This is a genomic window from Dokdonella sp., from assembly GCF_019634815.1.
Lineage (GTDB): Bacteria > Pseudomonadota > Gammaproteobacteria > Xanthomonadales > Rhodanobacteraceae > Dokdonella_A.
In genome coordinates this window covers 1-57,671 of sequence record NZ_JAHCAP010000019.1, presented here as the reverse complement: position 1 = coordinate 57,671, position 57,671 = coordinate 1, and the positions used below count along the sequence as shown (strand labels likewise).

The 57,671-nt window shown below is 65.5% G+C and carries 48 protein-coding genes, 1 tRNA gene and 1 other RNA gene; 26 read left to right on the top strand and 24 right to left on the bottom strand.

Annotated features, from left to right (window positions below):
- The first annotated feature begins 199 nt into the window (after positions 1-199).
- From dapF to KF759_RS10325, 3 genes are read left to right on the top strand one after another with little or no spacing between them, the layout of a single operon-like run.
- Positions 200-1,048 carry a diaminopimelate epimerase gene (gene dapF / locus KF759_RS10335; RefSeq protein WP_291225151.1) on the top strand — a complete coding sequence of 283 codons (849 nt, stop codon included), beginning with the start codon at positions 200-202 and terminating at the stop codon, positions 1,046-1,048.
- 58 nt (positions 1,049-1,106) lie between these two features.
- Complete coding sequence (locus KF759_RS10330; protein WP_291225149.1) at positions 1,107-1,823, top strand: DUF484 family protein; 717 nt, start codon at positions 1,107-1,109, stop codon at positions 1,821-1,823.
- 13 nt (positions 1,824-1,836) lie between these two features.
- Entirely contained in the window at positions 1,837-2,718 is an 882-nt protein-coding gene (locus tag KF759_RS10325; protein WP_291225171.1) for a tyrosine recombinase XerC, read from the top strand.
- Between the two features lie 395 nt (positions 2,719-3,113).
- On the opposite strand, the gene KF759_RS10320 is transcribed toward KF759_RS10325, so the two are convergent.
- A complete protein-coding gene (locus KF759_RS10320; protein WP_291225148.1) occupies positions 3,114-4,436 on the bottom strand; it encodes a CSLREA domain-containing protein in 1,323 nt (440 codons plus the stop codon).
- A 323-nt stretch (positions 4,437-4,759) separates the two neighbouring features.
- Here KF759_RS10320 and hslV point away from each other — a divergent pair, with 323 nt between their 5' ends.
- The 5 genes from hslV (at position 4,760) to KF759_RS10295 (ending at position 9,145) form a co-directional block, all read left to right on the top strand.
- Positions 4,760-5,293: an ATP-dependent protease subunit HslV gene (gene hslV / locus KF759_RS10315; protein WP_291225147.1), complete on the top strand. Its 534-nt coding sequence runs from the start codon at positions 4,760-4,762 to the stop codon at positions 5,291-5,293.
- A gap of 221 nt (positions 5,294-5,514) precedes the next feature.
- Entirely contained in the window at positions 5,515-6,852 is a 1,338-nt protein-coding gene (gene hslU, locus KF759_RS10310) for an ATP-dependent protease ATPase subunit HslU (RefSeq protein WP_291225146.1), read from the top strand.
- An 84-nt stretch (positions 6,853-6,936) separates the two neighbouring features.
- Positions 6,937-7,995 carry a serine hydrolase gene (locus KF759_RS10305; protein ID WP_291225145.1) on the top strand — a complete coding sequence of 353 codons (1,059 nt, stop codon included), beginning with the start codon at positions 6,937-6,939 and terminating at the stop codon, positions 7,993-7,995.
- Between the two features lie 71 nt (positions 7,996-8,066).
- On the top strand, positions 8,067-8,681 hold the full coding sequence (locus KF759_RS10300; RefSeq protein ID WP_291225144.1) for a hypothetical protein: 615 nt from the start codon (positions 8,067-8,069) through the stop codon (positions 8,679-8,681).
- An 80-nt stretch (positions 8,682-8,761) separates the two neighbouring features.
- Complete coding sequence (locus KF759_RS10295; RefSeq protein ID WP_291225143.1) at positions 8,762-9,145, top strand: DUF971 domain-containing protein; 384 nt, start codon at positions 8,762-8,764, stop codon at positions 9,143-9,145.
- 27 nt (positions 9,146-9,172) lie between these two features.
- Here KF759_RS10295 and KF759_RS10290 read toward each other — a convergent pair whose 3' ends face one another.
- Together KF759_RS10290 and KF759_RS10285 are read right to left on the bottom strand one after the other, a co-directional pair.
- On the bottom strand, positions 9,173-9,709 hold the full coding sequence (locus tag KF759_RS10290; RefSeq protein WP_291225142.1) for a LemA family protein: 537 nt from the start codon (positions 9,707-9,709) through the stop codon (positions 9,173-9,175).
- Between the two features lie 92 nt (positions 9,710-9,801).
- Positions 9,802-12,054, bottom strand: a complete 2,253-nt coding sequence (locus KF759_RS10285) for a patatin-like phospholipase family protein (protein WP_291225141.1) — start codon at positions 12,052-12,054, stop codon at positions 9,802-9,804.
- Positions 12,055-12,548: 494 nt separating this feature from the next.
- On the opposite strand from KF759_RS10285, the gene KF759_RS10280 reads away from it, so the two are divergent.
- Positions 12,549-13,997 carry a hypothetical protein gene (locus KF759_RS10280; RefSeq protein WP_291225140.1) on the top strand — a complete coding sequence of 483 codons (1,449 nt, stop codon included), beginning with the start codon at positions 12,549-12,551 and terminating at the stop codon, positions 13,995-13,997.
- A gap of 294 nt (positions 13,998-14,291) precedes the next feature.
- The gene (locus KF759_RS10275) at positions 14,292-15,278 is read left to right on the top strand and encodes a hypothetical protein (protein ID WP_291225139.1); all 987 of its coding nucleotides are present in this window, start codon (positions 14,292-14,294) and stop codon (positions 15,276-15,278) included.
- A 107-nt stretch (positions 15,279-15,385) separates the two neighbouring features.
- Here the strand turns inward: KF759_RS10275 and KF759_RS10270 are convergent, their stop codons facing one another.
- Complete coding sequence (locus KF759_RS10270) at positions 15,386-17,305, bottom strand: DUF2207 domain-containing protein (RefSeq protein WP_291225137.1); 1,920 nt, start codon at positions 17,303-17,305, stop codon at positions 15,386-15,388.
- A gap of 112 nt (positions 17,306-17,417) precedes the next feature.
- Between KF759_RS10270 and ubiE the strand changes: the two genes are divergently transcribed.
- The 5 genes from ubiE (at position 17,418) to KF759_RS10245 (ending at position 24,929) form a co-directional block, all read left to right on the top strand.
- Positions 17,418-18,164: a bifunctional demethylmenaquinone methyltransferase/2-methoxy-6-polyprenyl-1,4-benzoquinol methylase UbiE gene (gene ubiE, locus KF759_RS10265; protein WP_291225135.1), complete on the top strand. Its 747-nt coding sequence runs from the start codon at positions 17,418-17,420 to the stop codon at positions 18,162-18,164.
- A 186-nt stretch (positions 18,165-18,350) separates the two neighbouring features.
- Entirely contained in the window at positions 18,351-20,186 is a 1,836-nt protein-coding gene (locus tag KF759_RS10260; RefSeq protein WP_291225134.1) for a M1 family metallopeptidase, read from the top strand.
- 551 nt (positions 20,187-20,737) lie between these two features.
- On the top strand, positions 20,738-22,267 hold the full coding sequence (gene gpmI / locus KF759_RS10255) for a 2,3-bisphosphoglycerate-independent phosphoglycerate mutase (RefSeq protein ID WP_291225132.1): 1,530 nt from the start codon (positions 20,738-20,740) through the stop codon (positions 22,265-22,267).
- A gap of 12 nt (positions 22,268-22,279) precedes the next feature.
- Positions 22,280-23,440 (top strand): peptidoglycan DD-metalloendopeptidase family protein, encoded by a 1,161-nt coding sequence (locus KF759_RS10250; RefSeq protein WP_291225130.1) that lies wholly within the window; start codon positions 22,280-22,282, stop codon positions 23,438-23,440.
- Between the two features lie 175 nt (positions 23,441-23,615).
- Positions 23,616-24,929: a S41 family peptidase gene (locus tag KF759_RS10245; protein ID WP_291225129.1), complete on the top strand. Its 1,314-nt coding sequence runs from the start codon at positions 23,616-23,618 to the stop codon at positions 24,927-24,929.
- A gap of 1 nt (position 24,930) precedes the next feature.
- On the opposite strand, the gene lipA is transcribed toward KF759_RS10245, so the two are convergent.
- The 3 genes from lipA to KF759_RS10230 all read right to left on the bottom strand — a co-directional run bounded on the left by lipA (position 24,931) and on the right by KF759_RS10230 (position 28,210).
- Positions 24,931-25,923 (bottom strand): lipoyl synthase, encoded by a 993-nt coding sequence (lipA, locus tag KF759_RS10240; RefSeq protein ID WP_291225127.1) that lies wholly within the window; start codon positions 25,921-25,923, stop codon positions 24,931-24,933.
- 72 nt (positions 25,924-25,995) lie between these two features.
- A complete protein-coding gene (gene fdxA / locus KF759_RS10235) occupies positions 25,996-26,319 on the bottom strand; it encodes a ferredoxin FdxA (RefSeq protein WP_291225126.1) in 324 nt (107 codons plus the stop codon).
- A gap of 109 nt (positions 26,320-26,428) precedes the next feature.
- On the bottom strand, positions 26,429-28,210 hold the full coding sequence (locus KF759_RS10230; RefSeq protein ID WP_291225125.1) for a SpoIID/LytB domain-containing protein: 1,782 nt from the start codon (positions 28,208-28,210) through the stop codon (positions 26,429-26,431).
- A 208-nt stretch (positions 28,211-28,418) separates the two neighbouring features.
- On the opposite strand from KF759_RS10230, the gene KF759_RS10225 reads away from it, so the two are divergent.
- On the top strand, positions 28,419-29,576 hold the full coding sequence (locus KF759_RS10225; protein ID WP_291225123.1) for a GGDEF domain-containing protein: 1,158 nt from the start codon (positions 28,419-28,421) through the stop codon (positions 29,574-29,576).
- Positions 29,577-29,607: 31 nt separating this feature from the next.
- On the opposite strand, the gene KF759_RS10220 is transcribed toward KF759_RS10225, so the two are convergent.
- The 6 genes from KF759_RS10220 to crp form a co-directional block, all read right to left on the bottom strand.
- Positions 29,608-30,165, bottom strand: coding sequence for a redoxin domain-containing protein (locus KF759_RS10220; RefSeq protein WP_291225121.1), 558 nt, complete (start codon positions 30,163-30,165; stop codon positions 29,608-29,610).
- A 123-nt stretch (positions 30,166-30,288) separates the two neighbouring features.
- Positions 30,289-30,972, bottom strand: a complete 684-nt coding sequence (locus KF759_RS10215) for a rhomboid family intramembrane serine protease (RefSeq protein WP_291225119.1) — start codon at positions 30,970-30,972, stop codon at positions 30,289-30,291.
- A 9-nt stretch (positions 30,973-30,981) separates the two neighbouring features.
- Complete coding sequence (locus KF759_RS10210; RefSeq protein ID WP_291225117.1) at positions 30,982-31,854, bottom strand: general secretion pathway protein GspB; 873 nt, start codon at positions 31,852-31,854, stop codon at positions 30,982-30,984.
- A gap of 51 nt (positions 31,855-31,905) precedes the next feature.
- Entirely contained in the window at positions 31,906-33,507 is a 1,602-nt protein-coding gene (locus KF759_RS10205; RefSeq protein WP_291225115.1) for an ExeA family protein, read from the bottom strand.
- Positions 33,508-33,595: 88 nt separating this feature from the next.
- Entirely contained in the window at positions 33,596-34,282 is a 687-nt protein-coding gene (locus KF759_RS10200; protein WP_291225113.1) for an EcsC family protein, read from the bottom strand.
- A 53-nt stretch (positions 34,283-34,335) separates the two neighbouring features.
- Positions 34,336-34,974, bottom strand: coding sequence for a cAMP-activated global transcriptional regulator CRP (gene crp / locus KF759_RS10195; protein WP_291225170.1), 639 nt, complete (start codon positions 34,972-34,974; stop codon positions 34,336-34,338).
- A gap of 307 nt (positions 34,975-35,281) precedes the next feature.
- Here crp and speD point away from each other — a divergent pair, with 307 nt between their 5' ends.
- Entirely contained in the window at positions 35,282-36,067 is a 786-nt protein-coding gene (gene speD / locus KF759_RS10190) for an adenosylmethionine decarboxylase (protein ID WP_291225112.1), read from the top strand.
- A gap of 38 nt (positions 36,068-36,105) precedes the next feature.
- Here speD and coq7 read toward each other — a convergent pair whose 3' ends face one another.
- Positions 36,106-36,750 (bottom strand): 2-polyprenyl-3-methyl-6-methoxy-1,4-benzoquinone monooxygenase, encoded by a 645-nt coding sequence (coq7, locus tag KF759_RS10185; RefSeq protein ID WP_291225111.1) that lies wholly within the window; start codon positions 36,748-36,750, stop codon positions 36,106-36,108.
- Positions 36,751-36,960: 210 nt separating this feature from the next.
- On the opposite strand from coq7, the gene rplM reads away from it, so the two are divergent.
- The 3 genes from rplM to KF759_RS10170 all read left to right on the top strand — a co-directional run bounded on the left by rplM (position 36,961) and on the right by KF759_RS10170 (position 37,960).
- Positions 36,961-37,395, top strand: a complete 435-nt coding sequence (rplM, locus tag KF759_RS10180; protein WP_291225109.1) for a 50S ribosomal protein L13 — start codon at positions 36,961-36,963, stop codon at positions 37,393-37,395.
- Between the two features lie 63 nt (positions 37,396-37,458).
- On the top strand, positions 37,459-37,851 hold the full coding sequence (gene rpsI / locus KF759_RS10175; protein ID WP_291225107.1) for a 30S ribosomal protein S9: 393 nt from the start codon (positions 37,459-37,461) through the stop codon (positions 37,849-37,851).
- Between the two features lie 35 nt (positions 37,852-37,886).
- Positions 37,887-37,960 (top strand) — tRNA-Gln (locus KF759_RS10170).
- Positions 37,961-38,533: 573 nt separating this feature from the next.
- Here the strand turns inward: KF759_RS10170 and KF759_RS10165 are convergent.
- The 8 genes from KF759_RS10165 to KF759_RS10130 all read right to left on the bottom strand — a co-directional run bounded on the left by KF759_RS10165 (position 38,534) and on the right by KF759_RS10130 (position 47,315).
- Positions 38,534-40,060, bottom strand: coding sequence for a right-handed parallel beta-helix repeat-containing protein (locus KF759_RS10165; RefSeq protein WP_291225105.1), 1,527 nt, complete (start codon positions 40,058-40,060; stop codon positions 38,534-38,536).
- A 45-nt stretch (positions 40,061-40,105) separates the two neighbouring features.
- Complete coding sequence (rpiA, locus tag KF759_RS10160) at positions 40,106-40,750, bottom strand: ribose-5-phosphate isomerase RpiA (protein ID WP_291225103.1); 645 nt, start codon at positions 40,748-40,750, stop codon at positions 40,106-40,108.
- A 9-nt stretch (positions 40,751-40,759) separates the two neighbouring features.
- Complete coding sequence (locus KF759_RS10155) at positions 40,760-41,230, bottom strand: EVE domain-containing protein (RefSeq protein WP_291225101.1); 471 nt, start codon at positions 41,228-41,230, stop codon at positions 40,760-40,762.
- 46 nt (positions 41,231-41,276) lie between these two features.
- Complete coding sequence (locus KF759_RS10150) at positions 41,277-41,882, bottom strand: 5-formyltetrahydrofolate cyclo-ligase (RefSeq protein ID WP_291225099.1); 606 nt, start codon at positions 41,880-41,882, stop codon at positions 41,277-41,279.
- 72 nt (positions 41,883-41,954) lie between these two features.
- A non-coding RNA gene (gene ssrS, locus KF759_RS10145) (6S RNA) lies at positions 41,955-42,139 on the bottom strand.
- A gap of 7 nt (positions 42,140-42,146) precedes the next feature.
- Entirely contained in the window at positions 42,147-42,449 is a 303-nt protein-coding gene (locus tag KF759_RS10140) for a cell division protein ZapA (protein ID WP_291225097.1), read from the bottom strand.
- Entirely contained in the window at positions 42,446-42,664 is a 219-nt protein-coding gene (locus tag KF759_RS10135; protein ID WP_291225095.1) for a TIGR02449 family protein, read from the bottom strand. Before KF759_RS10135 ends, KF759_RS10140 begins: the two co-directional genes overlap by 4 nt.
- A 109-nt stretch (positions 42,665-42,773) precedes the next feature.
- Positions 42,774-47,315, bottom strand: coding sequence for an EAL domain-containing protein (locus KF759_RS10130; protein ID WP_291225088.1), 4,542 nt, complete (start codon positions 47,313-47,315; stop codon positions 42,774-42,776).
- Between the two features lie 219 nt (positions 47,316-47,534).
- On the opposite strand from KF759_RS10130, the gene pepP reads away from it, so the two are divergent.
- The 4 genes from pepP to KF759_RS10110 all read left to right on the top strand — a co-directional run bounded on the left by pepP (position 47,535) and on the right by KF759_RS10110 (position 51,835).
- Positions 47,535-48,848, top strand: a complete 1,314-nt coding sequence (pepP, locus tag KF759_RS10125) for a Xaa-Pro aminopeptidase (protein ID WP_291225086.1) — start codon at positions 47,535-47,537, stop codon at positions 48,846-48,848.
- The gene (locus KF759_RS10120) at positions 48,848-50,236 is read left to right on the top strand and encodes an AcvB/VirJ family lysyl-phosphatidylglycerol hydrolase (RefSeq protein ID WP_291225084.1); all 1,389 of its coding nucleotides are present in this window, start codon (positions 48,848-48,850) and stop codon (positions 50,234-50,236) included. Before pepP ends, KF759_RS10120 begins: the two co-directional genes overlap by 1 nt.
- 141 nt (positions 50,237-50,377) lie before the next feature.
- Positions 50,378-50,833 (top strand): hypothetical protein, encoded by a 456-nt coding sequence (locus KF759_RS10115; protein ID WP_291225082.1) that lies wholly within the window; start codon positions 50,378-50,380, stop codon positions 50,831-50,833.
- A 6-nt stretch (positions 50,834-50,839) separates the two neighbouring features.
- Entirely contained in the window at positions 50,840-51,835 is a 996-nt protein-coding gene (locus tag KF759_RS10110) for a DUF2167 domain-containing protein (RefSeq protein WP_291225080.1), read from the top strand.
- Between the two features lie 11 nt (positions 51,836-51,846).
- Here KF759_RS10110 and mprF read toward each other — a convergent pair whose 3' ends face one another.
- Together mprF and pepQ are read right to left on the bottom strand one after the other, a co-directional pair.
- Positions 51,847-54,474, bottom strand: a complete 2,628-nt coding sequence (gene mprF, locus KF759_RS10105; RefSeq protein WP_291225078.1) for a bifunctional lysylphosphatidylglycerol flippase/synthetase MprF — start codon at positions 54,472-54,474, stop codon at positions 51,847-51,849.
- 83 nt (positions 54,475-54,557) lie between these two features.
- Entirely contained in the window at positions 54,558-55,889 is a 1,332-nt protein-coding gene (gene pepQ / locus KF759_RS10100) for a Xaa-Pro dipeptidase (RefSeq protein WP_291225076.1), read from the bottom strand.
- A gap of 222 nt (positions 55,890-56,111) precedes the next feature.
- Here pepQ and KF759_RS10095 point away from each other — a divergent pair, with 222 nt between their 5' ends.
- Both KF759_RS10095 and KF759_RS10090 read left to right on the top strand, forming a co-directional pair.
- Entirely contained in the window at positions 56,112-56,330 is a 219-nt protein-coding gene (locus tag KF759_RS10095; RefSeq protein WP_291225074.1) for a hypothetical protein, read from the top strand.
- Positions 56,331-56,355: 25 nt separating this feature from the next.
- Positions 56,356-57,671 (top strand): hypothetical protein (locus KF759_RS10090; RefSeq protein WP_291225073.1); only part of this gene is annotated, 1,316 nt, incomplete at its 3' end.

The window sequence follows — 57,671 nt, the reverse complement described above, 5'->3', positions numbered from 1 at the left end:
CGACTTCCGTCATGTGGATGCCGCCCATGTCCCTGTCACGCCGATCCTGCCTCCTCGCCTGCGGCCTTGCCCTGGGACTGCTTGCGGGTTGCGGCAACAAGGGGCCGCTGATGCGGCCGGATGCGGACAAGGCGCCAAACACGCCGGCTTCGTCGGCCACGCCCGCGCCCGCGCCAACGCCTGCACGTTGAATCCCGCGATGGGCCTGGCTTTCACCAAGATGCATGGCCTCGGCAACGATTTCATCGTCGTCGATTGCCGCGAACAGCCCCTGAATCTCGATCCGGCGCATCTGCGACGTCTCGCCGACCGCCATTTCGGCGTCGGTTTCGATCAACTGCTGACGATCGAGAAGGCGCTCGATGCGCGCTGCGCGTTCGGCTACTCGATCTGGAATGCGGACGGCTCGCGTGCTGGACAATGCGGCAACGGCTTGCGCTGCGTGGCGCGCTGGTTGGCACGCGCCGGACTCATCGGCGTCGGTCAGACTCGATTGCACAGTCCGGGCGGCGTGGTTGCGGTCGAGCTGCTTGCCGACGGCCGCGTGGCGGCCGACATGGGCGTGCCGCATTTTCTCCCGGCCGAAATTCCGCTGCGGCAGGCACAGCAGGCCGATCGCTATCACCTCGAGCTGATCGGCGAGTCGTTCGAGATTGGCGCGGTATCGATGGGCAATCCGCACGCCCTGCTCGAGGTCGACGACATCGCCCGCGCCCAAGTTGGTCGCATCGGGCCCTTGATCGAACATGCGCCGGTATTTCCGCAGCGCTGCAATGTCGGCTTCGCCCAAGTGCTTGCGCGCGATGCGATCGCCTTGCGCGTATGGGAGCGTGGCGTTGGTGAAACGCTGGCCTGTGGCAGTGGTGCTTGCGCTGCGATGGCGATCCTGCATCGACGTGGTCGTGTCGATGCGCAGGTGCGCGTGCACCTGCCCGGTGGCGCGCTCGATATTGAATGGCAAGGCGGCGACGCGGCCATGCGCATGATCGGCGCGGCGGCGTTCGTGTTCGATGGCCAGCTTGATGCGAGCCTGTTGCAAGGGGCGTGAGGCCGATCGCGTCGGCTTGGCCTATGATGGCGCTGCATGTGCAAGCAACGGAGACCCCATGAGTGAACTGAGCGTCAAGGCCGGTCTGGATGCGATGGATGTGGCCAGTTACCTGCGCCGGCACCCGCAATTCCTCGTCGAGTTTCCCGATATCGCGATGGCCCTCACCATGCCGCGCGAACAGGGCAAGGCGGCCTCGCTGGCGAGCTATCAACTCGACGTGCTGCGCGACAAGAACCGGGAAATCAATCGTCGCCTGCACGAACTCATCGACATTGCGCACGAGAATGAAGCGCTGATGGTGCGCGTGCATACGCTCACGCTTGCACTGATGCGTGCGCGCAGTTTGCCGGAAACGGCCAACACCATCGTCGCCGCACTCGGTGAGGATTTCCGCGATCCGGCCACGCGCGGCGATGCCGGCGGTGGCGCATCCGTGCTGGTGCGGCTGGTGCTGTTCCGCGCCGATCCCGACCTGCCCGCTGCCGAATGGTTGATTGCCGAGCCCGCCGGCACCGAGGCCTTCCCGGCTTTCACCGAATTCTTCAAGCGTGCCGAGCCACTGTGCGGACGCTTGCAGCAGGACAAGCTTGATGCGCTGTTCGGTGCGCAGGCGCAGCAGGTGCAGTCGGCGGTGTTGTTGCCGATCGGCGCGGGCATGCTCGCGATCGGCAGCGGTGATGCCAACCGCTTCCATCCGGGCATGGGCACGGTCTTTCTCAAACTCATCGGCGAAGCGATTTCGACCGCGGTGTCGCGCTTTCCGGTGAGCTGACGTGGACGCGGGGCTGCAGTCGGCGATCGATCGCTACCTCGCCAAGCTGCGCGTCGAAAAGGGCTATGCGCCCGGCACCCTGGACAACTATGCGCGCTCGCTCGTGCGTCTGCTCGAACGCGCAAGCGCGTTGCAGATCGGCGATTGGTCGCAATTGCAGCCGGCTCAGGCACAGGCCCTGCTCGCCGATCTGCATCGCCAGCAGCTCGCTGCCGGCACCCTGCGCCACACGGTGTCGGCTTGGCGCGGCTTCTTCAAGTTTCTTGCTGGCGAAGGTGAAGTGCAGGCCAATCCTGCGGTCGGACTGCGCACGCCCAAGCTGCGCCGGAAGCTGCCCGAAGTGCTCGATGCCGATGAGATGGGCCAACTCGTCGAGGTGCCGGGCGATGACCCTGAAGCCGTGCGCGATCGCGCGCTGCTTGAACTCCTGTATTCCAGCGGCCTGCGCGTGTCGGAACTGTGCGGCGTGCGCTGGGCCGATTTCGATCTTGCCGGTGGCACCCTGCGCGTGACCGGCAAGGGCAGCAAGACACGCATGGTGCCGGTCGGCAGCAAGGCGCTGGAGGCACTGGCGGCGCTGCGTGCGCAAGATCGTTGCGGCGATGCCGATCCGCTCGCGCGTGGGGCGCGCGGCAAGCCGCTCACGCCCAATGGCGTGCGCGCAAGGCTCAAGCGCCGCGCCCAGGAACAGGGCATCTGGAAGCGCGTCTACCCGCACCTGCTGCGCCATTCCTGCGCCAGTCACCTGCTCGAATCCTCGGGCGACCTGCGCGCGGTGCAGGAACTGCTCGGTCATGCCGACATCGCCACCACCCAGGTCTACACGCACCTGGATTTCCAGCATCTGGCCAAGGTCTACGACGCCGCCCATCCGCGCGCGCGGCGCAAGCCGTGATCCGCCTTCTTGCTATTGTCGGTACGAACGGGTGCGAACTCGCTCTCTTGCAACCGGCCGCGATTTCTGGATAAACCCCGATTGTCTCGCCTGCTTAGGGAAGGCAAGAGCAAGCTGGGAACTTCAGCGACGCTCGTGTGGCAATGCATGCTTGAGCGCAGCCGGGCAGCCTCCCCGCAGGTCGGTGCCTGCAAGACGGCGATTCATGCAGCGATGCCAGGTACGCCACAGCTGAATGCGGATCACCGCACCGCGATGGCTTGAAGCATCGCGGCGCGGGATTTCAATTGGCGGGCAGCAGCCTTGGTCCGCTGGTTCCTCGTCGTGCACCGCATGCCGCAGTCAGCGTTTGATTTGCGGCTTGGCCGGGCTCGGCGGCCATCGATTCGACGCGTTCACTGCGGTCCATCAAAGCCGTCAACGAAAATGGTATCGAGCAGATTGATCGTGCCGTAAACGTCCATGGTGTCGGCGGGGCTGCCTTCGACATAGCCAAATCCCGCGCCGTCCTGCGCACTGTTTTCGTTGAACGAAACCGCATTTGCCAATGCGGTCACGCCGTCGGCAAGGAACAAGGCGCCCCCCTTGCCGAGTCCGCGATCGCCCGAAGGCGTCGATGGGTAGACACCGCCAGCACCCCCCGTTGCCACGCAATTGTCAAACTGGACGCTGTCGAGGATCACGGTGCCGGCGCGCGCGAAAATTGCACCGCCGAGGCCGCCGCCACCGCCGCCGTTGCCACCGACATTGCCGTCTCCGGTGCTGGCAGAGCCGGCACCGCCGAACATGCCGCCGGCGGCGCCGGGGCCATCCGTCACGTTGCCACTGGCGCCACGCCCGCCGCCACCGCCGCCAAAACCACCGACGCCGCCGGGTGGGCTGAATCCATCGAGTTGGCCGTAGCCGCCGCCGCCGCCGCCACCACCGAAGCCGCCGGCTCCGCCAGGCATCGGCTCACCGATGTAACCATTGCCGCCACCGCCGCCACCGGCGCCATCGCCACCGGCGCCGGCCGGACTCGAGGTCGTTGCGGCAGCGCCGCCCAGCCCGCCGAGGGGCAGGCCATCAGCGCCTGCGCTGCCGTGCGGATCGACGGGATTGACAGCCGAGAGCATCATTCCGCCGCCGCCTGCGCCGCCGGCTCCGCCGGCAGGCAATTCGCGGACGCCACCCGCTCCGCCTATTGCCTGGCTTGTGCTCACGCTGACATCGGTCATGCGCAGGCTGCCGGCATTGAGAAAAACACTGCCGCCGAGGCCAGCGCCACCGCCGCCGGCGCCGCTGCGCTGCTGACGGCTGGCGCCTGCGCCGCCGACGGCCTGGCCATTGACGAGATCGATCGAGAGCAATTCGAGCGCGCCCCCGTCGACCACGAACAGTCGGTGCCGCGTGCTGCCGTCGTTGCCATCGATGCTCACCCGCGTACTCGCGTCCCCGATCAGGCTGATGGGCGTGCTGATCGTCGGCAGGCTGGAGCCAAGGGTGATCGCCCCTGCAATCCCCGACAGGTCGAGCGTGTCCGCGCCGCTGCCGGTTTGACCCAGATCGGTGCTGCTGTCGGCTTCGGCGGCGATGATGGCTTCGCGCAGAGTGACGAGGCCGTCGCCGACGATGGTGTCGTCCGCCGTGCTGTTGACGGTCAGGACCGCCGCGTGTGATCCGAAGCTGGCCAGCGCCAGGCTGATGGCTGCAAACATGGGTGCCTTGATCTTGTTCACTGGCAATATCTCCCCTGGGTCGAGACGGTCTGAAAATCAACAAGTTTCAATCGGCGCGTGCTTCAAGTCGGAACAAGCGGCCGACGGATTCGCGGGTTGGGTGGCGGATCGCATCGTAATCTCATTTCGGCCGGATGGCGAAAGGGGATGGGGCAAGCAGGGTGCGAACCCCGCGGACTGCGCTGCCGATGACCGCGGGAATCGCCGGAAATCCGCGTTCCGACCAAGCCGGGGCGCGCAGTCCATCGCCAGCCAGAGTCGCTTGCAAAGACCGGGCGTGACCCCATCTCGACACTTTCCCGCAGCGCACGCCAAGGCAAGCCATGGAATCCTTTCACGCCACCACCATCGTTTCCGTGCGCCGCGGCGTGGAGGTCGTGATCGGCGGTGATGGCCAGGTCACGCTCGGCAATACCGTGGTCAAGGCCAATGCGCGCAAGATCCGGCGGCTGGGCAAGGGGGATGTGTTGGCCGGTTTCGCCGGCGCCACCGCCGATGCGTTCACCCTGTTCGAATTGTTCGAGGCCAAGCTCGAGAGGCACGGCGGCAACCTCACCCGCGCCGCGGTCGAATTGGCCAAGGAATGGCGTACCGACCGCCGTCTCGGGCGGCTGGAGGCAATGCTGGCGGTGGCCGACAAGAACACCTCCCTGCTGATATCCGGCAATGGCGACGTGCTCGAGCCCGAGCAGGGCATCCTCGCCATCGGCTCGGGCGGACCGTTCGCACAGGCCGCAGCCAAGGCGCTGCTGGAAAACACCGAACTGGCACCGCGTGCGATCGTCGAGAAGGCGCTCGGGATCGCCGGTGACATCTGCATCTACACCAACCACAACATCACGATCGAAGCGCTGTGAAAACCTGCTGCGCTCGACGGAGTGCGCGCCGACGGTGCCCGAACTGCGAGGGCGGGATGCCGAAGCGAACGGCGCAGCCGGTCCGTGGGGCGAGTTGCGGAAGCAGCGCGTACGCCCCATCCGCACGCACCTAAACTCCGGTTCGCGCGCTCCGGCGACACGCACTCTGTCCTCGCCCGCGACGGTTTTCCTGCCTTCTCGACACCATTGAAAGAATCGCCATGTCCGAACTCACTCCGCGCGAAATCGTCAACGAACTCGACCGTTTCATCATCGGCCAGAAGGCGGCCAAGCGCGCGGTGGCGATCGCGCTGCGCAACCGCTGGCGACGCATGCAACTGGATCCTGCGTTGCGCGAGGAAGTCACGCCCAAGAACATCCTCATGATCGGGCCGACGGGCGTGGGCAAGACCGAGATCGCGCGGCGCCTTGCCGCGCTTGCCAACGCACCGTTCATCAAGGTCGAGGCGACCAAGTTCACCGAGGTCGGCTATGTCGGCAAGGATGTCGAGCAGATCATTCGCGATCTCGCCGACGCCGCGGTGAAGATGGCGCGCGAGCGGGCCAAGGCACGCGTGCGCAGTCAGGCCGAGGATCGTGCCGAGGAGCGCATCCTCGATGCGCTGCTGCCGCGCCGCCAAGGTGTGGGTTTTGCCAACGAGCCGGTCCAACCCGATGCGCGCGAAGCCGATACGCGGCAAAAGCTGCGCAAGCAGTTGCGCGAAGGCACGCTCGATGAGCGCGAGATCGAACTTGAAGTTGCGCTCAATGTCGGTGTCGAGATCATGGCGCCGCCGGGCATGGAGGAAATGACCAGCCAGTTGCGCGGCATGTTCCAGTCGCTGCAGGGCGGCAAGACGCAGTCGCGCAAGCTGAGCATCGCGCAGGCGCGACCCCTGTTGATCGAAGAAGAAGCCGGCAAGCTCGTCAACGACGAGGAGATCAAGGCCGGCGCGATCGAGAACGCCGAACAGAATGGCATCGTCTTCATCGACGAGATCGACAAGGTTGCCCAACGTGGCGAATGGAGCGGTGCGGGTGTGAGCCGCGAAGGCGTGCAGCGCGATTTGCTGCCGCTGGTTGAAGGCTCGTCGGTGTCGACCAAGTACGGCATCGTCAAGACCGACCACATCCTGTTCATTGCCTCGGGTGCGTTCTCACTGGCCAAACCCTCGGACCTCGTGCCCGAGCTGCAGGGACGCTTCCCGATCCGGGTCGAGCTGGCTGCGCTCACCGCCGAGGATTTCCGCCGCATTCTCAGCGAGCCCCAGCACGCCCTGACCAAGCAATACGCTGCGCTGCTGGCCACTGAAAGCGTGACCGTGGAGTTCACCGATGACGGCATCGCGCGACTTGCGCAGATCGCCTTCGAGGTCAACGAAACCACCGAGAACATCGGCGCGCGTCGGCTGCATACCGTGCTCGAACGCCTGCTCGACGAGATTTCCTACGAGGCTTCCGATCGCAGCGGCCAGCATTGCCGCATCGATGCCGCTTACGTCGATGCGCATCTGGGCGCCTTGGCCAGGAACGAGGATTTGTCGCGCTATATCCTGTAGCGCAGGCCGCATCCGCCACTGCGAGGTCCTTGCAGGCGCGCGCGCGTGCTGGCACCGTGTGACATCGATCCAGGCGGAGGATGGATGGACAATTCACGGCGGGATTTCCTGAAATCGACAGCGCGCGCCGCTGCCGTGATGGCGCTGCCGGCAAGCGACGGCGTCGATGCGCACAGGCAGATTTCCGTCAGCCCCGCATCGATCGCAGCGCGCTTTCAAGGGCTGCCCGGCGATCTTGGCTGGAAGATCCGGGTCACGCGGCCTGACCGCAGCACCGCGTTCGTTGCCGGGCAGGACGCGGGGCGACGCTTGTTCGCAGCCAGCGCGATCAAGACCTTCGTGCTGGCCGAAGCCTTGCGGCAATTCGATTCGGATGACATCAAGCATCGACTTGAACAGCAAGAACTGCTGCTGGATTCCTCGATCTGGTCACTCGGCAGCCCGATCTTCAATCCCCCGGACCTGAGCGGCACCGTTTCGGTCCGCACCGTGCTCGAGGCGATGATCACGCGCAGCGACAACACCGCGACCGACATGGCTTTCAAGCTTGCCGGTGCCGCCAATGTCCGCCGCTTCATCGCCGATGCGGGTCTGACCGAGACGCTCGTGCCGGACAGTACGCGCGCGTTCACGGCGTATCTGTGGGGCGCGCCCGATCCCGATTCGATCACCTGGGACGAATTGCTGGACTTGATCCAGGGGCCGATGCTGCATCCCTTCTTCAACGAGGTGCAGACCTTGGCCTCTTCGGCCGACGATCTGGTCTCGTATTATTCGCGCGCACTGCAGGGCGACTTCTTCGCGCACGCGCAGACGCTGGATGAGTTCCGCCGCATCCTGTCCCTGTGTGATTACATCCACCTCGTCCCGCTGCCCGAGGGCGTGGGCGCCCATGCCAAGAGCGGCAATGCCGACACCGAAGGATTTCATGTGCGCACGATTGCCGGCGGATTGAATGTGACCGGAACCTGGATCACGTTTGCATTCATGCTCAACTGGTACAGCGCGCAGGCCGACGATGCGCACACGGTCGAGCGCCTGTTCGGCGCGATCAACGCCTCGCTTGCGGCCTTGGTCGAAGACATTTCTGCCCCGCGGCGTCGGCTGTCCCTGCCGCTGGTTCCCGGTTGCAGGCCGGCGTAAGCGTGGGCTCGGCACGCAGGCACGGCGCTCGCAAGCTTGCACCTTGGGCCTGACTGGCCGACCATACACACATGAGCAAGGTTGTTCCCTTCAAGGCGCGCGGCGTGCGCGCCGAGCTGCGCGAGGCCTTCGAGCAGCGCATCGTGCTTCGCATCCGGCGTGAACGTCTGCATCCAGGCGCGATCCACGGTTACGTGGTGGCCTTGTCGCGCGATTTCTGCCTGATCGCGGAGATCGGCGACATGCTGCGTTTCGATGGCTATGTCGCCATCGCGATTGCCGACATCAGCACGCTCGAAGTCGATCCCTCGCGCGAGTTCGTCGAAAAGGCGCTGGCCCTGCGTGGCGAGAAGCTCACCGTGCCCGCCGATTTCCGGCTCGATGACTGGGCGTCGATTGCGCGTTCGGCGATGACCTGTGCGCCGCTGATCGCCGTCAACATGGTCGAAGACGACGAGGGCGAGATCAGCTATGTCGGCCAGCTCAGCGCAGTCGAGGCCGAGGCGCTGGTCCTGCGCGAACTCGATCCGAACGCACAGTGGTACCCCGACACCGGTGCCTACGAATACGAAGCGCTCGGCTCGATCGGTTTCGGCAACGGCTATCTCGACGCACTGTGGCAAGTTGCTGGTGCGCCGGTCGGTCCGCAAGCCCCGCGGGCGCCGGCCAGCGAGCGCCTGCACTGAGTGAGCCGGCCGCGGGCGCGCGGCCCGAGCGCGAGCTTCGGTACGCCGATTCGCGCAGTCTTGCGATGGACCCACCCGTCATGAGCAGCCCGGTCGTCACCGAGATCATCCTGCACCGCGCATCACGAATACTCGAAGTCGCCTTCGACGGCGGCGAGCGTTTCCACTTGCCGGCTGAATACCTGCGCACGCATTCGCCGAGCGCCGAAGTGCAGGGTCATGGACCAGGCCAGCGCACGCTGGTGTGGGGGCGCAGATACATCAAGATTCTCGCAGTCGAGCCAGTCGGCAACTACGCGGTGCTGCTGCGCTTCGACGACGGCCATGCCAGCGGCATCTTTTCCTGGCAGGTGCTGCACGAGCTGGGCCGCAACCAGGATGCCAACTGGCAGTCCTATCTCGCGGCGATGGAAAAAGCCGGCCTCTCGCGCGAACCGGGTGGCAAGCGCAAGCCGCAGGCGTGAGGCCGTGACGCGCGTGACGCGCGTGGCTCAGGCGGGCGCATCCTGTTCCTCGCCATGGCGGTAGAACTCGGCAGGCGTGAAGCGCGCGAGCCGGGCCACGATCATCGAGGGAAAGGTCTCGATGTGGTTGTTGAGCTCGCGCACCGCGCCGTTGTAGAAGCGCCGTGCGTATTGCAGGTGATCCTCGACCTCGACCAGCTCGCGTTGCAGCTGGAGGAAGTTGGCGCTGGCCTTGAGCTCGGGGTAGTTCTCCTGCAGAGCGAGCAGACGATTGACCTGCTGCGCAAGCGCAGCCTCGATGCGTGCCTTGTCGTCAAGTGCAACCGCCTGCAGCGCCTGTTGCCGCAGCGCAGTCACCGCCTCCAGCGTCGCGCGTTCGTGGCTGGCGTAGCCCTGCACCGCGGCCACCAGCTGCGGCACGAGGTCGTGCCTGCGCGTGAGCTGCACGTCGATGTCGCTCCATGCGGCGCGCACCTGATTGCGCGCCGCAATCAACTGGTTGAACAGCACCACCAGAGCTGCAGCCAGCGCGAGCGCGAGCGCGCCCAATCCCCATTCGAGCATCCCAACGCTCCAAGGTCGACAACGCACGCATTATCGGCGAGGCCGTGGGCACTGCAATCGGGGCGAAGCCGTGCGCACGGCCTGGATCGCTCTCAGCGGTTCGGGCGTTCGCGCAGCAGGGAGTCAAACAGCAGGTAGAACGAACCTTGACCATTGTTGGTGTGGCCGTAGCCGAACAGGATCGGTCCCATGCCGGTGTCGAAGCCGATGAAGGCACTGCCGGCGCCGATGAGGTCGTCACGGCCGATGTCCTTTCGGCGCAGCCAGCCGCCACCCGCTTCGAGGCTGGCGCCCACGTAGATCGGCAAGTTCAACATGCCACTGTCGCCGCCGATCTTGCGGTAATAGACCAGGCGCGCCAGCGCGGTCTGGGGTGCGAACAGGGCATCTTCCTGATAGCCCGAGAGCTGCCCGAGGCCGCCGAGGAAATCGTGTGCGGCCAGTACCTGCATGCCGCCGTCGGACGCCGATGACAGCGATATCCCGGCGAGCAGGCTGTTGCGGCCGCGCGAAACCACGCCATCCCAGCCAAGGCGAACGACGTTGGCGTCGATCTTGGCGCCCAGCGCCGGCAGGAAGCGCTGGACGCTCGCGTCGAAGCGTTGACCCTGGTGCGGAAAGGTCGAGCTGTCGAGCGTGTCGTACCGCACGCCGAGGGTGAGATCACTCATGCCAGCGCGCGAACCGCCCCATTCCGCGGGATCGCCCACCAGCAGGCGGATGCGTTCGCGCCGGCGCGTGGCATCAAGCGAGAACTGCCAGCGGTTGTCGGGCTCGAAGCGCCAGCCAATCGAGCCACTCAACTGGTCGTAGCGGAACTGGGCGAGGTTGGAATTGTCGAGCGCGAGCAGGGGCACGTCGAAGGCGCGGTATTCCGCCCGCGCCACCCAGGCGTGGTCATCGCCCGCGCCGAACGTCTGACGGAACTGGCCTGTCAGGCTGTCGATGCGCCCCAGGCCAAGTTGCACGCGCGCCTCGCCCGATTCGCTGCCAAGGCCGGTTTTGACGTATTCGGCGCCAAGCTGGAAATCGCTCTCCCCGGAAAAATCGCTGGAAATCCGCAGTGAGCCATGCAGGAAGTCCGGACCCCAGCGTTTGGGTTCCGGCTCGATCGCCAGGCCAGTCTGCCCATCGCGTTCGCGCAGATGCCATTGCAGTCGCTGATAGCGGCCATCGCCGTAGGCTTCGCCCAGTTCGTGTTCGAGTGCGGCCAGATCCAGGGGCTGGCCGCCGAGACGGTCGAGCTGGCGCTCGAGGTCCCTGCCGCTGCGCGATTGCGTGCCCAGCACGTCGATGAAGGCGAGCAGCGGCGCATCGTCAGACGGCAAATGATGGTGCTGCACGAAGCGGGCGTAGCTGGCGGCATCGACGCTGTAGCGGCGCAGTTGCGACGCCACCGCATCGGCGGCGGCGAAGCCGATGGCCGAGGCTTCGGCGGTGCGCTTGAAATCAGCGGCACCCAGCCCGCCCAGGTCCGGCGAGATCAGCAAGTCATCCGGGCCGAGGCCGGCGAGCTGGGTCTCGACCGTCCGTTTCATCAGCACGCGCATCGCCTGCTGGGTGATGGCCAGCGGTGAATTGAGCTGCTCCTCGGTGGCCAATGGCGTGCCGACCTTGGATACGATCAGGCGCTGCGCCCCCAGCTTGCGCGCCTCGTCGATCGGCACGTTGTCGAGAATGCCGCCATCGACCAGCAGGCGGCCATCTACGCGGGCGGGCGCGAACGCGCCGGGCACCGACATGCTGGCGCGGATCGCAATTGCCAGCTCGCCCTGTTCGAACACGACTTTCTCGCCATTGACGATGTCGGTGGCCACCGCGCGAAACGGGATCGACAACTGGTCGAAATTGCGCGCCTGCCAGGTCGGCAACATCAGGCGACGCAGCAGCAGTTCAAGACGCTGGCCCTGGATGAGCCCCTGAGGTATCGCAATCTTGCCAGCATGGATGCCGAGTTCGATTCCGCCCAGACGGCGCAGATCGTCACGCTTGCTGCGCACGCTCAGGTCCTGCCGCGGCGTGCGGTCGCGTAGCACGTCGTCCCAGTCGATGTGCTCGAGGATCGTTTCAATCTGGTTGGCGCTGTAGCCGGCCGCGTACATGCCGCCGACGATCGCGCCCATCGAGGTGCCGACGATGCAGTCGATCGGTACGCGCTCGCGCTCGAGCACGCGCAGCACGCCGACGTGGGCCGCGCCGCGCGCGCCGCCACCACCCAGCACCAGGCAGGTACGTGGCCGCGAGGCGCTCGCCGCCGCCGGCTGGGCCAAGGGCTGCGCCGATGGCCGGGCTGGCGCGAGGGCGAGACAGGCCATCAGGCCAGACAAGACCATCCATTGACGCATCGTGTTTGCTCGGCTTCGGATGGGTGGATTGGATCACAACCAGCAGGAAGCTGAAAAATCCACAAGAGCATCCTGTCAACGCGGCGCGCGGACACGCTGCACGCGAGCTGATCACGCAAGTGATTGATTCGCCGCCCTGCTGGCGGGTGGGCGCGGCCCGAACCTTGCGCCCAGCCTGCTTCGCTGCGGCAGGAGCGGTGGCGCGACAGGTCATGCGCTCGGCTGCGTGACATGCGCCGCACCCACCGGATCGCCGCTGCATCCGCTCTGCGGCTCCCTCCGTCGCCGCCGCAAGTCGCTTTCAGCGCTCCGGCATCGTTTGCACATCGATCACGCATCGCTTGGGGCGTGATCCTGCGGGACTTCGACACCCAGCCGACACGACACCCGCCAAGCCGCCACGCAAAGTCCATCCCGCCGGGGAAGGGGATTTGAAAGCTCGCATCACCGGCAGCGTTGACCCCAACACTCAACCTGAATCCGAGGGGAAGCAAATGAAACACATATTCAAGGCGGTCGTACTGTCTGCAGCAGTCGCACTGAGCCTGTCCACCGTCCTGCAGGCAAGGCAATCGTTGCAGCCCGCGCAGCAAGCAGCGCAACCGGGCAGCGTGGAATTCTTCCTGGTCGATCCGGAGCTTGGTCTTGCAGGTGCCTACAATCTGAACGGGGAAACAATCTATTTCGAAGCTCGACGTTCGGACGATGCCGATGGCGGTGCATTTGGCTCTCTCGAAATGCGCCTGGTCGATGCAGCGGGCCGAACGCTGGCGCTGTCGGGTCAGCACGCCAAATCGAGCTCGACGCCGGCGCAAGGCGAGTTCCTGGTGACGGAGGGTTTCAAGTACGCCCACCTGCTCGAGGGCTTGGGGCGCGCGCTGGAAAGCACCCACCTGCATACCTCGCTGCGCGCTGAAAAGGCCGCTCTGGCGACGCTGGCCATGGGCGCCGCCAATACGCCTGCAGCAGGGTTTCCCTTGCGTGACGAAAGTGTCGCCAAGGGCGCGGCGCCGGTCAGTGCCGCGGAAGTTGCCGACTTCTACATCGATGCCGTCCGCAACGTGGCAATGGCGCGAACCAGCGGCGATGCGTTGCGCGTGGATCTGGCTGATGGCATGACTCTTCAGATCGGACAGGAATTTTTTCCCGACGAGCTGAATGAGGAGGGGTATTTTGGTCGCGTCGGAACCAATCTGATGCTGACCGATGCCGATGGCTATGCGCTGGCGGCCGAATTGACGGGCGACGCGGTGCCGGCAGGGTGGCGGGGCGCGCTGGAGAAGCAGACCACACGGGATCATCACGAATTGGCAAGCGAATTCGGCAGGGCGGCGTCAGCCCTGAACGCCCTGGCCTACAGCGCCAAGGCGATTCCCGGTGCCTCACTCAGTCGCGCCGATGAACTGGATGCGATGCAGCGCATGGCGAAGGCCTCGGCGCGAGACTTGTTGCCGGGACGGGACCGCGACAGTCAAATGGCTGGTTTCGCCATTCCCAAGGCGGCTGGCATCTATCGCACAAGCATCCAGGTCTGGAGGACCGGGGTGTGGGGCATGCCATCATGGGTTGGCGAGCACTCCGCCACGTACGTTCAGCTGTACAAGTACAACAGCGCATCTTCACAGACCTACCACCGTACCGGCACGAGGAGCTTCTGCAATCACGGAGGCTGCGCCTACAATGGCAACATGAGCCGAAAGTGCACCTATCTCGGCTATCGTTCCTCGTCCTACCACATCCCATCGACCACCTGGTCGCCAAGCCCGGGCGCAGCCTCTTGGCACACCTGCCGCACCAATTACTGGCTGATCGGTCGGTCGGGCTACCACAACTGCAACGACGACTCGTATACCCAGGTTCAGGCCGTGCATGGACGCAGCTATAGCGTCTACGGCGGACGTTGTGCTTACGACTGGGCAAAAAATGCACCAACCTGTGACTGATTGAACCCTCCCGGGCCGGCAGGTGAATCTGCCGGTCCGGGACTGAACCCGTCCGTTGCGACAACAAGCAAGCCGAGCCAAGGCAGCTGCCAAGCGGGGTCTTTCTCGGGAGACATTGAAAACTCCGCCATTGTCGCGCGCCATGGAGGGTGCATCCGCCGATCGAGCGCACAGGCCTTTGATCTTGAATGAGCCGAGTCCGCGCACATGGGGGATTCGGCGCCGCCGCATGGGTTCAGTGCGAACTCTTTCGGCGCTGCACTGTTTTGAACGGTTGATCGGAGAGGGCGACTCATGCGTACGGTAACGAAATGGCAATGCGGCATCCTGGGCACTGCGGCCATTGTGCTCGCGGCAGGGGGCGCTCGTGCCCAATCCTGCGGGATCGATTCGATCTTCGTCAGCGGATTCGAAGTGCCCGCGGCAGGGGGTGCCGCGGGCGGACTTTCGACTGCAAGCCAGTCCCCGGGTCTTGCGCTGGGTATCGAGGGGCCTGATCTCACGGGCCGGGCCAATCCCTGCAATACCGGCCCGAGATACACGTGTACGAGTACCTTCAACGGCAACTTCACGACATCAAGCGACGGCCAGACGATCGAAGGCATGTGCATCCATGGCGAGCTTCGCATCCAGCACAACAACGTGACCGTGCGCGACACCACGGTCATCAGTGGCGGTCTGTACGGGATTGATATCGGATATGGTGTTTCAACTTGCCCGGCCAATACCCTGATCGAATATACCGAGGTCGACAAGTCGCCTGCGCCCGGCATCCCCTGGGGAGTCTATCAGCGGTGCCCGGGCGGCCAGACTTTTGACCACGTCAAGATTCACCATGTCGGTCGCGGCATGATGATCTACGGAAATATCACGGTCAGGGATTCATATGTCTATTCGGACCGCACCATCGAGGGCGCGCACCGAACCGCGATCAGCACGCATGGCGGCGACAATTTCACCGTGACTGGCAATACTTTCATCTGCGTCAATACCGGTTGTTCGTCATCGGTGAACATGTACAGCGACTATGCGCCGGTCACCAACTACCTGCTCCAGAACAATCTGGTTGCGGGCGGTTCCATCTGCGTGCGGGGCGGCCAAACCCACAACTATCCCGACGATACGCATGATATTCGGATATTGGACAACCGCTTCTCGACGGTCTATCACCCCGAGTGCGGCACTTTTCAGGCACTCGGACAATTTGATGCGACCGCGCCAGGCAATATTCGCTCTGGCAATGTGTGGCATGAAAACGGACAGCCAATTACCGGTGAGTAGGGTAGGTCACGCAGGGCGCGCGTCCTGCGTGCCGGCACGCACGGGATGGGCGCGAACGCGGGGGGCGAGCTGATTGAGGCGAGGCGCGCAGCGCATGGCTGGACACTTCACCAGCCACCACCACCGCCGCCACCACCACCGCCGCCCGATGAACCGCCGCCGCCACCGCCCGAGGAGGAGCCGGGCGCGCTCGACGAGGACGAGATCGCGCTGCCGAATGAGGAACCGATGCCGCTGGCAAAGCTGCCGAGGTTGTTGATCGAGCTGCCGTGATACCAGCCCGCAGCAGCCACCGCGGCGGCTGCGGCGGCAGGCCCGATCGCCGCGGCAAATTGATCGGTCCAGTTCTTTTCCACGCCGAGCGCCAGCGCATAGGGCAGCATGCGCTGGTATTCCCCGGTGGTCAGCGGTGGCGCCTTCTGTGCCGCCAGTTCGTCGCGCTCGGCCACGCCCAGATACAGGCGCAGGCCCTCGATCTGGTCGAGTACCTTGCGCCCGGCAATCGTGGGCGCCTTCATAAGGTGCGCAAACAACAGGTTGGTCGCAAGCAACACGACGATCGCAATCGAAAAGGCGATGCCGAAGATCATCAGCAGGGCACCCAGTCCGACCACTTCGCCGATGAAGAACGGCAAGGCGAACAGGGTCACGCCGAGCGCGGCGAGGACTCCGAGTGAACCGGACTTGTTGCCGCTGGCGACCGAGCGCCAGGCATCGATCACGCCACTGCCGAGGGCAAACACGCCCAGGCTCCAGCCGCCCAACCAGACCAGCATGAAGCCGCCACCGATCATCCTGTCCTTTTCGCCGAGCAACAGCACCGCACCGATCACCGTGGCCAGCGTGAGAAGACCGCCGATCACCACCAATCGGGTGTTCTTGTTGAAATAGCGATCACCGTATTCGCTGGTGAGTCCTTTTTTGTGTGCCTTGATCGCCGTGGAGATGCGTTGGTGATTGCTGCGCTTGAGGTCGAATTCCCCGGCGCCCTGCAAGAGGTCACCGATCAGTTGCGCCTCGCGGCTGGGTAGATCGACGGCGTCGGCCCGCTCGATGCGATAACTGTCGGCTGTGTTGTTGATGCGGATCGCGCCGCGCACCGCGGCATCGACGAGGTCGGCGGCGACGCAGCGCTCATCCCAGCCCATGCGCTCGATGAAGCGCAGCGCGCTGGGCGTGAGGCCGTCGGGCGCCTCGTAGCGTGGGAAGATCGGCCCGGGTTCGGGATCGCGGCCGACGCGCAGCCATTGCACGAGATACCAGATGAAGATCAGCAGCAGGCCCCCGCACAGCGCGAGCACGCCGGCATTGTCGGCGAAGAACCAAGCTGCGCGTTGCTCCTTGCTGGGCTCGGCAACGACACCCTTGGGAAAGCCGACGACGATCGTCAAGCCTTCGCGCGGCATCAAGGCTTGCGTGGTGCGGAAACGCGCTTGCGACGGCGCATCGGCAGTCGCTTCGTAGTTCTTGTCCTTGGCACCCTCGACGCCGGTGTAGGCTTCAAGCTGCAGCGCCGACGTCGCAATCGCGCCGGGCAGGTTCACCTCGGCACTGGCGGCATCGATCGGAAAATCCCAGCCATTGCCGGTGACGTTCCAGTACAGCTCGTCGTGCGTGGCAAAGAAACCGAGTTGGCGATTGGTGTGGTAGCTGAAGGCGTAGCTGTATTCCCCCGGGCTGAGCGTGATGTCCTTGGAGCCGAAATACACGCGCACCCCGTTGCCGTGGCGCTCGCTGCGGAAGTCTTCCCTGGCGCCATCACGCGTGAGCGTGCGCGGCTCGAACGCAACGTGGACCTTGTTGCCGCCCCGGTCGCGGTAGTCGGTGGGGAAGTCGCGGTAGATGCCGTGGTTGATCTGCTGCCCCTCGGCGCGCACGCGGATCGTCTCGGTGACATCCATGCTGCCATCGGCCTGCACCTGGATGCGGCTGTCGAAGGCGAGGATGCGTTCGTCGGCGCGTGCCGATGATCCCGCGGCCCCGCACAGGATCAGCAAGATCAGGGCGTAGCGATTGAGGATCGTCATGGCCAATGCTCCCCTGGTCGGCGGTCGATCTGCCGCGTGTGGCGGCGCTCGCGGCGGCGATCTTCGCATGAATGCGCGGCGCGACAATGGCGCGATGCGGTACGATGGCAACATGACGCAATCCACCACCCACTTCGGCTACCGCGACGTCCCCGAGGCCGACAAGGCGCGCTTGGTCGGTGAGGTGTTCACCTCGGTCGCGCGCAAGTACGACCTCATGAATGACCTCATGTCATTTGGCATCCATCGGCTGTGGAAGCGCTATTTCGTTGCCACCAGCGGCGTGCGCGAAGGCGATCGGGTGCTCGATCTGGCCGGCGGCACCGGCGACATCGCCGCGCTGCTGCGGCCCAAGGTCGGTGCGCGCGGCAGCATCGTGGTCGGTGACATCAATGGCGACATGCTGCGCGTCGGGCGCGACCGCCTGCTCGATCGTGGTCTCGTGCAGGGCTTGCAATGCGCGCAGATGGATGCCGAGGCCTTGCCGTTCCCCGATCGCAGCTTCGATTGCGTCACGATGGCCTTCGGTCTGCGCAATGTGACCCGCAAGGACAAGGCGCTGGCCGAGATCCAGCGCGTGCTCAAGATCGGTGGTCGCGCGCTGATTCTCGAATTCTCCGTGCTCAAGGCCGAACTGCTCAAGCCGCTCTACGACTTCCATTCATTCCAGGTATTGCCGCGCATCGGTGCGCTGATCGCGGGTGACGAGGGCAGCTATCGCTACCTCGCCGAGTCGATCCGCAAGCATCCCGATCAGGAAACGCTCAAGGCGATGATGGAAAGCGTCGGGCTGGAGCGCGTCGACGTGCGCAACCTGTCCGCGGGCATCGTCGCGATCCATCGCGGCTACCGGATCTGATTCAAGCCGCTCGCCTATCGGTTAGCCTTGCGTTTTCGAATGCTGGCCGGCACGAGCGGACAGCTTGACCGGACACGGCCTCGACACGGATTTCCGGTCCGCATCGAGCGCGCGCGTGGATCCGGCGCGGCGTGGCGCCGGATCGGCGACAATACGCAATCGCAAGCCGTTCAGGGACCACCTTCCATGCTGCAACGCCTCCTCGCCGCATCGTTCTTCCTGTGCATGTCAGCCTCGGCCGCCGAACACGATCGCTTCAGTTACGCCGAACCGGCCAAGGTCACGCAGACTGCGCTTTCGCTGGATCTCAAGGTCGATTTCGACAAGCGTGAGTTGGCCGGCAGCGCCGAGCTGGCACTGGCCTGGCATGATCCCGAGGCGCGCGAGTTGGTGCTCGATACGCGCGATCTCACCATCGAAGGCATCGAGGCGCTCGATGCGCAGGGCGCTGCGCATGCACTCAAGTGGAGTCTGGCCGCGCGCGATCCGGTGCTCGGCTCGGCGCTGCGCATTGCGCTCGACGCGCAGGCGCCCAAGGTGCGCATCCGTTATCACACCGCACCGCAGGCCTCTGGCCTGCAGTGGATGACGCCAGCGCAGACCGCGGGCAAGAAGCAGCCGTTCATGTATTCGCAATCGCAGTCGATCCATGCGCGCAGTTGGGTGCCGCTGCAGGACACGCCTGCGGTGCGCTTTCCCTACAGCGCGCATGTGACCGGGCCCAAGGCGCTGCGCGTGGTGATGAGCGCGAACAACGATGCCAAGCACCCACTCGATGGTGATTTCAGCTTCAGGATGGAGCAGCCGATTCCCTCGTATCTGCTCGCAATCGCGGTCGGCGACCTCGCCGTGCGCGAAACCGGGCCGCGCAGCGCGGTGTATGCCGAGCCCTCGGTGGTCGCCAAGGCCGCCTACGAATTTGCCGACACCGAGAAGATGATCGAGACGACCGAGAAGCTCTACGGCCCGTACCGCTGGGAGCGCTACGACATCCTCGTGCTGCCACCGAGTTTTCCATTCGGCGGCATGGAAAATCCGCGCCTGACCTTCGCTACCCCGACCGTGTTGGTCGGCGACCGCAGTCTGGTGTCGCTGGTCGCGCACGAGCTCGCGCATTCCTGGTCGGGCAATCTCGTCACCAATGCAAGCTGGCGCCACATGTGGCTCAACGAGGGCTTCACCAGCTATGTCGAGAACCGCATCGTCGAGGCGGTCTACGGCAAGGTGCAGGCCGACGAGGAATTCATCATCGCTGCCGATGAATTGCTGCGCGAGGTCAAATCGACGCCGGCGCCGACCCAGCGACTCGTGCCCGATCTCGACGATGCCGACGATGCCGCTTCCGACTTTGCCTACGTCAAGGGCGCATGGCTGCTGCGTACGCTTGAGGCGCGCTTCGGGCGCGAGGCTTTCGACGCCTATCTGCGCAGCTATTTCGAGCATTTCGCGTTCCGGAGCATCACTACCGAGCAGATGCTCGATTGGCTCAAACCCAACTTGCTCGACAAGTATCCGGGCAAGATGAGTCTCGACGAAGTCAAGGCGTGGATCTACCAAGGCGGCGTGCCCGCCGATGCGCCGCTGCCGACTTCGCCGCAGTTGCAGGCGATCGCCGAGGCGCGCAGCCAGTGGCTGGAAGGCAAGCGCACCGCGATCAAGCTCGACGCCAAGCGCTGGAACACGCAAGAGTGGATGTATTTCCTCGACGGACTGCCGGACAAACTCAGCGCGCAACAGTTGGCCACGCTCGATGCGGCCTGGCACCTCAATGGATCGCCCAACGCCGAAATTGCGCGCCGCTGGTATCTGGCTGCGGCGCGCTCGGACTTTCGTCCCGCGCGCACCCAGATGGCCAAGTACATGACGCGCATCGGTCGCCGCTATCTGGTGGTGCCGATTTACGAGGAACTGGCCAAGACGCCCGACGGCCTGCGCTTCGCACGCGAGGTCTACGCCAAGGCCAAGCCCGGCTATCACCCGATGACCCAGGTGAGCATCGAGAAGGCGCTGGCGGGCAAGTGAGCCTGCCCCTTCGCGGCGAACGCCTCGAGCAAAAGCGCGTCCCGTAGAGCGGAGCTTGCTCCGCTCTCGCATTTGCTCCGCTGCTTTCGCGCATCCGAGCCGAGCGAGCTCGGCTCTACAGGAGCACACCACCACCATCGTAGAGCGGAGCTTGCTCCGCTCCCGTTCGTCAGGTCGGGCCTTCCGGCCCTCCTGCAGCGCGCTGTTGCAGGAGCGACGGCAGTCGCGACCTTCCCGTAGAGCGGAGCTTGCTCCGCTCCCGTGCGCCTCAAGCCGAGCGAGCTCGGCTCTACAAAACCCACCGCCCCGTAGAGCGGAGCTTGCTCCGATCTCGCATTTGCTCCGCTGCTTTCGCGCATCCGAGCCGAGCGAGCTCGGATCTACAAGAGCACCCCGAGCCGAGCGAGCTCGGCTCTGCAGGAGCACACCACCACCATCGTAGAGCGGAGCTTGCTCCGCTCCCGTGCTGCCCGCGCCGCGCCTGCGCACGGGACAGGGTCAGCGCGCGATGCATCGGCTAGGATAGTGCTTTCCCTTCCGCGGTTTCGCCTGTGTCCCGACCCAAACCCGTCCTGCTGCTGATACTCGATGGCTGGGGCCATCGCGAGGAGACCGCGCACAATGCGATCGCGCTGGCCAACTTGCCCAACTGGCGGCGGCTGCTGCGCGAGTGTCCGCATACCCTCATCGATACCTTCGGCGAACATGTCGGGCTGCCGCACGGGCAGATGGGCAACTCCGAAGTCGGTCACATGAACATCGGCGCCGGGCGCATCGTCCATCAGGACCTCACCCGCATCGACGCCGCAATCGCCGATCGCAGCTTCTTCGACAACGCCGCGCTGCTGCACGCCTGTGATGCAGCGCGCCGTCACGAGGGCACCCTGCACGTGTTCGGTCTGCTCTCGCCCGGTGGCGTGCACAGTCAGGAAGACCACATTTTCGCCCTGCTCGATCTGGCGCATGACCGCGGCGTGGCGCGCGTGGCCGTGCATGCCTTCCTGGATGGGCGCGACACGCCGCCGCGCAGTGCGCGCGCCTCGCTCGAACGCCTTGCCGCGCAGTGCGCGCGGCTCGGCAACGCGAAGGTCGCGAGCGTAACCGGCCGTTACTTCGCGATGGATCGCGATCAGCGCTGGGATCGCGTGCAACTCGCATGGCAGGCGATTGCGCTGGCGCAGGCGGATCATCACGCCGCCGACGCGCTGGCCGCACTCGACGCGGCCTACGCGCGCGGCGAGAACGACGAGTTCGTCAAACCGACCGTGATCGCTGGGGGTGCCGCGGTCAACGACGGCGATGCGATCGTGTTCATGAACTTCCGCGCCGATCGTGCGCGCGAGATCTCGCATGCCTTCGTCGATGCGGATTTCAGCGGTTTCGCGCGCAGTCGCGTGCCGCAGTTGTCGGCCTGCGCGACCTTGACCGAATACGAAAAGGGTTTGGTCGCCGACAGCGCGATCGCATTCCCGCCGCAATCGATGGACAACACGTTGGGTGAATACCTTGCCGGTCTCGGCTTGCGCCAGTTGCGCATCGCCGAAACCGAGAAGTACGCACATGTCACGTTTTTCTTCTCGGGCGGACGCGAAGCGCCGTTTGCGGGCGAGGAGCGCATCCTCGTGCCGAGCCCCAAGGTCGCCACCTACGACCTCAAGCCGGAAATGAGCTGTCCCGAGCTCACCGATCGATTGGTCGCGGCGATTGCGTCAGGCCAATTCGACTTCATCGTCTGCAACATCGCCAATCCCGACATGGTCGGGCATACCGGAATCGAAGGCGCGGCGATTGCCGCGGCCGAAGCGGTCGATGCCGCGCTCGGTCGCATCGAAGCCGCGATCCGCGCGGCCGGTGGCGAGATGCTCATCAGTGCCGACCACGGCAATCTCGAGCAGATGGTTGACGACAACGGCGTGCCGCACACCCAGCACACGGTGGGCCCGGTGCCGCTGGTCCATGTTGGCCGAGCGGCGCGACTCGAGCGCGGCGCGCTGCGTGATCTGGCGCCGACCGTGCTGGCCTTGATGGGTCTGCCGCAGCCGCCGCAGATGAGCGGTCGCAGTCTGGTCCGCTTCGACTAGGGGCTCGCCGCCGTGGTTCGTCTGGCATGTCTGCTGCTGCTCGGTCTGGCGGTGACCGCGATTGTGCAGGCGCAGGATGTCGACAGTGCGCGGCGCAAGGCGCAGGAAGTCGAGACCACGAACAAGCTCACGGCGGTGCGTGCGCAGATCAAGGCGCTGGTTGAGCAGCAGCGCGCGGCGACCGATCAGCGCGACGTGGCGCTGCGTGATCTGCGCGAGCAGGAATTGGCGATTGCCGCGATTGCGCGCGAGCTGCATGCGCTGGACGAACAGCTTGCCGACCAGCAGGAGCGTCTGGCCGCGCTGGGCGACCAGCACGCCAGCCTGCTGACGCAGCTCTCGGCACGCAAACAGGACCTCGCCGCCCTGCTGCGTTCGGCCTACGCACTGGGGCAACATGAGGAACTGAAGTTGTTGCTGCAGCAGGACGACGTCGCTGCGGTGGCGCGCGTGCTCGCCTATCATCGCTACTTCCAGCGCGCGCGCATCGCGCAGCTCGATGAGGTGCGCGAGGAAATGAAGAAACTGCTTGCGCTCGAAGATGCGATCCGCGCGCAGAGCGCGCAGTTCGAATCCACACGTCAGGCACGTGCCGCCGAAAGCGCGAGTCTCGAACGCGAGCGCGTGCAGCGCGAAGCCCTGGTTGGCGAGCTCGATGCCAGGCTCAAGGCGCAGGGCCGGAATCTGGCCGGGCTCGGTCGCGACGAAGACGAGCTGGTCAAGCTGCTCGAGCGCCTGCACGATGTGTTTGCCGATATCCCGCAGCAGATCAAGGGCGCCGAAGCCTTCGCCAGCCAGCGTGGACGTCTGCGCTGGCCGTTGGCAGGACGCATCGTTTCTGCTTTCGGCGCGCCCGGCGAAGGCGGACGACCCAGCAGTGGTCTGCTGCTTGCGGCCAAGGTTGGCACGCCGGTGGCTGCGGTCGCGCGCGGCCGCGTGGCCTTTGCCGATTGGCTGCGCGGCTACGGCATGGTGATCATCCTCGACCACGGCGACGGCTATCTCAGCCTGTATGGCTGCAATGAAAGTCTGCTCAAGGAAGTGGGTGACTGGGTCGATGCCGGCGACACGATCGCCACCAGTGGCGCCAGTGGTGGGCAGCGTAGCGCCGGGCTGTACTTTGAACTGCGCAGCGACGGCAAGCCCGTGGATCCGCGCCGTTGGCTGCGCTGAATTTCACGCGGCCGGGGCGGTCGATGCCCGCACCCTGCCTGCCGTACACTCGATGCCTCTCCTGATCGTGGACATGCCCATGCGCCCCTTGCTCGTCTTCGCCTCGATCCTTGTTCTCGGCAGCGCCGTTGCGCTTGCTGAACCGCCGGCGGACAAGGCCTCTGGTGCTGCGCCTGTGAAAGATGCAGCCTCCGACCCGGGCAAGGACACGAAAGACGCAAACCCGAAAGGCGCGGCTTTGCCCGCGTTCGCCAATGCGCCAGCCGCACGCAAATCCGTGGACATGGCCGACATCCGCGTCTTCACCGCGGTGTTCAGCCTCATCAAGCAGGCCTATGTCGAGGAGATCGATGACCGCAGCCTCATGCGCGGCGCGATCCGCGGCATGCTCGCCGGACTCGATCCGCACAGCGAGTATCTCGACAAGGAAGAGCTGTCGGGCCTGACCGAAGAAACCACCGGCAGCTATGCCGGGCTCGGTCTGGAAGTTGCACAGGTCGAAGGCACGCTGCGTGTGGTGACGCCGATCGACGATACGCCGGCGCAGCGCGGCGGCATCCGCGCTGGCGACATCATCCTGCGCATCGATGGCAAGGCCGTGCAGTCCGACGATCTCGATGGCGCGATCGCGCGCCTGCGCGGCAAGCCGGGCACCAGCGTCACGCTCAGCGTGCTGCACGAAAAGCAGACCGCACCGGTCGACATCACGCTCACCCGCGAGGCGATCCATGTCGCCAGCGCGCGCGGGCGTTTGCTCGAGCCCGGTTTTGGCTACCTGCGCGTCAGCCAGTTCCAGGAAGAAACCGCGATGCAGCTGCGCAAGCAGTTCGAGCGCCTGCAGGCAGCGAACAAGGCGCCTCTGCGCGGCGTCGTGCTCGACCTGCGCAGCAATCCCGGCGGGCTGGTCGCCGCCGCGGTTGAAATCGCTGATGACTTTCTCGACCGCGGTGTGATCGTCAGCACGCGCGGCCGCGTCAAGCAGGCCGACACCAGTTTCAGCGCGACGCCGGGTGACCTGCTCGCAGGTGCGCCGTTGGTGGTGCTGGTCGACAACGGCAGTGCATCGGCGGCCGAAATCGTTGCCGGTGCACTCAAGGACAACCATCGCGCCCTGCTGATGGGCCGGCGCACCTTCGGCAAGGGTTCGGTGCAGACCGTGCTGCCGATCGATGGCGAGCATGCGGTCAAGCTCACCACCGCGCGCTACTACACGCCCAGCGGTACCTCGATCCAGGCGGCCGGAATCCGACCCGATATCGAACTTGCCGATCTGAGCCTGAGCGCGCGCAATGACGACTTCGACAGTGGCTTGGGTGAGCGTGATTTGCGCAACCACCTCAAGGGCGTCAACGAGGGCGCGGCGGATCGCGCGGCGATCACGCAACACGAGGTGCCCAGCGACTATGCGCTCAATGAAGCGCTCAATGCACTCAAGGTGTTGGCGCTGCGGGCAACGCCGGCAGCGCCTCCGGCGCCGGCGAAATCCTGAATCAGCCGCACAAGCCTGCATTGTTGCGCTCGAGCACGCGTTCGGCGCGGTAGCTCGAGCGTGACAGCGGTCCCGCCACCGCCTCGACGAAGCCCTTGGCCAGCGCGAGATCACGATAGGCGATGAATTGTTCGGGCGTGACGAAGCGCTCGACCGGCAGATGGTTGGGCGTCGGACGCAGGTACTGGCCGAGCGTGACGATGTCGACGCCGGCATTGCGCATGTCGTCGAAGGCCTGTTCGAGTTCCTCGTCGGTCTCGCCAAGTCCGAGCATGAGGCTGGTCTTGGTCAGGGTCTGCGGCGCATGGCGCTTGGCAAAGGCGAGCACGTCGAGCGTGCGCGCGTAACCGGCACGCGGGTCACGCACGCGGCCGGTGAGGCGCTCGACCGTCTCCAGGTTCTGCGCGTAGGTGACCAGACCGGCATCGAGCACGGTCGCCACCAGTTCGTGTTTGCCGCAGAAGTCGGGCGTGAGCGCCTCGACTGCGGTCTGCGGTGCGCGTTCGTGGATCCTGCGGATGCAGGCGGCGTAGTGTGCGGCGCCGCCATCGGGAAGGTCGTCGCGATCGACCGAGGTCAGCACGATGTACTTGAGTTTCATCAGCGCCACGGCATCGGCGACCTGGTCCGGCTCGCCGGCATCGAGCCAGCCGTGCGGATTGCCGGTGCTCACCGCGCAGAAGCGGCAGGCGCGCGTGCACACCGAGCCCATCAGCATCATCGTCGCGGTGCCGCCGCTCCAGCATTCGGCAATGTTCGGGCACCGCGATTCCTCGCACACCGTATGCAGCTTGTGTGTCTTGACGATGTCGCGCACGGCTTCGTAGCGCGCCCCGCTGGGCAGGCGGATGCGCAGCCACGGCGGCTTGCGGCCGACATCGGGCGTATTGGCGTTGGCATTGGGGCGCATGCCGCCATGCACCGCGCGCGTGCCTTCGGCGGTCACGTATTTGTCGCCGTCGCGTGGCTTGGAGCTGGCTGCTGGGTCGGTCATTGGCGGGATCTGTGCGGGAAGTGAGCGTGGCGACGCTGGCGTCGCCGCGGCAGGGGCGGGAGGCGGCGCGCGTCAGCGCTTGAGCATCGGCAGCTTGTCGGGCACGCCGTTGAGGCGATCGGCATCCTCGAGCGCGGGGATGCGCTCGGCCAGTACCGGCCACAGGGGCGCGAGCTCGGCATTGAGCGCGAGGAAATGCTCCTGTCCGGCGGGCACGTCATCCTCGGCGAAGATCGCCTCGGCCGGGCACTCGGCCACGCACAGCGTGCAGTCGATGCATTCCATCGGATCGATGGCGAGGAAGTTGGGGCCGGCGTGGAAGCAATCGACCGGACAGACTTCGACGCAGTCGGTGTACTTGCAGGCGATGCAGTTGTCGGTGACGACGTGCGTCACGATGCTCTCCAGGGAATCTGCCGGACCGTGCCACGGCAGCGCCAATTGTAATCCAACAAGATGGCCCGGGCCTGATTCCGACCCGGGCCGTCGCAATCGGTGGGCAAGCTCAGGGCGAGCCGTCGAAGGCGTCGGCGAAGATGCGATCGTCGATCAGTTGCACGGCGGCCACTTGCGTGGCCAGCGCCAGTGGCAAGTCGGCGGAGCTGATCGTGCCATTCTCATCGACGTCCAGATACAACGAGAGCAGCAGGTCGTAGCTGCCCGGCGCGGTTGCGGGTGGAATCGTGAAGGCGCGGGTGATCGCGTGGCTGCCGGTGGCGAGCACGAGCGGCGCGTCATGCGCGGAATCGTCGATGTAGCCGACGCCGCTGCGGTACAGGCTCGCACCGATCAGAAGATGGCTGTGACTGGCGCCGGCCGTGTTGTCGGCATCTGCCGAGAGCTGGATCAAGGTGCCGGGTGCGGCCGCTGCCGGTTGCGCCGCAAGATTGGCCAGCGCAAGCGGCGAGGTCATCACCGCAGTGCGTTGGCCACTGCCGGCGCCGCTGTCGTTGAAATAGTGGTCGACGATCCACGGCCAGCGCCTTGCGCTTGCGTCGATTGCCCAGCGCTGCGTGCCCCATTGCGACATGCCGCGACCGTGGCCGAAGCAGCCGTGGCCGCTGCCGACGCTGTCGGCCAGACACGGCCAGCCATTGGCGGGCGAGCCGGCGAAGCCGTTGCCGCAGGACAAGTCGCTGTTGCTGCACGACAGGCCGTCGTTGGGATCGTCCCAGCTGTTGTTCTCGGCCGAGTATTCCGCCGAGGCTGCCTCGCTGCCGGTGCGTGTGAGCAGGATGCCGGGTGTGCGCGCGATCGCATTGTCGGTGCTGTTTGCGGTGCCGGCATCGTTGACCTGACAGCAGGCACTCGAACAGATGTCGAAGTTCGCGCGGATCGGGTGGGCAACGCGCCATGCACCATAACTGCGGTAGGCGATGCTGCCGGCACGCAGGCTCTGCGTGTTCCAGCTTGCGATCCACTCGCTGTCGAGGCCGCGGCGCACATAGGTTTCCAGCGGCAGCACGCAGGTGTTGGTGCAGGAACCGGTGCAGCAGGACTGTGTGCAGGCGGCATCGGCGTAGCCCACGCGGATCGAGGCCGGCGGCGCGAGTCCCGGTGCGAGCAGCGGACCCACCGGAGTTTGCAGGCGGGCCAGGGGTGCAGGCCGCCCGTCATCCGAGCCAGCGGCGCGTTCGCCGCGGTCGAGTGCGCCGATCTGGTTGTGCGCAATGCGCGCTGCGCCCGCTTCCAGTGCGATCAGCAGGCGCTGCACGCCGCGGACGCGCAGCAATCCGGTGCGATGTTGCGCGCCGGCGTTGCCGGCATCGACGTCGAGACTGGCGCGCGTGGTGTCGCCGTCATCCAGAGCAGGCAATTCAAGCTCGAAATAGCCCTCTGCATCGCTGCGCGTGCTGCGCCCTTCGCTGCGGACGAGGGCGTCGGCAATGGCAGCGCCATCGCGTGCGCGCCGCACGAAACCCTGCAGCCAGCGTGCCCCGGGTTGGTCCCGCGCGCGCCCCGCGAGCGCTGAATAGGCAGCCGGTTCCTGCTCCGGGTCGAGCAGCACGGTGAGCTGGCCTTGCGCGCCTTCGAGGCGGAATTGCAAGGCGTGATGGCCGGGCGCGCTCAGTACGGCGACGCCGGACTGCGCCAATGCAATGGTGGTGGGCGCATCGGGCGCCAACTCGACGCTGTGCCGGGTGCTGCCGACGCTGTAGTCGAGCGTGGCGGCGAGCGGCGCACCGGTGGCGGCGTCGCGGACGCTGAGTTCGATCGCGCCTGCCGCGTGCGCACCCGCGAGACCGAATCCACACGCCAGGGCGCAGGCACAAAGCCATCGAAACATGATCATCCCCTTGGCTTCAAGGAAGTGGCCATGAGCATAGCGGCAGGTACGCAATGGCGACCAGTTGTCGACGGGCGAGGAGGCGCCCGAGCTTGCTGCCACATCGCCGCCACGCGCGATTGGCGGCGATGCCCGCAACGGATCTGCGCTAAAGTGCGGCCCGTGTTTCGCTGATCCCGGGATTGCGGCGGAATGCATGGGGGGCGACATGGAACTCATGTTGTGGCGCTGGAGCACCTTGGCCCAGGCCGTTTCGGACCTGTTGATCTGGACGTTCTTCCTCGTCCTGTCGCGCTCCTTGCCGTACGCCAACCTGGGTCTGTGGGCGCGGGCATGGCTGTGCAACCTGATCGCCCTGGTCGCGGTGGCGCTTTATTGGACCGTGCTGCAGAAGACCGCCCTGCCGACCCTGGCGTCGTTTGCGGTCTATTTGTTCGCCAAGACGATGTTCGTGTTGCTGGTGGTGACGGCATCCTTGTCGCTGGCCAATCCGCGCTTCGTACCGCCGCTGCGAGGCATCCTCGTGTTCTCGGTGGCTTACGCCGCGCTTGGTGCGTTGTTGTCGTTGCGCTCGTTCCACATCCTGGGCTTGTTGCAGTCGATCCTCATTGCGGTGGCTTTCGGCACCTGCGCGCTCCAGATCCTGCTCACGCAGGCGCCGCGTTGCGGCTGGCTCGCGGCTGGTCTGGGCATGCGCGCCCTGCTCGGCTTTGCCGAGATTTCCGGAAATCTCGCCCTGTGGCAACAATGGCAAGGCACGGCGGATCTGCCGATCGGAACCTTGATGGCGGCAGCATCCTCGCTCGATGCGGCGACCGAATGGGTGATTGCGCTCGCTTCGCTGCTCGCCTTTCAGGACATCATCCAACGTGACCTCGGCCGCGCCAATGTCGAGCTGCGTGAGGCGCAGCGTCGTTTGCAGGATCTGGTGCATCAGGACCAGCTCACCGGCGTGTTCAACCGCCGCGCCTTGCCGGCGATTCTCGACGCAGCAACGCGGCACGGAGCGGGGATCCTGTTTTTCGACATCGACCAGTTCAAGCACGTCAATGATCGCCACGGCCATCATGTCGGTGATGACTGCCTGGTGCGCTTCGCCGATGCGCTCAAGGCCAGTTTTCGCAGCGGTGATCAGATCGTCCGTTTCGCCGGTGACGAGTTCGTGGTGGTTGCCCAGTCCGCATCAAGCGAAATCCTGCACGCGCGGATCGAGGCAGTGCGCCAGCATCTCAAGGGCAGTGCAGTCGAGCAGCCAACCATTGATTTTTCGGTCGGCATCGGCCTGCTTGCGCCGGGCGGCGATGCCGAGGCGGCGCTGCGCAAGGCCGACCAGGCAATGTACGCCGACAAGTCCCGGTTCGCTTGAGGGTCTGCACGGCAGATGTGCCGTGCGCGCCTCAGGCTGCGGCGCTGCGCTCGATCAGGTCACGGGCAACGAACAACTCGATCCGCTCGAACGGGATGTGATCGCCGGCATCGCGGGCGTACCAGGTCTCCACGAGCTTGCCCTCGCCATCGATGAGGAAATCGGCCGGCATCACGTTGTTGGTATTGAGACCCGCCAGGCCAACGATACGCAGACCCTTGAGCAAGGTCGGGATGCGCATGGCGATCGCCTTGAGCTTGCCCCACAGCGAGCGTTCGATGCCGTAGGTTTCGTAGGCCAGTCCGGCCGGATCGGCAATCACCGGAAACGGACGGGGCTGCCTGGCGACGAAGCGCCTGACCGCAGGAACGTCCGACTTGAACACCGCAATCACGTCAAGGCCAAGACGTTGCAATGCAGCGTGTTTGGCGGTGAGTTCGTAGATGCGGAAATTGCAGAACGGGCAGGCCGCATCGCGGAAGAAGCAGAGCAGGGTGCGCCTGCCGCTGGCCTTGCCGATGACGATGGTCTTGCCGTCGATGTCCTTGAGGTACATGCGTGGTGCCGCATTGGGTGCTGCCAATTTCATGTATCCGGTCCCCTGTTTTGACCATTCGATGTGATGTTCGAGCCGCGGGCCGGCCTTTGTTCGGCGCGGTCGACTCGAGCACTTCGATGCAGGGAGCGAGATAAATGTTCCCGGCGGCTTGCCCTACTGGCGCAGGCGTCGCGCGATCGCCGGACGCGACAGCAGGGCCAGGGCGATGCCGATGATGAAGCCACCCACGTGCGTCCACCACGCGACCGCACCGAAGGCCGGGCCGACATAGGTGAACAGCAGTTGCAGCGCGGCCCAGAAGCCGATCAGCAGCATCGCCGGCACGCGCACGAATTCGAGGAAGAAGCCCAGCGGCAGGACCAGCCCAAGCCGTGCGCGGGGAAACAGCGCGAGATAGGCGCCCACCACGGCCGACACCGCGCCGCTCGAACCGATGATCGGTGCGCTGGTGCCGGCCAGCATCAGGGCGCCGAACAGGTTGGCGAGCGCGCCACCGAGCACGAACAGCAGCAGGAAGCGCAGTGAGCCGAGCACGCGTTCGGCGGATACGCCGAACACGATCAGGAACAGCAGGTTGCCGGTCAGGTGCAGCCAGTCGGCGTGGATGAACAGCGCACTCACCAAACGCATCGCGCGCAGTTCGAGCAACTGCTGCAACCAGCCGATGTTGTGATCGAGCAGGGTGGTCGGCACCGTTCCCCAGCGCATGATCGTGACAGCGCGTTCTGCCTCCGGCAGCGATGCGAGCCAGACGAACACCACCACGCAGGCGACGACGATGAACAGTGTTGCCAGTGGCGGCCCGCTGCGGCGACGGCTCGGCAACTGCACAAACACGCGTGCGGCTCAGCGTCCGTCGCGCGGGAAGGTGAAGCGCTGGCCGTGGAACTCCAGCACGAGCCCGTCGGTGGTGATCTGCTGCAGCACCACCCCATCGGCAATCTGCTCGCCTTCGACATGACGCTCGCCCTTGACCACGACGAAGCGCTCGGCCGGTGTCGGCGACCACACATGCATGGTCAGGTCGATCTCGGGCAAGTCCTTGCGTGTGGCGTAAGGCAATTCCCAGATCGACGGCAGGCTGGGTTGCACGGGTTTTGCCGTCGCCCGCCGCGCCGCGGCCGGCGCCGGTGGGGCCGCGGGTACCGGAAGCGCGCCCGTCGCGGCAGCGGGTGTCGTGACCGTGGACGCAGGTTTGGCGGTGGACCGCGTGGCGACCTGGGCGGGATTCTTCGCGGCACCGGGCGCAGCCGCAGCCGCATCGTCCTTCGGCGTGCCCTCGCCACCAATCACCACTGGACTGGGCATCGGCATTGCCGGCGCGGTGACCGAGCCCGGCGCATCCGGCAATCCGGGCATGGGCAACACGGGTTGCGCGACTTCGACCGGCTTGCTTGGCGCCGCGTGGTTGCCCACAGGCGTCGCCGGGACGGGACGGTTCGGGCTGCCGATCCTGCTCACTGGTTTGGTCGCTGCCGGCACCGGCGCCAGTGCGGGCGCCGCAGGCTTGGCCGGGACCGCCGACATTGCCGGGGCGGTGGGTGCCGGCTCGCGCAGCAACCACCAGCCGGCGACGAGCGCGATCACGATCGCGGCGGCGAGCGCGGGCAATGCGCTGCGTCGCGGGCGCGTGAGCACGATCGGTGTGCCGAGGTTGGGCGCTTCGCCAAGGTGGCGTTGCTGCTCGGATTTCTTCAGGGCTTCGAGGATCAGTGACATGCGGAATCCGGATCGGGTGCGGTGTGTCGGCGTGGCGCGTCGGGGCGAGGCTCAGTCCATCGTGCGCGACAGATGCGGCCCGTCATCGTCGAGCGCCGACAGGGCGAACAGAGTTTCCGGACCGATGATGCCATCGGCGCGGATGCCGTAGGCCTGCTGCAGCTTCTCCACGCGAGCTTGCATGGCGGCATCGAAGTTCGCGCCGGGGCTGGCGCCGTCGCCGCCATCGAAGCTCTTGAGGCGGTTGAGTGCCCAATCCACCCCGGGGCCGGAGGCGCCGCGGTCCAGCCGCGCCGGCATGTTTGCAGGCACACGCCAGAGCACGCTGAAATCACCATCCCAGAGACTTGCAAGGGCTTCGCGGCTCGGGCTGTAGCGTTGACCGGAAAGGTCGATCCGCACGCGCTCCTTGCCCACGCCCTGCAGCACCGCGGGCATTTCGTGCGGTGCCTTGCCGAACAGCAGCAGCAAGGGCCGGTCGAAGCGCGCCAATTGTTCGAGCGAGGCGTGACCGCGCAGACAGGCAAGCCCGGGCGCGATCAGCGCGGGGCAACGGGCCGCGTCGCGCACGGAAATCTGTTCGGCATCGACATGCCAGCGCGCGAGCAGCTGGGTGTAGGCGATCAAGGCGGTATCCGGTGCGGCAGCGAGCGCCGCGCGCAGTCGCTCGCCTTCCTCGTCACCAGCGCCGGTGGCGGTTGCCTCCGGTTTGGGTTCGTCGACGAAGGCAGGCGGTGGCGCAGCGCGATGCTGCCAGGCCCAGGTGCCGGCAGCAGCGACCAGCGCCACCACGACCAGCGCGGCCCAGGCGCCGTGGCGACGCAGCCAGTAGCGTGCGTGTCCGGGCAGGGTTTCGTCGGCGGCACGGTCAACCAGACGCTCGCCCAGGCTGTCCTGATCGCGTGCGAAACCGGCCATCAGGGCACGGTCGGCAATGATGTTGATCAGGCGTGGCACGCCGCCCGAGCGGCGATACAGCGCTTTCAGACCCAACCGCGTGAACGGCTGGCGCGTGCAGCCCGCAACGGCCATGCGGTGGCGCACGTAGGCTTCGGTCTCGCTCGCGTCCAGTGGTGTGAGGTGATAACGCGCGGTAATGCGCTGGGCGAGCTGGCGAAGCTCGGGCTTTTCCAGCACCTCGCGCAACTCGGGTTGGCCGAGCAGGATGATTTGCAGCAGCTTTTGTGTTGGTGTTTCGAGGTTGGTGAGCAAGCGCACCTGCTCCAGCGATTCGGTCGACAGGTTCTGTGCTTCATCAATGATCAGCACGACGCGCAGGCCCTGCGCGTAGGCGTCGAGCAGAAAGATGTTGAGTGTGTCGGTGAGCGCCTTGAGACTGCCGCGCTTGCCGTCGATCCCGAGCTTGAGTTCCTCGCAAACGGTCTCGACCAATTCGACCGGCGACAATTTCGGATTGAGCACGAGGGCGACACAGGTGTTTTCGGGCAACTGCTCCAGCAGCAGGCGGCACAGGGTGGTCTTGCCGGTGCCGACTTCGCCGGTCAGCTGCACGAAGCCGCCGCTGCCGCCCTTGCCGATGCCATACAGCAGATGTGCGAGCGCATCCCGATGGCGATCGGATAGAAAGACGTAGCGCGGGTCGGGCGTGATCGAGAACGGCGCCTCGCGCAGCCCGTAATGCTCAAGATACATGGGCCTACTTTAACAGGCCGACCTTGGCTTGCCGTTAATTGTGCGGGTCTCGATCTGGTCGATCGCGATGACGACAAATCCAGCAACATCAACCATTTGAACCATCACCGTGAGGAGTCTCAGGGCCGAGGTCGGCGCGCTTGCCTTGCGTGAACCGGCGCGCGCGCCGCGTGTCGGGCAGCGGCTCGCCCGCGAACAGGGCCATGGCAGTCCGTGCCACCTGGGCCGTGTCGTACCAGGCGTAGGCGCCGACGCCGACCGCGCCTGCGACCGGCAACCAGCGCGAGAGACCGCGCGCGACGAGGCGCTGCGACAGGCGCACGCTAATCAGGGCAGCAACGCGCTCGAGTGCTCGCAGCGGAACGTCCTGGATCAGCAGGCGAGCGCCGACCTGCACGGCGAGATCGCGCACTGCCTGTGCGGCGGCATGGCGGAACAGGCAGTAGAGCATGTGCGAGCGGGTCAGTCCCGCGCTCTGGCCGTAGACGCCGGCGATGTCGGCGACCATCTGGCGCTGGACGGTCCAGATCACCGACAGTTCGGGCAGGATCGTCAGCCAGCCCAGCGCACCGGGAGGCAAGGCCAGGCCGCCCGCCGCAAGCGCAGCCTTGCGCTGGGCCACGACTGCGATCGCACGGGCTCTCTGCGCCGGTTCGTCACTGGCGACTCTGTCCGTCGGGGGTATGCGCCCGGCGATATCGAGAATCGTGCGGATCAGGCGCGCGTCGCCGCGCTCCTGATCTTCGGCGCGGCGGGCGGGCAGATTGCGGCTCATGGGGTGCCGGAATTTCGCCAGCGCCAGCCTGTGCTGCGGGCCTTGCGCCGCGCTCAGCGCGAACCGAGCACGACGATGGTCTTGCCGCTGACGCTGATCATGCCTTGCTCCTCGAGCTGCTTGAGCACGCGCCCGACCATTTCACGCGAGCAGCCGACGATGCGGCTGATTTCCTGGCGCGAGATGCGGATCTGCTTGCCACGCGGATGGGTCATCGCGTCGGGCTCGTCGATGAGGTCGAGCAGGGTCTTGGCGACGCGTCCGGTGACATCCATGAAGGCGAGCCGGCTGACCTTGCGCGAGGTGTGCAGCAGGCGGTTGGTGAGTTGCGAGCCGATTGCGAAGAGGACCTTCGGGCATTCCTCGCGCAGCGGGCCTTCGAACAGCGCAAACAGGCGTTCGTAGCTGATCTCGGACAATTCGCAGGGTGTGCGCGTACGCACCATCACCTCGCGCCGTGGCGTTTCCACGAACAGGCCCATTTCGCCGATGAACTCGCCGCGATTGAGGTAGGCGAGGATCAGCTCGTTGCCTTCCTCGTCCTCGGACGAGACCGTCAGCGAGCCGTCGATCACGTAGTAGAGGATGTTGGCCGAGTCCCCGGGACGGATGATCGCGGTCTTGCTCGGGTAGCGACGCCGATGGCAGGCGCCGAGGAAGCGCTCCATTGCCGCGCGGTCGGGCACCAGCATCTCCGGGGCCTGCACGCGGTTGACCTCGCGCTGCAGGTTGTAGCGGAAATCGGCGATCTTGGTTTGGGATTCCACGCAGACCCCTACGCATTGCAAGCGGATGAATCCGGGGTGGAGTGCGCAGGCATCGGGTGCCACGCAGGCCCGCCACGGGCAAGTGGCTCATAGTATTGCAAATTGCCAAGGCGGTAGCAGCAGGTCCGCGCCGCCGTGGCCATCGGCCGCGGTTTCATCGCGGGCACGCATGGCCCATAATCCGCGCCCCCGGGATCCACACCGGACGTTTTCCGTTGCCGAGGTATGCGCCGTGGTCAAGCCGATTCCCCGCCTGCAATTGCAGGGCTTCAACAACCTCACCAAGGCGCTGAGCTTCAACATCTACGACATTTGCTATGCAGTGTCGGAGCAGCAGCGCGGGCGCTACATCGAGTACATCGACGAGCAATACGACGCCGATCGCCTCACCCAGATCCTGTCCGACGTGGCCGAGATCATCGGCGCCAACATCCTCAACATCGCGCGGCAGGATTACGACCCGCAGGGCGCCTCGGTGACGATCCTGATTTCCGAGCATCCGATCGTCGAAAAGCTCGGCAAGGACATGATTTCCGATGCCGTGGTCGCGCATCTGGACAAGAGCCACATCACCGTCCATACCTATCCGGAAACGCATCCGCACAACGGCATTGCGACCTTTCGTGCCGACATCGACGTGGCCACCTGCGGCGTGATTTCGCCGCTCAAGGCGCTCAATTACCTGATCGACAGCTTCGAGTCGGACATCGTGACGATGGACTACCGCGTGCGCGGATTCACCCGTGACGTGAAGGGGCGCAAGCACTACATCGACCACAAGATCAATTCGATCCAAGACTATCTGGCCAAACACATCCGCCAGAAATACGAGATGTTCGACGTCAACGTGTATCAGGAAAACATGTTCCACACCAAGATGCACGTGAAGGAGTTCGACCTCGACACCTATCTGTTCGAGGCGCACGCCGACGATCTGTCATTCAAGGACCGCCAGCGCATCGAGCAGCTGCTGCGGCGCGAGATCGAAGAGCTGTTCCACGGGCGCAACCTGACCTGAGCGCGCGGGCTGCCGCGACGAGATCCACGCGGCCCCGTTCAAAGGCGGTAAGCGACCTTCTTCATGAAGGCCGAAGCCAGGCGCATCAGCATGGGCAAAGGCGGCGGCAACTCGACACCACCTTTCGCGCGCGCAGCCTGTGCGTGACGCGCCTCGTCGGCTTGCATGCGCCGCACGATCGCGCGGCTGCGCAAGTCGCCCGACGGCAAGGATTGCAGGTGTTCGCCCAGATGGGCCTCGACCTGGCGTTCGGTTTCGACCACGAAGCCCAGGCTCAGGCGGTCGCCAACCAGGCCGGCGCCGGCGCCGATCAGCCAGGCGCCCGCATACCAGAACGGATTGAACAGGCTGGGGCGGCTGCCCAGCTCTTGCAGGCGCTGGCCGCACCAGCCCAGGTGGTCGCTTTCCTCGGCGGCGGCTTCGAGCAGGTGACGGCGCAGGCTTGCTTCACGCGCAACGCTGGCCTGTCCGAAATACAGCGCCTGCGCGCAGACCTCGCCGACGTGGTTGATGCGCATCAGCCCGGCAGCATGGCGCCGCTCGGCGTCGTCGAAGGTTGGGTCGGCAATTGCGGCTGCCGGCGAGGACTCACGTGTGGGTGGCGCCGCCACGAAGATCGACCCGAGCGCCCGCTCCGCCTCGATCAGCAGCCGGTCCATTGGCGAGTGGCGACGTTCGATCATGATGCGTTTTCCGCTGTGGAAACGGTCGGGGCTGGCCAGGTTCGGGGATTCCTGGCAGGTCGGGGCATGGGCAAACGCTTCATTCGTGCTATCATCCGCGGTTCACAACGCAAGGTTCACCGGTTGCGGTGTCTGGATGCTTCGGCTATCCTCCCGCGCCCTCGTTTTCGAGTGCCCCGGTTTTCCCGGGCCCAGCAGAGTACTACGGATATGAACACGATCAGCGCCAAGGCAGACGGCGTCAAACGCGATTGGTACCTGGTTGATGCCAGCGGCAAGACGCTGGGTCGCCTGTGTGCCGAGCTGGCCCACCGCCTGCGCGGCAAGCACAAGACGATCTACACCCCGCACGTCGATACCGGCGATTACCTGGTCGTGATCAATGCGGAGAAGATCGCCGTCACCGGCAAGAAGCTCGATGACAAGAATTATCATCGCTTCACCGGCTACATCGGCAATCTCAAGACCACGCCGCTCAAGGACATGCTCGCGCGTCATCCCGAGCGCGTGATCGAGATCGGCGTCAAGGGCATGCTGCCCAAGAATCCGCTGGGCCGCGCGATGTATCGCAAGCTCAAGGTCTATGCCGGTCCGAATCATCCGCATGCTGCCCAGCAGCCGCAGACGCTCGACATCAAGGCCTGATCCGATTTTTCGCCTGCGCCCGCGTTGCGGGCGCGGACACTTCAATAAACAGCAGACACTGACATGGCAATCCAGCAGAACTACGGCACCGGTCGTCGCAAGTCCTCCGCAGCACGCGTGTTCCTGCGCAAAGGCAGCGGTGCGATCACCGTGAATGGAAAGGCGCTCGACGATTTCTTCGGTCGCCAGACCTCGCGCATGATCGTGCGCCAGCCGCTTGAGCTGACCCAGAGTCAGGACAAGTTCGACGTGTTGGTGACGGTCGAAGGCGGCGGCATGACCGGTCAGGCCGGTGCGATCCGCCTCGGCATCGCCCGCGCGCTGGTCGAGTACGACGAATCGCTCAAGACCCCGCTGCGCAAGGCCGGCTTCATGACGCGTGACGCACGCGAAGTCGAGCGCAAGAAGGTCGGTTTGCACAAGGCCCGCCGCGCCACCCAGTACTCCAAGCGCTGACGCTGGATCCTTCCGGCTCGCGTCGCCCGGTTTGTTGGGGGATCGTCTAACGGTAGGACAACGGACTCTGACTCCGTTTATCTAGGTTCGAATCCTAGTCCCCCAGCCAGAAACGACAGACCCCGCGCCAGCGGGGTTTGTCGTTTCTGGCTGGGGCAACGACGGTTCGGACCCGTTCGACAAATTCGCCGGGAGCGAATTTGGACAGCCGCAGGCTGGCCCCGAGAGGGGCGAGCCCCATGGATGGGGCGAGCAATCCTGGTCCCCGATCTTGTCGCAACATGACGCCGACCCCGCGCCAGCGGGGTTTGTCGTTTCTGGCTGGGGAAACGACGGTTTGGACCTTGGTTCGACAGAATCGCCGGGAGCGATTCTGGACAGCGCAGCGCGAGCGAAGCTGGCCCCGGAGCGCGCACCGCGCACCTGCCAGCGAGATCGACCAAACAAGCGGTGCGATGCGAAGAATGGCAGCGACGGGTTCTACAGTCGGTCAAAGCTGCAAGCAATGGTCATTTGGATCCGCTGGATGCTTTCGCTTGAGACAATGGCGGCGATAGGCGAACGCCAGACGAGTTTGAAGGCGCGTTTGAAGGCTCCATGCGCAACACAAGCCCGCTTTCTTTGCTGACACGCAAAGCCGACGGACCTTGCACAGGGCATGGGACGCGTTGGACGTCGAAGATCATATCCGCCGGCGCTTGCGCCAAAAAAGCGTTGCGATTGCGAGCAGGCCCGCGATGAGCGCCGCGCCAAGCCGTGACAGGGTCGGGACCGCAAGTGCGGCGTTCGGCGCAGCCGGCTGGACTTCGAACGCACCGATGTCCGCGGCGCTGCCGTGGACACGCACGAAGCCGCTGCCACGCTGGTCGTTTGCGAGCGTCGCGGGATTGCTGCCGGCATCGATTGCGGGGCTGCCCGCGCCGAGCGCATGCGTGCGCGTAGGGCCGCCGTTGGCGGCAAGCGGGCGCAGCAGGGGGTCACTGCCGAGCGTATCGATCGGCAACGTGATCAGTCCCGATGCGGAGCCGATGATGCTGGCCACCCCATCGATCGCGAATGTGCCGGGCAAGCCGTAGCGATTGTCGGCGTTGCCAAGGTCGCTGGAGTTGCCGAACACGATGCTGCTGCGGATGCGGCTGCCCGGCGCATTGAGCCAGATGCCGCCGCCATCGAACGCTGCCTGGTTCGCGGTCACCGTGCTGTTGTCCATTTCGAGCGTCGAGGGCCAGCGCAGGAACAAGCCGCCGCCGATGTCGCTGAGGGCTCGATTGCCCGAGATCGTGCTGTTGATGACGGTGAGCGGATTGAAGCTGGCGATGCCGCCGGCACGACCTCCGCTGGTGTTGGAGTCGATCGTCGATTCGCGGATCGTGCCGCCGGTCACCGCCACGATCGCGCCGCCGGTGTCGTAGCTGGAAAACCCGGGATTGACACGGTGGTCGGCGCGATTGCCACTGACCGTGCTCGCTGACAGGTCGAGCGCGTAAACGAAGGCAGCGCCGCCGAAAGCGGCGGTGCCGGCTGCCTCGTGGGTGCCATAGGCATGGTTGCCGGTGACTGAACTGTTGCTCAGGGTCAGTGAATAGGCATAGAGCGCGCCGCCATAGCTGCCCTCGCCGCCGGCGTAGCAGTTGCGCACGCTGGAATCGACAACGAAGAGGTAGCCGCCCGAGGCCACGCAACCACCGCCCGCGACATCGAAACCGGTTGCGCGATTGCGACCGTTCGCAAGCGTAAGCCCGAAGAAGCCGAGTCTGCCGCCGTGCGGGTGGATGAACAGTCGATCCTGATTGCCGCCGTCGATCACGAGCCTGTCACGGCCCGGCCCGAGGAAGGCCAGATCGTCGACATCGACCTCGACCGCGCCGGTGCTCAAGGTGATCTTCGAGCACTGCAATTGGCGCAGGTCGATCTCGTCGCCACTGGCGGCCGCCGCAACCGTTGCGCGCAGGCTCCCCGCGCCGTCGTCGTTGCAATTGGCCACGGGCAGCAAGGCAGCCGGGGTGGCCCGCGGTGCCGCGCTGCGCGGCAATGGCAGGCGCGTGAAGAGGTGTCGTGCCGGATCGCTGCGCGGGCCAATCCAGCCGTTGTCCGCAGTGCGTGCGGCAGCCGCGAGCAGGCCCGTCGTGGCAAGCAGGGTGGAGGACAGGGCGAGTGGCAACACGCGCGGGATCGCGCGACGGCGGTTGCGTGGACAGAGGTGATTCATCGTCGATTCGATCCTGACCATCCATCGTGAATAAAAAAATCGCTGTCAGGCCATGATCTGGTCGCCGATCAGCACCACATCGGCGGGTCGCGCCGCGAAAAGGCCGACGCAGACCACGCCGGTGATCTGGTTGAACTCGCGTTCCACGGCCACGGGATCGCTGATGCGCAAGTGGTGCACGTCGAGGATCCAGTTGCCGTTGTCGGTGACCACGCCATCCCGCCATACCGGCTGGCCACCAAGTCTGACGATGGCACGTGCGACCAGACTGCGTGCCATCGGCACCACTTCGACCGGCAACGGAAAGCGGCCGAGCACGTCGACGCGCTTGCTCGCGTCAATCACGCAGACGAACTGCCGCGACGCCGCCGCGACGATCTTTTCGCGCGTGAGCGCCGCGCCGCCGCCCTTGATGAGGCAGCGCTGGCCATCGCATTCGTCGGCGCCATCGACGTACAGCGGCAGTTCGCCGGTGGCGTTGAGGTCGAGCACTTCGATACCGCGTTCGCGCAAGCGTTGCGTCGACCATTCCGAGCTCGACACCGCGCCGGCAATGTCGTGGCGGCGCTCGGCGAGCGCGTCGATGAAGTGCGCGACCGTCGAACCGGTGCCCACGCCCACCACCATGCCGGGTTCGACATAGCGCATCGCGGCGCGCGCGGCCTTGCGTTTTTCTGCGTCTTGATTCATTGCTGTTCGTCAGTGGCCGCGGCGCGGCGATTCCATGCCAAGTATGACGTCCCATTGCTGCCTTGTGACCGGCAGGATCGACAGGCGGTTGCCTCGCTGCAGCAGCGCGAAGTCGGACAGTCGTGGTTGCGCCCTGAGTTCGGTCAAGCCGATCGGGCCGGCGAGCTTTCGCTCGAAACGCAGGTCGACCAGCATCCAGCGGGGAGTCTCGCGGCGGGCCTTGGCATCGAAGTATTCGCTGCGCCGATCGAACTGGGTCGGATCGGGATAGGCGGCGCTGGCCACCCGCGCGATGCCCACCACGCCGGGTTGCGCGCAACTGGAGTGGTAGAACAATACGCCGTCCCCCTCGCGCATGTCATCGCGCATGAAATTGCGTGCCTGATAATTGCGCACGCCGCTCCAGGGTTCGATGTCGACCTTCGCCAGATCGTCAATCGAGAACACATCGGGTTCGCTCTTCATCAGCCAGTGGCGCATGCAAGATCCTGTCTGTCGGTATGCGCGGCGTGGGCGCCGGTGCGATTCACACCGGTGGCGTGAGATCGATCAATTCGCGGTCGGTCGCGATGTAGTCCATGCGCACGTCCCACGGTTGGGCCTCGATCGGATCGACCTCCTGCACGGCGTAGCCGATGCCGACCAGCAGCGGCTTTCCCGGAGCGCTGCGATCACGCAGGAAGGCGAAACTGCGATCGTAGTAACCGCCGCCGAATCCAAGCCGCCAGCCTGCGCGATCGAAACCAAGCAAGGGCACCAACACGACGTCGAGATCGGCAGGCGCGCAGCTCTGCTCAAGCGTGCAGACCGGCTCGGGGATGCCGAAGCGGTTGGCCGCCAGCTCGGCGCCCGTGCGCCACGGCGCAAATCGCAACAGGCCATCGTCGTCGACGATCGGCAGGTGCCAGATCTGCCCGCGCACGCTCACGCCGGACATCAGCGCGGCCAGCGGCAGTTCGCCGGCGATTGCCCAGTACCCGGCGATGCGGGTATCAACGATGAATTCCGGAATCCGCTCCACCTGCGCGACCAGAGCCTGCGCCGCGGCCACGCGCGCTGCAGGCGACAGGGCCGCGCGTCGCGCGCGCAAGCTGTTGCGCAACGAGGCCCGCCTGGCATTGGCTGAAGTCACGGCTGCGGCTGCAAGTGGCCGCCGGGCCCGTGGCTCGCCGACGAGCGTGGCTTATGCGCACAAGAAAAGAAGATGTCCTCCGCCTGAGCCGGTGCGCATCGAACGACCTTGATCCCAAGGATCAGGTGGGAGAGTCGACCAGTCTTCAAGGCTTTCCGCTCCGGGCGGACTTGCACAACAGTCTGGTGGAACCATCCCGGGGTCGTTTATAGGAACAAGGCAATATGTAAGAGCGCTGCCGAGTTCTGCAGAGGACACCCGCGCTCATTGTAATGAGGGTGGGAAGGCACGTTCAAGCTTGAGATTGATCGCATGCAGCTTCTCTGCCAAGGCTTGTTCGCCCTTGCTTTCGCGACTGCGTGACTCGAGCAATTCATGACAGAAATTGAGTGCAGCGAGGATCGCGATGCGATCGATGCCAACGGTGCGCGCGGCATTGCGCATTTCGCGCATGCGGTCGTCCAGATGATGCGCTGCGGCGAGCAAGCCGGCGCGCTCGCCGGGCGCGCAGGCCACGTGGAATTCGCGGTCGAGGATCGTGACCTTGACGGGCTCGTCTTCGCTCATGCCTGGTTCTGCTCCAGCGACTTGAGTCGCGCAATCATGGCTTCCACGCGGGTGCGCGCCTGTTCGTTGCGTGCGATCAGCTGCGCGCGTTCTCCGACCAGCAATTCCTGGCTCGCACGCAAGCTGCGGTTCTCTTCCTGCAGGCTGCGGCACAGCGCGAGCAGGCGATCGATGCGCTCATCGATGACGGAGAGGTTTTGGTCGACGCCGGACATGGCTCGCAATATAGCGGGAGTTGCCGGGCGGAGTCAGCTGGGCCGTGTCCGCCGCGTCGCAGCACGAAAGACGGCCCGACCGGCACCGGCCCTCGCCACGATTTCCCCTTCAGTCGTTCGGGCCTTGTCCTGCCGGCGACTGGCTGCGCGCGTGCGCGCGCACGAAGGGTGGGCATTGCTCCGGCAGCAGCGGTTCGGCCAGCCAGTGCCCCTGGATCTCGTCGCACAGGTGTCCGCGCAGATACTCGACCTGGATCGGCTTCTCGACGCCTTCGGCGATGACGTTCAGGTCAAGCGAGTGGGCCATCGCGATCACGGTGGCGGTGATCGCGTCGTCATCGGGATCGGTGGTGAGATCGTCGATGAACTCCTTGTCGATCTTGAGTGCGTCGATGGGCAGGCGGCGCAGATAACTCAATGATGAGTAGCCGGTACCGAAATCGTCGATGGCCAGAGCGACGCCGACTTCCTTGATGCGGCGCAAAGTCGAGATCGCGCGCTCGGCATTGGCCATGATCATGCTTTCGGTGAGCTCGAGCTCGAGCAGGGCCGGCGGCAGGTCGTGCGCGATCAGGCTTTCGCTCAGGCGGTGAATCAGGTCGGCGTGCATCAGCTGGGCCACCGACAGGTTGATCGACAGGCTGATTTCGGTGAGGCCCTCGGCGCGCCAGCGGGCGAGCTGACGGCAGGCCTGCTCGATCACCCAATTGCCGATTTCCACGATCATCCCGGTTTCTTCCGCGATCGGAATGAACACGCCTGGCGCAACCTCGCCGATGTCGCCGCTGCGCCAGCGCAGCAGGGCCTCGAACCCGGTGATGCGGTTGTCGCGCAGGGACATCTTGGGCTGGTAGCGCAAATGGAACTCGGAACGATCGAGCGCCTTGCGCAACGCTGCCATCGTGGTGGCACGCAAGCGTGCGGCAGCATCCATCGCCTCGGCATAGACCATCCAGGTGCGGCGACCGTGATCCTTGGCCTGATACATCGCGGTGTCGGCGTACTTGAGCAGGTCGTTGGCATTGTTGCCGTGGTCGGGAAACAGGCTGATGCCGATCGAAGGTGAAATCACCACCTCCTGGCCGTTGTCGAGTTCCAGCGGTTCCTCGAAGGCGGCGAGGATCTTTCCCGACACCGACTCGGCATCGCTGATTCCGGTGATGTCCTCGAGCACGACGGTGAATTCGTCGCCGCCGATGCGCGCCACCGAGTCGTTGCCTCGCACCACCTGACGCAGGCGCGCGCCGGCCGCGCGCAGCAGTGAATCGCCGGCCGAATGTCCCATCGAATCGTTGACATGCTTGAAGCGGTCGAGGTCGAGGAACAGCACGGCCAAACCGCGCTCTTCGGTCCGTGCCCGTGCGATGCCCCGCTCGATGCGTTCGACCAGCAACGAGCGATTGGGCAGGCCGGTCAACGCGTCGTAGTTGGCGAGATAGCGCAATTCCTGCTCGGCGCGCTTGCGGTCGGTGATGTCGCTGATGACACCGACGAAATGGCTGCGTGCGCCGTTGGCGTCGCGCACTTCCTGCACCTCGCACCAGCTTAGGAATTCTTCACCATTCTTGCGCCGTTGCCACAGCTCGCCGCGCCATTGCCCGCTGGCCTCGACGGTCTTGCGCAAGTCACGATAGATCTCGGTGGGATGGTGTGCGCAATCGAGCAGGGACAGCGATTGCCCTTCGACTTCAGCCTGGGTCCAGCCGGTGATGCGGGTGAAGGCGGGATTGACGGTGGTGAAGCGGAAGTCGAGGTCATTGACGATCACCGCCTCGCCCATGCTGCGGAACACTTCGTGGGCGATGCGACGTTCCTGCTCGGCGGCGCGCTCGACGGTGATGTCGCGAGTCGTGCCGCACATGCGCATCGGTTGGTTGTTGGCGTCGCGCTCGACGATCTTGCCGCGCGCGAGCAACCAGATCAGGCGTCCGGATTCGGTGCGAATGCGGTACTCGGCCTCATAGGCATCGGTCTTGCCGCGGATGTGTCGATCCAGGCGCTGCTCGACTTCGGACAGGTCGGCCGGGTGCACATTGGCGCGGAACCAACGACTGAACTCGATGCTGGTCTGGCTGCGCTGGCCGCTGAACAATCCACTCGATCCGGTCAGCACCATGTGATCGCTGGCCATGTCCCAGTCCCAGAAATCGTCGCCCGAGCCCCACAGCGCCAGCCGCAAGCGATCCTCGCGCTCCCGCAGGTCGTGGTGGTGGAGGAGCTCGGCCCGCCGCCGGCGGCGCTGCGTGCGTATCAACACGAGCAGGGCGCTGGCACCCAGCAGGCCGTACAGCGACTTGGCCGGCAGGCTCTGCCACCATTCCGGCAGCACGTTCATTTCCACGCGCGTGATCGATGGATTCCAATAACCATCGTGGTTGCTGCCGCGCAAATTGAAGGTATACCTGCCGGGGGCGAGGTTGGTGTAGATCGCTTCGTGGCGCGAGCCGGCTTCGACCCAGCGGTCGTCGAAGCCATTGAGTTGGTAAGCGAAGCGATTGCGTTCGGGGGCGGCGTAGTCGAGCGCGGCAAACTCGAAGCGCACCAGCCGATCGCTGGCCTCCAGGGTGAGGCTGCCATCGATCTTTTGCGCCGGGGCCGCGTCTGCGCCGACCTCGATTTGCGTCACCACCACCGGCGCAATGAATCGGCTGCTGACCACGCCTTGGGGCCGGAACAGGTTGATGCCGTCGCTGCCGCCGAAAGCCAGTTCACCGTTGGCAAAGCGCGTGCTCGCGCCGGTATTGAAGTTCAGCCCCTGCAAACCCTGATTGAGGGTGTAGCGCTGCCAGCGGTTGGCGACGACGTCGAGCGAGAAAATCCCGCGATTGGTGCCGACCCAGAGGTGCCCAAGGCCATCATCCTCGATCGAATGGATCGTTCCGGTATTTGCCGAGGCCTGCTGCCAACGCGAGAAGCTCGCATGGCGGGCATCCAGGGCCTCGAGGCGGTTGAGCCCGCCCTGCGTGCCGAACCAGAGCTGGCCATCGGCACTCTCGTGGATGGACAAGATCGTGCTTGAGGACAACGAGCGCGGATCGTCGGCTGCGTGGCGGAACAGGCGGATCGAACCGGTCTGACTGTCGATCAGGTTGAGACCGAACAGAGTGGCCACCCATACGCGGCCAACGCGATCCTCATGCACGGCCATGATCATGTTGGCGGCAATCGCGTTGGCCGGGCTGGCGCCATTGCGATACCAGATCCATTGTCCGGTATCGACCTGATAGCGGGCCAGGCCGCTGCGGCGCGTTCCGATCCACAGGCGCTGTTCGGCCCCCGTGGCCAGGCAGTAGGCTTGCGCGGAGCCGAGATTCGCATCGCTGCCCGCGAGTGGCGCAATCGTGTTGCGGACCGGATCGAACAGCCCGACGCCGACTTGCGAGGCCAGCCAGAAGCGGCCGTTCCCCGCAGGAACGATCGCGCTGACCGACTGCAGGTCTTGCGCGGGCAGGCTGTGATCGCCCTTCACCGGTACAACGCTGCGCACGTAGTCGAAGCGGTTCAAATCCGACAGGTAGCGTTTGAGGCCGCGGCTGTCGCCGATCCAGAGCGTGCCGTCGGCATCGCTTGCCAGCGCATGGACATCGTTGCGCCGACTGGAATCGACTCTGTCATTGTGATCGACGAGATAGCGAAACGGCGTACCCGCTGAATCTGCCCGGCTGAGCCCCCGATCATGCGTGCCGACCCACATCAGGCCTGAGCGGTCGAGCATGAGCAGGGTCACGTTGACGTCGGGGAGGCTGCCGGGCGTGAACGGGTCTGGCAGCAGCCAGCGTGACTGCTGGTTGGACGGATCGATGATCGCGATGCCGCGCCCAGCGACCGCCAGCCACAGGCGTTGCTGGCGATCCTGGGCGATTGCGCTGATGGCCGCACTGCCAGGCACTGGCCATTGCCGTTCCACCCGGCCCTGTTCATCGATGCCATACAGCCCATCGGTGGTCCCGATGTGCAACTGTCCGTTGGCGTCGACCTGCAGTGCGGTGATCGCCGCCAGTTCCGCGGCATCGACCGGTTGCGGCTGCGCCGTGGTCGTCGCGAGCTTCCACAAGCCACTCGAGGTGCCGATCCAAAGAGTGCCATCGGCGGTCAGGCACAGTTGCTGCACCAGCGTGCCCCGGCGGGCCCCGGGCAGTGCCCAGCTTTGCCGAAGCGCGCCGCTGTCGGGGTCGAGCAGCACCAGCTTTTGAACGCTGCCGACCCACAGGCCGCGTTTGCCATCGACGAGCAGGGAGTGGACGCTGCCGATCGCGGACGCGTCGAGGGCGATTTTCTCCAGTGACTTCGAATCAGGTGCCAGACGCAGCAGTCCGGCGTTGTAGGTGCCGACCCATATGCGATGCGCAGAGTCTTCCACCAGCGCGCTGATCCCGTTGCGTATGGAGTTGCCGTCGGGGTTGGCCGGCGAGTAATTGGTGAAGTTGAAGCCGTCGTAGCGCTGCAGCGGGCCGTCGCTGCCGACCCAGACATAGCCGGCGTGATCCTGCAGCAGCACGTTGATCGAGTTTTCGGCCAGCCCCTGATCGACCGTCACGGTCTGGAAATGGAACTCGCGCAGCGTCGCCGCCTCGCCATCCGGCTGCGATTGAGTCTGGGCCTGAGCCTGCAAAAGGACGCAGGCCAGGCACGCAAACAGGGCCGCCCGCATACGCCATCGCGGTCCGTTGTGGCGTGAGGCTGGCGCAGTCACTGGCAAGGGGAATCCGCGCGTCGGTCTGCTGCCAGTTTAGGCAAACCGCGGCCCTTCCGCCAAGCGCCGTCGAGTCAAGATCCGATGCGTCGATCATGTTGGGCGGTCACAGGTGGTAGATTGCGCGCGGCGCAGCCCTGCTGCCGGCCTTCAATCACTGAGCCGATCCACATCACGATGATCCAGCCACGCGAATATGCCCGCCGCCGCAAGCAGCTCATGCGCATGGCGGGCAACGACGCGATCCTGATCCTTGCCGCCGCTCCGGAGCGCGTGCGCAACAACGACGCGCATTACCCCTATCGACAAGACAGCGATTTCCACTATCTCACCGGCTTTCCCGAGGCCGAGGCGGTGCTGGCGCTGGTGCCCGGGCGCGCTGCCGGGGAGGTCATCCTGTTCTGTCGCGAGCGCGATCCCGAACGTGAACGCTGGGATGGGCCACGCGCGGGCACCGAAGGCGCAGTCGCCCGCTACGCGATGGACGATGCATTCCCGATCGAGGACATCGACGACATCCTGCCCGGCTTGATCGAAGGCCGCGAGCGCGTTTACTACCACTTCGGTCGGGATGTGGATTTCGACCTGCGCCTGATGTCCTGGGTCAACCGCCTGCGGGCACAGATGCGTCATGGCGTGCGCCCGCCGCATGAATTCGTCGCCCTGTCGCACTTGCTTCATGATCTGCGCTTGTTCAAGTCGCGCGCCGAGCTGAGTGTGATGAAACAAGCGGCGCAGATTGCCGCCGCCGCGCATCGGCGCGTGATGCAGACGGTGCGGCCGGGGATGAACGAGCACGAGGTCGAGGCCGAACTGTTGCACGTGCTGCGCCGGCATGGCGCGGTGCCCAGTTACGAACCCATCGTCGGTGGCGGTGCCAATGGCTGCGTGCTGCATTACCGCGCCAACAATGCGCCCCTGCGCGACGGCGATCTGCTGCTCATGGACGCCGGCGCCGAATTCGACTGCTACGCCTCCGACATCACCCGTACTTTCCCGGTCAATGGTCGCTACTCGCCGCCGCAGCGCGAACTCTATGATCTGGTGCTTGCCGCGCAGCTTGCCGCGATCGACGAGGTGCGCCCGGGGCGCCCTTTCGATGCGTATCACGAAGCCGCAGTGCGCGTGCTGACGCGTGGCCTGATCCGTCTCGGCCTGCTGTCGGGCACGCTGGAAAAGAACCTGCGCGATCAGACCTACCGCGACTTCTACATGCACAAGACCGGGCATTGGCTCGGCTTGGATGTGCATGACGTGGGCGACTACCGCATCGACGGCGAATTTCGCGTGCTCGAGCCGGGCATGGTGGTCACGGTCGAGCCGGGGCTGTACATCGCGCCCGACGCCAGGCGCGTGCACGCGCGATACCGCGGCATCGGCATCCGCATCGAGGATGATGTGATCGTCACCGACGGCGATCCGATCGTGATTTCCGACGGCGTGCCCAAGGATGCCGATGAAATCGAAGCTCTGATGGCCGCGGCTCGATGATGCGTGGCTTGTTGTTGCTGGCCGTGTTGTCGGCTTGCGCTGATGCCGGCGCGCGCGCGCCTGCACCGAGCGAGGCGGTCAATTACGGCTTGTTCGGCAATTTGCATCTGGCACGCCCGGCCGCGGCGAGCAATGCGATGGTGTTGCAGTTTTCCGATGCTGATGGCTGGAATGCGCGTGAAGAGTCGATTGCCGGCTCGATCGCCACACAGGGCGCGCTGGTGGTGGGTATCGACACGCCCGCCTATCTCAAGCGCCTGCAGGCGATCGACGACAAGTGTTCGTATCCGGCCGGTCATGTCGAAGAGGTGGCGCACTGGATCGCGCGGCACGAAAACATCGCGCAATACGCCGCGCCATTGGTGATCGGTGATGGCGTTGGCGCGACATTCGCCTACGCGATGAGCGCGCAGGCACCGGCGGGTACTTTTTCCGGCCTCATCACCCTCGGTTGGGACGAGGCGCTGCGTCTGGCCAAGCCGTTGTGTGCCGGCGATGCGGGCGCGATCACGACCGCGGATGGGGCTGGGCGGTTTCGAGTGGTGCCAGTGACGGCGATGCCCTTGCCGTGGTGGCCGCGGCTGTTCGCGCCGGGTGCACGCAGCGATGGTCTGGGTGCATGGCTCGCAGCGGTCTGGCGCGTGACCGCTTGGCTGTGCCCGATGTCGACATCCGTGGATGCGGCCGACGATGCGGCCCGGATCTGGCTCGATTGGCAGCGGCAGCAGAGCGCGTCAGCGCCCGCATTGCCCGACGACGTTGCCGATTTGCCGCTGACCGAAGTCGCGCCGACCATCACCGCCAATGGGCGCGTGGCGATCCTCGTCACCGGTGACGGGGGTTGGGCCGGGCTCGACCGCGGCGTCGCCGAGGCGCTCGCGGCGCAGGGCGTGCGCGTGGTCGGCTTCTCCACGCTCAAGTTCTTCTGGCATACGCAGACGCCACAGGCCGCCGCCGACGCGATTGCGCGCGTGATCGCGCACTACGGCAAGGACGCCGCGAACACCCGCTTCGTGCTGGTCGGCTATTCCTTCGGCGCGAGTCTGGTGCCGGTGATCCTCAATCGCTTGCCGCCGGCGCTGCGCGCGCGCATCGAACTGGGCGTGATGATCTCGCCTGACGATGAGGCGGTGTTCGAGATCCATGTCGGAGATTGGTTTGGCTCGACCCATCACGAGGGCGCCCTGCCGCTCGTCCCCGAGCTGGCGCGCAGTCAGGTGTCCCTGCTGTGCGTGCATGGGGCGGATGAGGATGACAGTCCCTGCAGTGGCCCCCTGCCGGTCAGGGTGCGCGCCGCAGCATTGCCCGGCGGTCATCACTACGATGGCGACTATGCCGCGCTCGGCGCGCTGATTTCCCGAGCGCTGACAGCGGTGACGTCGCGTTGACGTGAAATCCTGAACTGCGCCGGCCGCCACACACGGACGCGGCGCCTTGGTCTAGGATGGCAGAAACAGGCAGGGTGCCGGACCAAGGCATCAGCATGCCGCGGAAGGCACGAAGGGGGAAGTTTGCAAGCCATGCGGACAATGGGTGCACTGTGCGCCTTGGTGCTGGCCGGCGCGGCGCTGGCGATGCCGCCGACGCCCGAGGAGGACGAGGCACGCATCGAAGAGCTCATGCTCGCCGATTCGGCGGCGACCTCGGCAACGACTGCGCCGGGTGCCGATGCGGCCACGCCGGCCGTGGCCGAGGTTCCCGATGAATTCACGCCCGTGATCGCCGCTGTGGCGCCGCCGCAGGCGCAGGAGAACGACGACTGGCTCGTCACGCACCCCGACGGGGAAGGGCTCACCTTCGATGATCTGGCCACCCATGTCGGGCGGCAGGCGATCATCAAGACCATCAACGAGCGCGAGCATCGCGGCAAGATCATCGCCGCCAACGCCAAGGAAGTGACCTTGAGCGTGCGACGCTCGGGCGGCAGGGCAAGCTATGTGTTGCGCCGCGAACAGGTGAAGCACATCACGCCCCTGGGAGGTTGATCGCGCATGTATTTGCTTCTCGTCCTGCTGTGGCTCGTCGGGTTGGTGTTCTATCTGATGGCGCTGGTGCGCACCTGGCGAATCAGCCCCCTGCTTGCCGTGCTGATGTTCCTGTTCTGGCCGGTCGGCATCTACGTTTTGGTCAAGTACTGGAACGAAGGCGATGGCCCGCGCATGCCCTTGCTGGCCTCGCTCGGCACGAGCGTGCTTGCGTTGTTGCTGGTGTTGATGTTCATGCCGCGCCTGCATCTGATCGAGGATGAAGGTCCGGGATTCGACGAGGCCATCACGGCACCGGCGGACGAGGATCTCATCAGTCGCAATGCACGCCGCGCGCGTGCGCTGGCCAATCTTCCGCGACGCAACGACACCGTGACCATTTCCGATGCGCCGATCGCGATCAACCCGCCCGCTCACTTCCATTTCATCGACCGCGAAGCCCTGATGCAGGCTTTCGGCGGCACCGTGGATGAGCCTGCAGCGAGCACCATCGGCTGGTTCGTGCACGAACGCGTCGACCTCACCGGGAAGCGGGCCTGGCATGTCGAAGTCGATTACTTCGGTGACGGCTACGTGGCCAACAGCGGTCTTGCCGGTGTCGCCACCGAGACGCTGCGTGCGGACGCCCAGGCGGCGATGAATCGTCAGGCCGAGCTGTTGAGCGCCGAGCCCGACCACATTTCGGCATACGCCGAGTTGCCATCGTTCGACCCGCGGACCGCGCGCGCAACCTGGGTCGAGGAAGTGTCGAAATACGGTCGCGGCGAGCCGATGCTCGACTGCTACGCCTTGCAGCTCGGACGCAAGGGCGTGGCGCTGTTGTCGATCTCGAGCATCGATCCCACGCGGCAGGAATTGTGCCTGCGCAGCGTGCGCATGCTTGCCGCGCATGTGCAGTTCGGTCGAGGGCAGGAATATGCCGACCATTCGCGCATGCTCGACCGCAGCGCACCCTACGCGCTGGGTGACCTGATTTCCGGTGCCTTCATCGACAAGCGCTGAGCGAGCCCGCTTCAGCGCCCGCCCAGCAACAGGTGCCGGTAGCCACCGGCGACCAGGGCCGTGATGTCGATGAGCAGTCCGGGCACCCACAGGCCACGCGGGTAGGCGAGATAGGCGCCCGTCCACTGCGGCTGGAACTTTTGCTTGTAGTGGCGCAGGCCCTGGTAGTTGTAGAAGCGCCCGCCGTACTGGAAGGCCAGTGCAGCCAGGCGCTCGTTGATGCGTGCGTAGGGATTGTCGCCAACCGCCGACAGCGGCGCCATGCCCAGGCTGAACTGCGCGTGGCCGGCGTCCCTGGCCCACTGCATCACGCGCGCGAACAGGAAGTCCATGGTGCCGCGCGGCGCATCGTCGAGCAGCCGCATGAGGTCGATGCTGGCGGTGCCGTTCGGGCCATAGGGTGGCAGCAAGTTGGCGAAGGCGATGATTTCACCGGCGCGACGCACCAGTGCGAGCGGACTCCAGGCCAGGTAATCGGCATCGAAGCGGCCAAGCGAGAAGCCCTTCTCGTGCGCGCCCTTGGCGGCGAGCCAGGCATCGGAGACGCGCTCGATCTGGCTCATCAGCACGGTATCGAACGGTGGCTCGACGAGTTCGAACTCGAGCTGCTCCTTGAGCGAACGGTTGACCGCCTGGCGCAGATCTTCCCAGCGCTTGCCGGCGAGGCTGAACTCGGCAAGACGGATCGTCGCCAGTTCACCGAGCTTGAACAGGTCGAAGCCGAGGTCGTGGTAGAGCGAGAGCTCGGGTTCGAGCACTTCGTAGAACAGCGGCACCCGATCCTGGGCGTCGGCGAACTGGCGAAAGTCGAGGATCGTGCGCTTGATCGCCGCCGCCGGACCGCTGGGCGAGCCCAGCGCCACCAGGCGATCGCGCACCATGCCGTAGGCGACCACCGCGCCGTGGTCGGCCGACCAGAACAGGTGCTTGTCGGCACTGAAGCTCAGATGCGCGAACTCACCTCCGCCATGCTGCATGTACACCGCGCGCGCCTGTTCCAGCTCGGCATGATCGGGAAGTTTCAGCGCCGGCCGACGCACGGCGAAGGCCTGCCAGATCAGATAGGCGAACACGCCGATTGCCGCAGCGAACAGGCCGCGCGCGATGCGCGAGGAATGCTCGCCGTGGCCGAAATACCACAAGTCGAAACTGTCATCGCCCAGGACTGCGCCGATGCCGATCGCAAAGAACGCCAGCACCACCAGCAGCAGGCCGCCGAACCAGGCCAGCGTCGTCACCGAGGTCAGGCTCATCGCACGCTGGCTGAATTCGCGCTTGCGCAAACGCAACAGGACGGCAATCGCGAGCAGGAACAAGGCCTCGCCAAAGTGCAGGCCCTTGGTGATCGCAAGGATCGCGCCGAGCACGAGCAGTGGTTGGGTCAGGCCATAGGCCAAACGCAGGCGGCCATCGATGCCGCGTCCCAGGCCGAGCAGCAACACACCGGTGAGGATCGAAAACCAGTACGAACTTTCGACCGCGGCCAGTGGCAGGAAGCGACGTACCAGCTCGATGTGTTCGTGAACCGCGGGAATCGCCGCCGAGGCAAGCAGCACCAGTCCGGCGCTGAAGGTGAGAATTGCCAGTACGCGCATGCCGAAGCCGGCGAGCAGGTTGCCGGGCAGGCCGAGCAGGCCGAACAAGGGATGGCGACGCAGGCGCTCGCCCGCGCGCGACAGCGCGGGCATGCGAGCCACCAGCAGGCCCGAGCCGACATACAGACCACTCATCAGGGGCAACAGATAGTAGGCGATGCGAAACAAAAACAGGCCGGAGAGCACCGCGGCGCTGTCGTGCCCCGCCGTGGTCAAGGCCAGCAGCATGAGTCCGTCGAACACGCCGAAGCCACCCGGGATCAAACTGAGCAGGCCGAGAGTCTGCGCCGCGGCAAAACTGCCGAGCAGGGCGCCGGGTTGAACCGGCACGCCGCACAGGTACAGGCATCCATACAGCACCGCGGCATTGAGCAGCCAGTCGATGAACGACAGCAGGGTCAGGCCGAGCTTGAGTCGCAAGGGCGGCAGATCGCTGCCTGCGGGCAGCCAGCGCATGAAGCGACGTCGCGCGGTGACCAGATGAAACAGTGGCAGATAGCAGGCCGCGGCAGCGAGCACGGCCATCGCCAGCCAATGCGTGGTCGTGCTCGGCGTGATCGGCCGCGAACCCAGCGCGACCGTGAGGATCACCAGCAGCGACAGGCCCAGCGGCAAGGACAATACCTGCAGGCCGATCAAGGCTGCGCTGCGCGCCAGTTCGATGCCGCGCGTACCCAGGCCCAGCAGGCGCACGCCCGAGCCGAGCGTGCCGTAGAGATTGAGCGCGTTGGCGAGCGCATTGGCGACAAACGAAAGACGCAGCATGTCGCGCGCACCGATCGGCAGCGCCAACCAGCGCGCGATCACCAGGTCGATCAGTCCGGTGAAGGCGACCGAAGCCAGAGCCAGCAGGGCGATGGCGATCGCAGGCACGGTCGGCACCGCAAGCAGGGTGCGTTGCAATTGCGGCAGATCGAAGCCGTCGACGCCATGCCAGACCAGCGCCGCGACTGCGCTCAGCAGCCCGAGCGGCAGCAGCCAGCGCAGCAGCGGCTGCCAGCGCTGCAGCCGTGAAAGAGGGCGTGCCGTTTCGGGCGTGCTCATGGTGCGGGCAATCCTGCCGTGTCAAAGCGACGCGATTCTATGGCGCGTGACCTTGCGCCTGGCTGTCCGCTATCGGATTTGTTTCAAAGCTGCGCGAAGGCGTCGCGGGTGAGGTTCTCCGGATCGCCGCCGGTGCAGACCACATCGTCCTCGATGCGGATGCCGCCGAACGGACGGAAAGCGTCCACGCGGTCCCAGCGCACTTCCCTGGCGAGTGGCTTGTCCTTGAGCTGGGCGAGCAGGAGGTCGATGAAGTACAGACCCGGCTCGATCGTCACCACCATGCCGGCTTCGAGTACGCGGGTCATGCGCAGATAGGGATGGCCGGGCGGGCGTGGAATCGTGCCGCCGCTGTCGCTGGCCTGGAAGCCCGCCACGTCATGCACCTGCAGGCCGATTGGATGGCCGAGCCCGTGCGGGAAAAATGTCGAAGACAATCCCGATTCGACCGCGCCCTCGGCACTCATGCGGATGAAGCCGTGGTCCTTGAGGATGCCGGCGAGCACCTGATGCGCATGCAGATGCAGTTCGGGATAGCTCTGGCCGCTGCGGACCTTGGCGCAAAAGCCCTGTTGCGCGGTGTCGACGGCCTCGATGAGCTCGCGGAATTCCCCGGCGTCCGCTGCCGCGTGGGTACGCGTGATGTCGCTGGCATAGCCGTGGAAGCTGGCGCCGGCATCGATCAGCAAGGAGCGGCGCTGCGTCGGTGGCGCGTGGGCGAGGTCGGTGTAGTGCAGGATCGCGCCATGTTCGTTGATCGCAATGATGTTGCCGTAGGGCAGCTCGTTGTCGGTCTGGCGCGCGGCGGCGAGGTAGGCCATGTGGATGTCGAACTCGCTGGCGCCGGCATGGAACGCCGCCGCGGCGGCGCGATGCGCGCGCGCGCCAAGGCGGCTGGCAACGCGCATCAGTGCCAGTTCGTAGGCGGTCTTGCAAGAGCGGTACCAGTGCAGATGATCGAGCACGCCGGACGGATTGTTCGGTACCACGCCATCGAGCGCCGCATTGGCTTCGCCGATGATCGCGCAGCGCTCCAGATCACGTGGCAGGTGCGCGCGGGCCTGCGCGGGTTCGCGGATGATCTGGATGTCGAAATGATCAACCCAATAGCCTGCGGGAGCAGCCGGCACGACATGCCAGTAATCGTGCGGCTGCAGGAATACCAAGCGCGGTTTCTGGCCCGGCGTGTAGATCAGCCAGGAGCCCGGCGCCCGCGAGACCGGCAGCCAGTGCTTGAAATGCGGATTGACGCAGAACGGATAGTCGCGATCGTCGAGGAACTGAAAGTGCGACTGCCCGGCGGCGACCAGCAGGTGGTCATGGCCCTCGCGTTGCAATGCGGCATCGGTGCGGCTGCGCAGTATGGCGAGGTGTTCCGCATAGAGGATATGCAGGTCGGGGTGCTGGGTGTCCATGCGTGGCAACTCGGAGGTAGCGAAGTGGAATTGTGCCGCGCCGCACTGGCCGATGCGAGATGCCGCGACCCACAGACGCGGGAACGGGATCCATCTGTGGTAACGTCGGCAGGTCTGGGGCAGCAGGTACGGCTCGCTTGTGTGAAGGAGCGGTGCCTGGGCCAGAGGCGCGCACAGGGGGCGGCAAGATCGCCTGCGCCAAGGTCACGTAGGGAGGGGATCGTGCCAAGACTGCTTGAATTCATGCGTCGACTGGGTCGGGATGCGGCCCTGGCTGCCGAATACGAAAAGGATCCCGATCAGGCGATGCGCCGACACGGTTTGTCCGATGAAGAGCGCAAGGCGATGCTCGCCAAGGATTACGAGGCGATCAAGCGGCTGACCGGGTTGGCCGACGGGCAATTCGCGACCAACCACATCATCCGGGCCTACGACGAGTAGCGGTTTCGCTCGCCGGGTCGCGTCGATGCCGCGCTTTCTGGTCATCGTTTTGCTTGGACTGCTGGCGATCATCGCGCCGGCTCGGGCCGATGATGACCTCGAAGCGGAAGTCGGCCGGATCGAGCAGCTCTCGATCAAGGCGCCGTGGCGCACCGTGCAGGCGCGCATCGATGCGCTCGCGCCACAACAGGGCAAGTTGACGACGGCGCAGCGCCAGCGGCTCGAATACATCCACTGGCGTGGCGTCGCCCTGTCGGGCGATCAGGAAACCGCATTGCAAGGTCTGGTCGATCTGCTCGGGCATGATCTGGCCGAGCCATTGCGCAGCCGTGTCTACGCCACCGGGATCAGTGTGGCCGCCAACGTCGAGGACTGGTCGCACGCCTTCAATTGGCTCAACACCGCGCTCGCCTCCTTGCCGCAATCGTCGTTTGATTCCGCCAACTTGCTCGGTGCCGCCAGTTACGTCTACGGCTTCGTCGGCGAATTCGACAAGGCGCGCGAACTGGCTTCGCAAGCCCTGCTGCGCGCCCAGGACAGCAATTCACCTGACTTGCTGTGCCGGGCCTATGGCGACTTGGCCCTTGCCGAGGAGCGGCTTGGCGAATACGTGGCCTCCAGCGACTGGCGGCACCGTCAGATCGAAACCTGCAGCAACACCGGCGATGCCCTGTTTGCAGCATCCGGCAAATATGGCGTGGGCAAGATGGAGGCCATGCAAGGGCGGCATGCCGCTGCGCTTGACTGGCTCGGCCGGGCGCTAGCCGATTACGAGGTCGTCGGTTACACGGTCGGCATCGCCGATGCCCGCCTGGCGATTGCCGGCAGCCTCATCGAGCTCGATCGCGAGCCGGAGCGGGCACAGGCATTGCTGACCCAAGCCCTGCAGGTATTCCGCAAGCAAGGCAGTGCCTATGCTGCCGTGGGCGAGGTCGAACGGCTGCTGGCGCGACTTGCCGAACGACGGGGTGATCTGGAGGCCGCACTCAGCCACACCCGGGAGGCACTGGTCCAGATCGAGCGCGCCGACCGCAACGACCGGCTGCGACGAGTGGCCTTTCTGCAGGTGCAGTTCGATTCCAGGGTGAAGCAGCAGCAGATTGCCCTGCTCGAGGCGGAACGCGAGACCGCGGCCTTGCGTGAAACGGCAACCCGGCGTCGGGTGTTGCTGATGCTGTTCGGCCTCGTCGGTCTGCTGCTTGCGGCAGTCCTGCTGGGCATCTTGTTGCGCCGTCTCTCGCGTGAGCGCCACCGCTATCGCTGGCAGTCGCAGCACGATGGGCTGACCGGCCTGCTCAATTATCAGCAGGTGCGCAAGCAGGGCGAAGCGGCCTTTGCACA

Coding starts and splice junctions, on each gene's coding strand:
- dapF (WP_291225151.1), top strand. CDS start 200: ATGGGCCTGGCTTTCACCAAGATGCATGGCCTCGGCAACGATTTCATC.
- KF759_RS10330 (WP_291225149.1), top strand. CDS start 1,107: ATGAGTGAACTGAGCGTCAAGGCCGGTCTGGATGCGATGGATGTGGCC.
- hslV (WP_291225147.1), top strand. CDS start 4,760: ATGGAATCCTTTCACGCCACCACCATCGTTTCCGTGCGCCGCGGCGTG.
- hslU (WP_291225146.1), top strand. CDS start 5,515: ATGTCCGAACTCACTCCGCGCGAAATCGTCAACGAACTCGACCGTTTC.
- KF759_RS10305 (WP_291225145.1), top strand. CDS start 6,937: ATGGACAATTCACGGCGGGATTTCCTGAAATCGACAGCGCGCGCCGCT.
- KF759_RS10300 (WP_291225144.1), top strand. CDS start 8,067: ATGAGCAAGGTTGTTCCCTTCAAGGCGCGCGGCGTGCGCGCCGAGCTG.
- KF759_RS10295 (WP_291225143.1), top strand. CDS start 8,762: ATGAGCAGCCCGGTCGTCACCGAGATCATCCTGCACCGCGCATCACGA.
- KF759_RS10290 (WP_291225142.1), bottom strand. CDS start 9,709: ATGCTCGAATGGGGATTGGGCGCGCTCGCGCTCGCGCTGGCTGCAGCT.
- KF759_RS10285 (WP_291225141.1), bottom strand. CDS start 12,054: ATGCGTCAATGGATGGTCTTGTCTGGCCTGATGGCCTGTCTCGCCCTC.
- KF759_RS10280 (WP_291225140.1), top strand. CDS start 12,549: ATGAAACACATATTCAAGGCGGTCGTACTGTCTGCAGCAGTCGCACTG.
- KF759_RS10275 (WP_291225139.1), top strand. CDS start 14,292: ATGCGTACGGTAACGAAATGGCAATGCGGCATCCTGGGCACTGCGGCC.
- KF759_RS10270 (WP_291225137.1), bottom strand. CDS start 17,305: ATGACGATCCTCAATCGCTACGCCCTGATCTTGCTGATCCTGTGCGGG.
- ubiE (WP_291225135.1), top strand. CDS start 17,418: ATGACGCAATCCACCACCCACTTCGGCTACCGCGACGTCCCCGAGGCC.
- KF759_RS10260 (WP_291225134.1), top strand. CDS start 18,351: ATGCTGCAACGCCTCCTCGCCGCATCGTTCTTCCTGTGCATGTCAGCC.
- lipA (WP_291225127.1), bottom strand. CDS start 25,923: ATGACCGACCCAGCAGCCAGCTCCAAGCCACGCGACGGCGACAAATAC.
- KF759_RS10230 (WP_291225125.1), bottom strand. CDS start 28,210: ATGTTTCGATGGCTTTGTGCCTGCGCCCTGGCGTGTGGATTCGGTCTC.
- KF759_RS10225 (WP_291225123.1), top strand. CDS start 28,419: ATGGAACTCATGTTGTGGCGCTGGAGCACCTTGGCCCAGGCCGTTTCG.
- KF759_RS10220 (WP_291225121.1), bottom strand. CDS start 30,165: ATGAAATTGGCAGCACCCAATGCGGCACCACGCATGTACCTCAAGGAC.
- KF759_RS10210 (WP_291225117.1), bottom strand. CDS start 31,854: ATGTCACTGATCCTCGAAGCCCTGAAGAAATCCGAGCAGCAACGCCAC.
- KF759_RS10205 (WP_291225115.1), bottom strand. CDS start 33,507: ATGTATCTTGAGCATTACGGGCTGCGCGAGGCGCCGTTCTCGATCACG.
- KF759_RS10200 (WP_291225113.1), bottom strand. CDS start 34,282: ATGAGCCGCAATCTGCCCGCCCGCCGCGCCGAAGATCAGGAGCGCGGC.
- crp (WP_291225170.1), bottom strand. CDS start 34,974: ATGCTGGTGCCCGACCGCGCGGCAATGGAGCGCTTCCTCGGCGCCTGC.
- coq7 (WP_291225111.1), bottom strand. CDS start 36,750: ATGATCGAACGTCGCCACTCGCCAATGGACCGGCTGCTGATCGAGGCG.
- rplM (WP_291225109.1), top strand. CDS start 36,961: ATGAACACGATCAGCGCCAAGGCAGACGGCGTCAAACGCGATTGGTAC.
- rpsI (WP_291225107.1), top strand. CDS start 37,459: ATGGCAATCCAGCAGAACTACGGCACCGGTCGTCGCAAGTCCTCCGCA.
- KF759_RS10165 (WP_291225105.1), bottom strand. CDS start 40,060: ATGAATCACCTCTGTCCACGCAACCGCCGTCGCGCGATCCCGCGCGTG.
- rpiA (WP_291225103.1), bottom strand. CDS start 40,750: ATGAATCAAGACGCAGAAAAACGCAAGGCCGCGCGCGCCGCGATGCGC.
- KF759_RS10155 (WP_291225101.1), bottom strand. CDS start 41,230: ATGCGCCACTGGCTGATGAAGAGCGAACCCGATGTGTTCTCGATTGAC.
- KF759_RS10140 (WP_291225097.1), bottom strand. CDS start 42,449: ATGAGCGAAGACGAGCCCGTCAAGGTCACGATCCTCGACCGCGAATTC.
- KF759_RS10135 (WP_291225095.1), bottom strand. CDS start 42,664: ATGTCCGGCGTCGACCAAAACCTCTCCGTCATCGATGAGCGCATCGAT.
- KF759_RS10130 (WP_291225088.1), bottom strand. CDS start 47,315: ATGCGGGCGGCCCTGTTTGCGTGCCTGGCCTGCGTCCTTTTGCAGGCT.
- pepP (WP_291225086.1), top strand. CDS start 47,535: ATGATCCAGCCACGCGAATATGCCCGCCGCCGCAAGCAGCTCATGCGC.
- KF759_RS10120 (WP_291225084.1), top strand. CDS start 48,848: ATGCGTGGCTTGTTGTTGCTGGCCGTGTTGTCGGCTTGCGCTGATGCC.
- KF759_RS10115 (WP_291225082.1), top strand. CDS start 50,378: ATGGGTGCACTGTGCGCCTTGGTGCTGGCCGGCGCGGCGCTGGCGATG.
- KF759_RS10110 (WP_291225080.1), top strand. CDS start 50,840: ATGTATTTGCTTCTCGTCCTGCTGTGGCTCGTCGGGTTGGTGTTCTAT.
- mprF (WP_291225078.1), bottom strand. CDS start 54,474: ATGAGCACGCCCGAAACGGCACGCCCTCTTTCACGGCTGCAGCGCTGG.
- pepQ (WP_291225076.1), bottom strand. CDS start 55,889: ATGGACACCCAGCACCCCGACCTGCATATCCTCTATGCGGAACACCTC.